This is a genomic window from Christiangramia echinicola DSM 19838 (assembly GCF_000423065.1).
Taxonomy (GTDB): Bacteria; Bacteroidota; Bacteroidia; order Flavobacteriales; family Flavobacteriaceae; genus Christiangramia; species Christiangramia echinicola.
The window spans coordinates 288,358-346,028 of sequence record NZ_AUHG01000010.1 but is presented as its reverse complement, the minus strand read 5'-3'; the positions used below and the strand labels follow the sequence as shown (position 1 = coordinate 346,028).

The 57,671-nt window shown below is 37.1% G+C and carries 47 protein-coding genes and 1 tRNA gene (2 of these 48 only partly in view); 26 read left to right on the top strand and 22 right to left on the bottom strand.

Going from position 1 to position 57,671, the window contains the following annotated elements; translation table 11 throughout:
* A protein-coding gene (locus G530_RS16460) for an exo-beta-N-acetylmuramidase NamZ domain-containing protein (RefSeq protein ID WP_051199652.1) crosses the window boundary here: on the top strand, positions 1 to 1,028 show its 3' portion. 739 nt of this gene lie to the left of the window's left edge; 1,028 of the gene's 1,767 nt are visible here — the last part of the coding sequence; the start codon falls outside the window, past its left edge; it ends in the stop codon at positions 1,026 to 1,028.
* A gap of 17 nt (positions 1,029 to 1,045) precedes the next feature.
* A complete protein-coding gene (locus tag G530_RS0101985) occupies positions 1,046 to 2,887 on the top strand; it encodes an outer membrane protein assembly factor BamB family protein (RefSeq protein ID WP_026932933.1) in 1,842 nt (613 codons plus the stop codon).
* Positions 2,888 to 2,953: 66 nt separating this feature from the next.
* Here G530_RS0101985 and G530_RS0101980 read toward each other — a convergent pair whose 3' ends face one another.
* The 11 genes from G530_RS0101980 to G530_RS16450 form a co-directional block, all read right to left on the bottom strand.
* Positions 2,954 to 4,189: a C40 family peptidase gene (locus G530_RS0101980; RefSeq protein ID WP_026932932.1), complete on the bottom strand. Its 1,236-nt coding sequence runs from the start codon at positions 4,187 to 4,189 to the stop codon at positions 2,954 to 2,956.
* A 13-nt stretch (positions 4,190 to 4,202) separates the two neighbouring features.
* Entirely contained in the window at positions 4,203 to 5,222 is a 1,020-nt protein-coding gene (locus G530_RS0101975) for a dipeptide epimerase (RefSeq protein ID WP_026932931.1), read from the bottom strand.
* Between the two features lie 8 nt (positions 5,223 to 5,230).
* Entirely contained in the window at positions 5,231 to 6,676 is a 1,446-nt protein-coding gene (locus G530_RS0101970; RefSeq protein ID WP_026932930.1) for a sodium:solute symporter, read from the bottom strand.
* A 3-nt stretch (positions 6,677 to 6,679) separates the two neighbouring features.
* Positions 6,680 to 8,296, bottom strand: a complete 1,617-nt coding sequence (locus tag G530_RS0101965; RefSeq protein ID WP_026932929.1) for a glycoside hydrolase family 10-like protein — start codon at positions 8,294 to 8,296, stop codon at positions 6,680 to 6,682.
* Positions 8,297 to 8,384: 88 nt separating this feature from the next.
* Positions 8,385 to 10,097: a RagB/SusD family nutrient uptake outer membrane protein gene (locus tag G530_RS0101960; protein ID WP_026932928.1), complete on the bottom strand. Its 1,713-nt coding sequence runs from the start codon at positions 10,095 to 10,097 to the stop codon at positions 8,385 to 8,387.
* Positions 10,098 to 10,115: 18 nt separating this feature from the next.
* Positions 10,116 to 13,337 carry a SusC/RagA family TonB-linked outer membrane protein gene (locus tag G530_RS0101955; protein WP_026932927.1) on the bottom strand — a complete coding sequence of 1,074 codons (3,222 nt, stop codon included), beginning with the start codon at positions 13,335 to 13,337 and terminating at the stop codon, positions 10,116 to 10,118.
* 158 nt (positions 13,338 to 13,495) lie between these two features.
* Positions 13,496 to 14,302 (bottom strand): N-acetylmuramic acid 6-phosphate etherase, encoded by an 807-nt coding sequence (murQ, locus tag G530_RS0101950; protein WP_026932926.1) that lies wholly within the window; start codon positions 14,300 to 14,302, stop codon positions 13,496 to 13,498.
* Positions 14,295 to 15,896: a beta-N-acetylhexosaminidase gene (locus G530_RS16455; protein ID WP_051199650.1), complete on the bottom strand. Its 1,602-nt coding sequence runs from the start codon at positions 15,894 to 15,896 to the stop codon at positions 14,295 to 14,297. The genes murQ and G530_RS16455 overlap by 8 nt, the downstream gene beginning before the upstream one ends.
* A gap of 24 nt (positions 15,897 to 15,920) precedes the next feature.
* The gene (locus G530_RS0101940) at positions 15,921 to 16,682 is read right to left on the bottom strand and encodes a creatininase family protein (RefSeq protein WP_026932925.1); all 762 of its coding nucleotides are present in this window, start codon (positions 16,680 to 16,682) and stop codon (positions 15,921 to 15,923) included.
* Positions 16,679 to 17,968 (bottom strand): sugar MFS transporter, encoded by a 1,290-nt coding sequence (locus tag G530_RS0101935; protein WP_026932924.1) that lies wholly within the window; start codon positions 17,966 to 17,968, stop codon positions 16,679 to 16,681. The genes G530_RS0101940 and G530_RS0101935 overlap by 4 nt, the downstream gene beginning before the upstream one ends.
* A 19-nt stretch (positions 17,969 to 17,987) precedes the next feature.
* Positions 17,988 to 18,878: an ROK family protein gene (locus G530_RS16450; RefSeq protein WP_169514027.1), complete on the bottom strand. Its 891-nt coding sequence runs from the start codon at positions 18,876 to 18,878 to the stop codon at positions 17,988 to 17,990.
* Between the two features lie 259 nt (positions 18,879 to 19,137).
* On the opposite strand from G530_RS16450, the gene lepA reads away from it, so the two are divergent.
* Both lepA and G530_RS0101920 read left to right on the top strand, forming a co-directional pair.
* On the top strand, positions 19,138 to 20,934 hold the full coding sequence (gene lepA / locus G530_RS0101925; protein ID WP_026932923.1) for a translation elongation factor 4: 1,797 nt from the start codon (positions 19,138 to 19,140) through the stop codon (positions 20,932 to 20,934).
* A gap of 109 nt (positions 20,935 to 21,043) precedes the next feature.
* Positions 21,044 to 21,808 (top strand): YebC/PmpR family DNA-binding transcriptional regulator, encoded by a 765-nt coding sequence (locus tag G530_RS0101920; protein ID WP_026932922.1) that lies wholly within the window; start codon positions 21,044 to 21,046, stop codon positions 21,806 to 21,808.
* Here G530_RS0101920 and G530_RS0101915 read toward each other — a convergent pair.
* Entirely contained in the window at positions 21,805 to 23,673 is a 1,869-nt protein-coding gene (locus tag G530_RS0101915; RefSeq protein ID WP_026932921.1) for a cation:proton antiporter, read from the bottom strand. The genes G530_RS0101920 and G530_RS0101915 overlap by 4 nt on opposite strands.
* Before the next feature lie 164 nt (positions 23,674 to 23,837).
* On the opposite strand from G530_RS0101915, the gene G530_RS0101910 reads away from it, so the two are divergent.
* The 6 genes from G530_RS0101910 to G530_RS0101885 all read left to right on the top strand — a co-directional run bounded on the left by G530_RS0101910 (position 23,838) and on the right by G530_RS0101885 (position 31,203).
* On the top strand, positions 23,838 to 24,701 hold the full coding sequence (locus G530_RS0101910) for an MBL fold metallo-hydrolase (RefSeq protein WP_026932920.1): 864 nt from the start codon (positions 23,838 to 23,840) through the stop codon (positions 24,699 to 24,701).
* Between the two features lie 8 nt (positions 24,702 to 24,709).
* The gene (locus G530_RS0101905; protein WP_026932919.1) at positions 24,710 to 26,395 is read left to right on the top strand and encodes a S8 family peptidase; all 1,686 of its coding nucleotides are present in this window, start codon (positions 24,710 to 24,712) and stop codon (positions 26,393 to 26,395) included.
* A 1-nt stretch (position 26,396) separates the two neighbouring features.
* The gene (locus G530_RS0101900; protein WP_026932918.1) at positions 26,397 to 28,286 is read left to right on the top strand and encodes a M1 family metallopeptidase; all 1,890 of its coding nucleotides are present in this window, start codon (positions 26,397 to 26,399) and stop codon (positions 28,284 to 28,286) included.
* An 80-nt stretch (positions 28,287 to 28,366) separates the two neighbouring features.
* Entirely contained in the window at positions 28,367 to 28,735 is a 369-nt protein-coding gene (rnpA, locus tag G530_RS0101895; RefSeq protein WP_026932917.1) for a ribonuclease P protein component, read from the top strand.
* 4 nt (positions 28,736 to 28,739) lie between these two features.
* On the top strand, positions 28,740 to 30,374 hold the full coding sequence (locus G530_RS0101890) for a S41 family peptidase (RefSeq protein ID WP_026932916.1): 1,635 nt from the start codon (positions 28,740 to 28,742) through the stop codon (positions 30,372 to 30,374).
* A gap of 10 nt (positions 30,375 to 30,384) precedes the next feature.
* The gene (locus tag G530_RS0101885) at positions 30,385 to 31,203 is read left to right on the top strand and encodes a sterol desaturase family protein (RefSeq protein ID WP_026932915.1); all 819 of its coding nucleotides are present in this window, start codon (positions 30,385 to 30,387) and stop codon (positions 31,201 to 31,203) included.
* On the opposite strand, the gene G530_RS0101880 is transcribed toward G530_RS0101885, so the two are convergent.
* The 3 genes from G530_RS0101880 to G530_RS0101870 all read right to left on the bottom strand — a co-directional run bounded on the left by G530_RS0101880 (position 31,200) and on the right by G530_RS0101870 (position 32,850).
* The gene (locus tag G530_RS0101880; protein WP_026932914.1) at positions 31,200 to 31,646 is read right to left on the bottom strand and encodes a GNAT family N-acetyltransferase; all 447 of its coding nucleotides are present in this window, start codon (positions 31,644 to 31,646) and stop codon (positions 31,200 to 31,202) included. The genes G530_RS0101885 and G530_RS0101880 overlap by 4 nt on opposite strands.
* Positions 31,647 to 31,649: 3 nt before the next feature.
* Positions 31,650 to 32,093, bottom strand: a complete 444-nt coding sequence (gene rpiB, locus G530_RS0101875; protein ID WP_026932913.1) for a ribose 5-phosphate isomerase B — start codon at positions 32,091 to 32,093, stop codon at positions 31,650 to 31,652.
* Positions 32,094 to 32,607: 514 nt separating this feature from the next.
* A complete protein-coding gene (locus tag G530_RS0101870) occupies positions 32,608 to 32,850 on the bottom strand; it encodes a hypothetical protein (RefSeq protein WP_026932912.1) in 243 nt (80 codons plus the stop codon).
* 503 nt (positions 32,851 to 33,353) lie between these two features.
* Between G530_RS0101870 and rnr the strand changes: the two genes are divergently transcribed.
* Positions 33,354 to 35,552: a ribonuclease R gene (gene rnr / locus G530_RS0101860; protein WP_026932911.1), complete on the top strand. Its 2,199-nt coding sequence runs from the start codon at positions 33,354 to 33,356 to the stop codon at positions 35,550 to 35,552.
* Positions 35,553 to 35,651: 99 nt separating this feature from the next.
* A complete protein-coding gene (locus tag G530_RS0101855) occupies positions 35,652 to 36,383 on the top strand; it encodes a LysE family translocator (protein WP_026932910.1) in 732 nt (243 codons plus the stop codon).
* Positions 36,384 to 36,415: 32 nt separating this feature from the next.
* Here G530_RS0101855 and G530_RS0101850 read toward each other — a convergent pair.
* Positions 36,416 to 36,486, bottom strand: a tRNA-Cys gene (locus G530_RS0101850).
* 50 nt (positions 36,487 to 36,536) lie between these two features.
* The gene (folB, locus tag G530_RS0101845) at positions 36,537 to 36,893 is read right to left on the bottom strand and encodes a dihydroneopterin aldolase (RefSeq protein WP_026932909.1); all 357 of its coding nucleotides are present in this window, start codon (positions 36,891 to 36,893) and stop codon (positions 36,537 to 36,539) included.
* A 168-nt stretch (positions 36,894 to 37,061) separates the two neighbouring features.
* On the opposite strand from folB, the gene G530_RS0101840 reads away from it, so the two are divergent.
* The 4 genes from G530_RS0101840 to G530_RS0101825 all read left to right on the top strand — a co-directional run bounded on the left by G530_RS0101840 (position 37,062) and on the right by G530_RS0101825 (position 39,843).
* Positions 37,062 to 38,741 (top strand): glutamine--tRNA ligase/YqeY domain fusion protein, encoded by a 1,680-nt coding sequence (locus G530_RS0101840; protein ID WP_026932908.1) that lies wholly within the window; start codon positions 37,062 to 37,064, stop codon positions 38,739 to 38,741.
* A gap of 128 nt (positions 38,742 to 38,869) precedes the next feature.
* Entirely contained in the window at positions 38,870 to 39,244 is a 375-nt protein-coding gene (locus G530_RS0101835) for a YtxH domain-containing protein (RefSeq protein WP_026932907.1), read from the top strand.
* 6 nt (positions 39,245 to 39,250) lie between these two features.
* Complete coding sequence (locus G530_RS0101830) at positions 39,251 to 39,610, top strand: phage holin family protein (protein WP_026932906.1); 360 nt, start codon at positions 39,251 to 39,253, stop codon at positions 39,608 to 39,610.
* A complete protein-coding gene (locus G530_RS0101825; RefSeq protein ID WP_026932905.1) occupies positions 39,610 to 39,843 on the top strand; it encodes a DUF6327 family protein in 234 nt (77 codons plus the stop codon). Before G530_RS0101830 ends, G530_RS0101825 begins: the two co-directional genes overlap by 1 nt.
* Before the next feature lie 51 nt (positions 39,844 to 39,894).
* Here the strand turns inward: G530_RS0101825 and G530_RS0101820 are convergent, their stop codons facing one another.
* The gene (locus tag G530_RS0101820; RefSeq protein WP_026932904.1) at positions 39,895 to 40,854 is read right to left on the bottom strand and encodes an SPFH domain-containing protein; all 960 of its coding nucleotides are present in this window, start codon (positions 40,852 to 40,854) and stop codon (positions 39,895 to 39,897) included.
* Between the two features lie 119 nt (positions 40,855 to 40,973).
* The gene (gltX, locus tag G530_RS0101815; protein WP_026932903.1) at positions 40,974 to 42,491 is read right to left on the bottom strand and encodes a glutamate--tRNA ligase; all 1,518 of its coding nucleotides are present in this window, start codon (positions 42,489 to 42,491) and stop codon (positions 40,974 to 40,976) included.
* 133 nt (positions 42,492 to 42,624) lie between these two features.
* On the opposite strand from gltX, the gene G530_RS0101810 reads away from it, so the two are divergent.
* The 5 genes from G530_RS0101810 to G530_RS0101790 all read left to right on the top strand — a co-directional run bounded on the left by G530_RS0101810 (position 42,625) and on the right by G530_RS0101790 (position 49,835).
* The gene (locus tag G530_RS0101810; RefSeq protein WP_240472121.1) at positions 42,625 to 45,855 is read left to right on the top strand and encodes a DUF4175 family protein; all 3,231 of its coding nucleotides are present in this window, start codon (positions 42,625 to 42,627) and stop codon (positions 45,853 to 45,855) included.
* Positions 45,836 to 46,267, top strand: a complete 432-nt coding sequence (gene ybeY / locus G530_RS0101805; protein ID WP_026932901.1) for an rRNA maturation RNase YbeY — start codon at positions 45,836 to 45,838, stop codon at positions 46,265 to 46,267. The genes G530_RS0101810 and ybeY overlap by 20 nt, the downstream gene beginning before the upstream one ends.
* A gap of 19 nt (positions 46,268 to 46,286) precedes the next feature.
* On the top strand, positions 46,287 to 48,158 hold the full coding sequence (gene mnmG, locus G530_RS0101800; protein ID WP_026932900.1) for a tRNA uridine-5-carboxymethylaminomethyl(34) synthesis enzyme MnmG: 1,872 nt from the start codon (positions 46,287 to 46,289) through the stop codon (positions 48,156 to 48,158).
* Positions 48,159 to 48,196: 38 nt separating this feature from the next.
* Positions 48,197 to 49,066, top strand: a complete 870-nt coding sequence (locus G530_RS0101795; protein WP_240472120.1) for a class I SAM-dependent methyltransferase — start codon at positions 48,197 to 48,199, stop codon at positions 49,064 to 49,066.
* A 211-nt stretch (positions 49,067 to 49,277) separates the two neighbouring features.
* The gene (locus G530_RS0101790; protein WP_026932898.1) at positions 49,278 to 49,835 is read left to right on the top strand and encodes an OmpH/Skp family outer membrane protein; all 558 of its coding nucleotides are present in this window, start codon (positions 49,278 to 49,280) and stop codon (positions 49,833 to 49,835) included.
* Positions 49,836 to 49,908: 73 nt separating this feature from the next.
* Here the strand turns inward: G530_RS0101790 and G530_RS0101785 are convergent, their stop codons facing one another.
* Both G530_RS0101785 and G530_RS0101780 read right to left on the bottom strand, forming a co-directional pair.
* A complete protein-coding gene (locus tag G530_RS0101785) occupies positions 49,909 to 50,304 on the bottom strand; it encodes a hypothetical protein (protein WP_026932897.1) in 396 nt (131 codons plus the stop codon).
* 3 nt (positions 50,305 to 50,307) lie between these two features.
* On the bottom strand, positions 50,308 to 51,465 hold the full coding sequence (locus tag G530_RS0101780) for a DNA polymerase III subunit (RefSeq protein WP_026932896.1): 1,158 nt from the start codon (positions 51,463 to 51,465) through the stop codon (positions 50,308 to 50,310).
* A 68-nt stretch (positions 51,466 to 51,533) separates the two neighbouring features.
* Here G530_RS0101780 and G530_RS0101775 point away from each other — a divergent pair, with 68 nt between their 5' ends.
* The 3 genes from G530_RS0101775 to G530_RS0101765 are packed head-to-tail and all read left to right on the top strand — an operon-like array spanning position 51,534 to position 55,358.
* Entirely contained in the window at positions 51,534 to 52,718 is a 1,185-nt protein-coding gene (locus G530_RS0101775) for a phosphoglycerate kinase (protein WP_026932895.1), read from the top strand.
* A gap of 49 nt (positions 52,719 to 52,767) precedes the next feature.
* On the top strand, positions 52,768 to 54,354 hold the full coding sequence (locus tag G530_RS0101770) for a lytic transglycosylase domain-containing protein (RefSeq protein WP_026932894.1): 1,587 nt from the start codon (positions 52,768 to 52,770) through the stop codon (positions 54,352 to 54,354).
* Positions 54,355 to 54,377: 23 nt separating this feature from the next.
* Positions 54,378 to 55,358: a DUF4837 family protein gene (locus tag G530_RS0101765; protein ID WP_026932893.1), complete on the top strand. Its 981-nt coding sequence runs from the start codon at positions 54,378 to 54,380 to the stop codon at positions 55,356 to 55,358.
* Between the two features lie 52 nt (positions 55,359 to 55,410).
* On the opposite strand, the gene G530_RS0101760 is transcribed toward G530_RS0101765, so the two are convergent.
* Positions 55,411 to 55,620, bottom strand: coding sequence for a twin-arginine translocase TatA/TatE family subunit (locus tag G530_RS0101760; RefSeq protein WP_026932892.1), 210 nt, complete (start codon positions 55,618 to 55,620; stop codon positions 55,411 to 55,413).
* A gap of 158 nt (positions 55,621 to 55,778) precedes the next feature.
* On the opposite strand from G530_RS0101760, the gene G530_RS0101755 reads away from it, so the two are divergent.
* A complete protein-coding gene (locus tag G530_RS0101755; protein ID WP_026932891.1) occupies positions 55,779 to 56,648 on the top strand; it encodes a M23 family metallopeptidase in 870 nt (289 codons plus the stop codon).
* A 3-nt stretch (positions 56,649 to 56,651) separates the two neighbouring features.
* On the top strand, positions 56,652 to 57,671 hold the 5' portion of the coding sequence (locus G530_RS0101750; protein ID WP_026932890.1) for a GH3 auxin-responsive promoter family protein. 474 nt of this gene lie beyond the right edge of the window; 1,020 of the gene's 1,494 nt are visible here — the first part of the coding sequence; its start codon is at positions 56,652 to 56,654; its stop codon lies off the right edge, out of view.

Genomic DNA, 57,671 nt, shown 5'->3' with positions numbered 1-57,671 from the left:
AAACTAACCTGAAATTATTGTTCGGCCCGGAACATGGAATTCGCGGTGAACAGGATACCCATGTTTCAGATTCAAAAGATAAAACAACAGGGCTGCCGGTAATTTCCCTTTATGGAGACACTCAAAGACCAACTCCTGAAATGCTGGAACAAATTGATGTGCTAATATTCGATATTCAGGATATAGGAGCAAGGTATTATACTTACATACGTACCATGCTGTTCGCTATGGAGGCCGCAGCAGAAAGTGGAATTCCCTACATCGTCCTGGACAGGCCAAACCCTATAAATGCTGAAACCGTTGCAGGCCCGATTGGAAACAGTTTTAAGCCCGTATTAAATATTGAAAGCCTGCCTGTTGTTCATGGGATGACCATTGGAGAACTGGCTACAATGTTCAATAAAGAAAGGGAGAAAACAGGAAAATCAACTGCAGAACTTAGTGTGGTTCCACTTGAAAATTATCGCAGATCCTTCTATTTTGATGAAACGGGGTTGCCCTGGATAAAGTCCTCTCCCAATATGCTAAACCTTACCACGGCTTTATTATATCCAGCCACCTGCCTTCTTGAAGGAACAAATTTTTCAGAAGGAAGAGGTACTCTTCAGCCTTTTGAACTTATAGGTGCACCCTGGGTAAAAGCCGGAGAGCTTTCAGAATTATTAAATTCTTATAAACTTCCGGGAGCGAAATTCAGCCCGGGAAGATTTAAACCTGATAGTATTGTAGATGGAATAAAGATCTATCCCCCAAAATTCGTAGGTGAAGAAACCCCCGCTGTGGAAATCTCCATTACCAATCGTAATGAGTTAAAGCCTGTAGAGCTTGGAATTTATATCCTGCATGCATTAATAAAACAATATCCCAACGAGTTTGAGTGGAAAGAAAAGAGGATTGACCATCTTCTTAAAACTTCAAAAGTGAGGGAAATGCTTAATAAAGGTGAGTCGCCAGAAAATATTATCGGGCAATGGAAAGAGGAACTGGAGTATTTTCAGAAAAAAAGAGAGAAATACCTATTGTATTAAAATTGAATAAAATAGTTATGAAAAAATATATCATTTCGGCACTGCTTATAATATTGCTATTCCCAGCTACGGCAATCTATGCTCAAAATTTTAAATTCGCTCATGTCTCAGATACACATATTGGTTCTGGAACCGCTGAGGAAGATCTTAACAGGACTGTAGGTGATATAAATTCCCAAGAAGATCTGGATTTTGTAATTGTAACCGGGGATATTACCGAAATGGGAACCGATGAAGAGCTTGCTCTGGCGAAGAAAACCCTGGAAAACCTGGACATTCCGTATTATGTGGTTCCAGGGAATCACGATACCGGCTGGTCTGAATCTGGAGGTGTAAGTTTTATCAGGGAATTTGGATATGATAAATTCAGTTTTGAACACAATGGCTACAAATTTATCGGTTGTGCCTCGGGCCCTTATGTAAGGATGTCTGATGGTCATATTCCACGTGACGCCATTGTCTGGCTGGACGAAGTATTAAAAGCGACGCCAAAAGACCAGCCCATCATTTTTGTAAATCATTATCCAATAGATAACAGCCTTGATAACTGGTTTGAGATTACCGAACGACTGAAGAAATATAATACTCAATTCGCCATTTGCGGACACGGGCACCGGAACAAGGCTTTCGATTTTGAAGGCATTCCCGGCATTATGGGACGCTCCAGCCTTAGAGCGAAACAGGAAACAGGTGGTTACAATATTATTGAGGTTACCGAAGACACCGCAAATGTTTATGAACGAACGCTGGGCGTAGAAACGCATACTGCCTGGAATAGTGTAGAACTCGGGAATAGAAATTATAAAATGGATACTGACTATGAACGACCTTCCTATAAAATGAACGATTCGTTTCCGAAGGTTCAGAAGACCTGGGAATATCATTCAGATGCCAACGTGATTTCCACCCCTGCCGTGAATAGCGGAAAAGTGATCTTTGGAAACAGCACCGGGCTTGTTGAAGCATTAGCAGAAGACACCGGGAAAAAAATCTGGAGCTTCGAGACCGATGGTGGAATTTTCTCTTCACCCGCAAACTTCAAGAAAGATGTGATCTTTGGTTCCGGGGACGGGAATATCTATAGTCTGGATTCAGAAAGTGGTAAAATCAATTGGGAAACAAAAACCGGGGCTTCCGTTCTTGGCTCTCCTATAGTAGAAGATGGTGTTATTTATATCGGCGGAAGTGATGGTATATTCAGAGCTTTAAAGGCAAAGAGTGGAAAGGAAATATGGAAATTTTCAGGGCTTAAGGGGCCGGTGGTTAGCAAGCCGCTTATATATCAGAATAAGATTATTTTTGGCGCCTGGGATAAGCACTTATACGCTTTAAATATCAAAACCGGAGAATTGGAATGGAAATGGACTAATGGTTCTGCTAACAGAATGTTCTCTCCGGCCATGGTAATTCCTGTTGCTGCTGATGGCGCAATCTATATTGTTGCCCCAGACAGGTATATATCTGCCATAAACGCTGAAACCGGAAATACACTCTGGAGAAGTAATGAAGCCAAAGTGAGGGAATCCCTTGGTATTTCACAAGATGGAGAAACGCTTTACGCTAAAACGATGAACGATACCCTGGTTGCTTATAAAGCTAACGGGGCCAATTCTGAAATCACCTGGAAAAAAGATCTTAAATATGGTTACGACCATGTTCCTTCCATGCTCATAGAGAAATTAGATGAGCTATATTTTGGGGGAAGAAATGGCGTGGTATTTAGTGTAAACCCAGTAAATAAAAAGCTTAATTGGAAATATAAAATTGATAATTCTATGGTAAATACCGTAAATGATATTGGTGACAGAAAACTAATTGCGGCTACTATGGATGGTAAAATTGTCCTTCTGGAATGGTAAAAAGAAAAGGCTCCCGAAATTGGGAACCTTTCTAACTAACACCTAATTACTATTTAAATAAAATTCTTATTCAGAAGTTTCTTTTGATGGATCTGCATCTGTAAAAATGTCCTTTTGCTTTAGGTAAAGCAAGCCTTCATCTTCCTGGTTAAATACCCTTTTTGTTCTTAAGTAACGATCGTAATTATATTCGTCGAAATCTGAAGCCGTAGTGTCCATCGTGCTTACATGAACATCTCCCATAGAGTGGATAAACTCGTTGTTACCAATCCACATTCCCACATGCACCACTCTTTCTGAAGTAGAATCTGTCGCCGGTCTTCCGAAGAAAAGAAGGTCTCCCGGAATAAGGTTTTCAAAATTTCTCCTGGAATCTACCAGTTTACCAGTGTGTACCTGTTGAGATGCATCTCTCGGGATCACAATCCCGTTAAGAAAATAAACGGTTTTGGTGAACCCGCTACAATCCACACCTTTAGATGAAGTCCCTCCCCATAGGTAAGGCAGACCCATCAGTTTTTTTGAAGTTTCTACCAGATCCTCTTTTTCCATTTCAAGGGAAGAGAGCCAATCCTGATATGGTTTGGCTTCAGCTTTCGCTATGAAAGCTTCTTTGCCGTGAGGATACTTTACCTTATAAAATCCTTTTTCTTCGCTTATAAGCTCTATAATGTTCCCTGCGACAAGATCTGAAACACTTTGAGAAGCATTATTCGGTTTTTCATAGGAATTACCAAAGGCTTCCAGGTAAATAAGCTTTTCTGCAGATTTCCATTCAGAAAACTCTGCTTTGGTTTTATGAGCCAGTCCGCCGTAATCTACCCAGCCTAAATAACCATCTGGAGTCTGAATATAATACCAGCCTCCCTGTTTTTTATACACTTTCAACGGCATTCCCATCGTGGCCTGGGTCACAAGCTGAGCAGAATGTTTGGGTTCATCACGTAGGTTTGCTACAGAAATCTTTACAACTCCCATGGTTTTACCTTCAAGACCATTTTCATCAGGTAATACAGCAATACTATCCCTGAATTCCAGGTTTTCTGATTTCATTTTATTCTTCAACTCTTCGATAGCTTCAGGCATATTAGATTCTCCCTTAAGAATATAGGTATCATCATTTTTTACCGCTTCAATATCGAAAAGAGCCACTCGTTTATCTGGAGCATACTTTTCGCTCACCCCGGCAATTACCTCATCAGCTTTATTTGCTTCATTTGCATTTTCTTTTTCAGCTTTTTCATTACAGGAAATCAGCATTAAAAAAGCTAAGAATGCTATATAATTCAACTTGATATTCATAGTATTTAGATATTTATTCAAATTTAAACAATTTCGCTCCGGTTCCGTTTCTGTCTGGAAAATGGACCTTTCCATCATAAACCTTCACTCCTTCTGCTATATCATTACGAATAAGCAGGCCGCCATCCATATCTACATAATCGAGCATAGGCAAAAGCTGGCCAATGGCAGACATAGAAACACTAGATTCAGTCATACAACCCACCATAACCTTTAGTCCCAAAGAACGTGCATTTTTGATCATTCTTCTACCTGGAGTAATGCCGGCACACTTGGTAAGTTTGATATTAACTCCATGAAAATAAGGTGCGCATTTTTCGACATCACTTTCCACAATACAGCTTTCATCGGCAATTAGAGGAAGTTTCGATTTTTGAAATAATTCCTGCATTCCCTCAACGTCGCCAGGTTTTAAGGGCTGTTCCAGGAATTCAACATTAAGCTCTTTTAAAGCTTCGCTGTTCTCAATGGCCTGTTCTACAGTCCAGGCTGCATTTGCATCTAATCTGAATACTGAATCTGTATGCTTTCTAAGTTCCTTTACAATAGCAATATCATCTTCTGTACCCAGTTTTATCTTATACAATGGCCATGGAAATTCCCTGATCTTATTCACCATTTTATCCACTGTATCTATACCTATGGTATAATTAGTAAGCGGAACATTAGAAATATCAAGGCCCCACATTTTATAAAGTGGCAGGTCATTTCTTTTGCCGTGAAGATCATGCATGGCAATATCCAGTGCACACTGGGCAAAAGGATTATCCTTTAAATGCGGAAAGGTTAGTTCCCATAATTCTTCAGGAGTACGATGTATATTTTCAGAAATAATAGGCTCGACAGATCTTATCGAAGCGATCATTTTATCTACAGTCACGCCATAATATACCGTAGCTGCGGCTTCCCCATACCCCGTAAATTCACCATCAGATAATATTACAATAAGCGTTTCCTGAAAATCACGAGAACCATGATTTATAGTAAAAGTGTTTTTCAGTTCTAAATTGAAGCTCCTGTAAGCTATCTTCATATTTTATATTATTTCAAATTTCCTTTGCTATAATTCAGCCATAAACCTAAAAAGGTTAATCCGGCATTTACCAGTAAGATCTCAAAACCAAATTGATATCCGTTGAACCATGCAACGGAGTTCTGATCAAGAATCACAGAAATAATCGGAGCAAGAATACAGATCACGGGTACAAACCGGTCTTTAACTGCTCGTTTATTCAATAGACCAAATGCGAATAATCCCAATAATGGTCCATAAGTGAAACCGGCGACTTTAAATACCGCACTCACCACACTGGTATCATTTAAACTATTAAAAATAATGATTACCAGGAACATAAGAACGGTAAATCCAATATGCACCCAAAGACGGGTTCTTTTTTGATGCGCCTTTTTATTGGGCAGATCAAGAATATCCACGCAAAAGGAGGTAGTTAAAGCGGTTAAGGCCGAATCTGCACTGGAAAAAGCTGCTGCTATAATTCCTAACAGAAACACGATCCCGGCCAGAATACCAAAATGATTCAAAGCAAGTAACGGATATAGTTCGTCACTTTGTTCAGGAATACTTATACCCTGATCCATTGCAAATTTATAGAGAAGAACTCCCAAAGCAAGAAAAAGAACTGTCGATACAAAAAAGGTAATAGAGAACCAGAATATATTCTTTTGAGCATCTTTCTGATTCTTACAGGTTAAATTCTTCTGCATTACATTCTGATCCAGACCATTCATGGCAATGGTAATAAATATTCCGGCAAGAAAGGTCTTGTAAAAATTGCGGTCTGATCGCCAGTCCCAGTCAAATATGGTAGACATTTTACTTTCTGAAACCGTCGAGATCATTTCTGAGAATCCCAGTCCCATTTGATCTACGATCATATAAATACTAATGACCACGGCAAGTAATAGAAAAGTTGTCTGTAAGGTATCGGTCCAGACTATTGTCTTTATTCCTCCACGGAAAGTATATAGCCAGATAAGTACAATAGTAGTTAGGACAGTAACAAAAAAAGGAATTCCAAAAGCATCAAAAAAGGCTATCTGAAGAACTACCGCGGCGAGAAACAGCCTGAAAGAAGCTCCAATAGTCTGTGAAACCAGGAAAAAAGCAGATCCGGTATAATAAGAGTGCTGCCCGAACCTATCTTTTAAATATTCATAGATAGAAACCAGCCGAAGTTTATAGAATAAAGGAATGAGAATAAAAGCAATTACAGCATAACCAACCATATTCCCCATCACGAATTGCAGGTAGGTCCAGTTGGAGTTCCCTACTTCCCCCGGCACCGATATAAAAGTAACTCCGGAAAGTGATGCACCTACCATTCCGTAGGCCACCAGATACCATGGAGATTGTCTATTAGCAGTAAAAAAGGTGTTATTATCAGCTTTTTTGGAGGTGAAATAGCTTATCCCCAGCAATACCAGAAAATAAATAGCTATAACTCCAAATACCAGTAATGGTGTCATTCGTTATTTTTTTAGAATAATTTCTTTGAAATCACTTTGATTGCCTAACCTGTCTACCGCCGTAATTCCAATTCTTTCCATCATTTTCTTTTTCTCTCCCACTACGTTCTGAAGACTAAAAGAAGTGACATTTCCATCCAGAATCTTATAATCCCAGTTACCCTGCTCATATTTAAACCAGATTACATATCTGGAAATATCTTTAGGATCTGAGACTTCCCAGTTCATTAAAAGTCTGTCATTCTCAACTTTAAAGCTGAATTCCGGAACTTCAGGTGCCGAATCATCAAGCCAGGGGCTTGGAGGCACTAATGCTTTTTTTCGGTATGGACCTTCAACTAAAGCCCTGGCAAGATTTTTATGTTTTACAAGGGGTCCTATACTCCAGTGTACAGTCCCTTTACTTTCAGGAAGCATCCCCCGGGTGATCATAATCTGGTTGATGGTCTCATCAACATTTTTTTCGTCTCCTCCCAGGCCAACATTAATTCCCGGCCACAAGTGCCTGTTTTTTGTATTTTCAGATTCCCACCAGCCTAACAATTCCGGGAAACTTTGCGCATACTGGTTGATCTGCCAATATAATTGAGGTGTAAAGTAATCTATCCAACCTTCATTCAGCCATAATTTTGCATCTGCATAAAGCTTGTCATATTGGTCATAACCGCTCACAGATTCAGGGTATCCAGGTCTCCATATCCCAAATGGACTTAATCCGAACTTTACAAAAGGCTTTTCAGCTTTTATTTCTTCGTAAATTCTTTTGATGAACTTATTAACATGATCCCTTCTCCAGTCTGCCTTTGAAAGCTTTCCGTCAGCATTCTGGTAAGCCATAAATGTCTTCTCATCCGGGAAATCCTTACCGTTATTGTATGAATCGTAGGGATAGAAATAATCGTCAAAATGAACGCCATCAATATCGTAACGGTTTACAATATCCATTACTACCGCTGCAGAATGGTCCTGAGTTTCCTTTTGGGCAGGATCCAGCCACCACATGCCATTGGCAAGCTCAACGGCAAGCTCAGGTTTTTTTCGAATGATCGAAGTACTGGTCACTTTTCCGCCGGTAGTATGATGGGCGCGATAAGGATTGAGCCATACATGCAATTCCAGGCCTCTTTTATGAGCTTCTTTTATCCAGAAGTCTAAGGGATCATAATAAGGATCGGGAGCCTTGCCTTGCTCTCCAGTTAGGAAATAAGACCAGGGTTCAAGCTCACTTTGGTATAAAGCGTCTGCCTGAGGTCTAACCTGAAAAATTACCGCGTTGAAATTATGCGACTTTAAAAAATCAAGCAGCTTTAAAGCTTCCTGTTGTTGCTGGTAAGTGGAAAGACCAGATTTACTGGGCCAGTTAATGTTAGCCACCGTAGCGATCCAGGCTGCCCTGAATTCTTCGATATTTAAAGGCGGATTTATCTTTTCTTTAATTGAAACAGGATTATCCTCTCCTGGAATTTCCTCTTTGACTTCAGGTTTTTCAGCAGAAACAATAGTATCCTTTACCACGTTTTCTTGGGTAGAAGGTTCAGTAGTCGGTTTGGTGGTTTTACAGGCGGTAAAACTTAGCAACAAAAAAAGTGCAGTAGCAAAAAGGTGGGGTATTTTATTCATTAGTTAGTCTGGAAATAAAACTTTTATATTCAAAGAAAGGTCCTTTAGATTAAATTCCAAAGGACCTTTGACTAATTCGGAGATAATATTACCATCCCGGGTTTTGATCCAATTCCACACCCTGGTCTCTGTACAGGGTTATTTGATCTAGTGGAATGGGTTGAAGATAAACTCTTGGATCATCAAAAGTTCTTAAAGACTCCTGTGCCGAAGCAGGAATAATATATCCTTGCTCTCCTTCAGTTAAAGTAAGGTTGCTTAGATCTGCATCTGGATAATCTGCTTTTACTATCCATGCACCTCTATTGATCTCTGGATATTGAATCATATCGGTATACTCATACTTTTCCCATCTATTAAGATCATCAAGTCTAAAACCTTCCATCATAAGTTCTATTCTGCGCTCTCTTCTAATTTCCCAGATAATCGCAGGTACTTCAGGATCTCTTTCTGGATCGTCATATACCATCCCGTTCACAGCTGGCTCGCCACCCATGATTTCAAGATGAGGTAAATTAATTCCTGGCCTGTCCCTTAGAACATTTATAGACATATCAAGATCCATCTGAGTTAATTCAGGTCCTCCCACTGTGGCTAATTCAGCAGCAGCTTCAGCATAATTTACCAGCACTTCACCGTAACGAATAATAGGAGCATCTGTAGGGTTAAGATTAGAACTTCCTTCTGGATCTTCTGCGATATCTTCATTCAGGAATTTATGCGTGGCATAACCGGTAGTTGAATAATCTGAATCTATCCCGTTGATCCTTAATTCATCTGAAACCAATGTTTCATAGATCCTAGGATCGCGGTTAGTCATTACATTCTCAATTCCCTTATCTCCCTGATATTCTGAAGAAATTGCGATTGGAAGTCCGTCATCAGCAAGATACGCTTCAACGGCATCTTTAGACACTCCTGTTTGTGGTTCCTTGTTATTATAGGAATTTAAAGCGTGGGTAAGAATTCCCGCTTCATATTCTCTGTAAAGAAGAACTTCAGGGTTTCCAGAAAGGCTTAACGAATTAAATACCTCTCTGTAATTACCTAATGAAAATTCTCCTGAATTGATCACCTGCTCAGCAGCCCATTTTGCCGCCTCTAAATATTCTCTGGCTTTTTCAGAATTATTCTCATGATATTTCTGCCAGGTTCCTTCATAAAGGAAAACTCTAGACATAAATCCAAGTACAACACTTCTATCTACTTCCTGGCCTTCATTTTCTACTCCAGATCTTACATTTTCTGCAGCGAAATAGAAATCCTCCAGTACCTGGTCCATTACAAAAGTCCTGTCGTCACGTTTTTTATACAACAACTCTGTATCGTCTTCAGATAGTTCCTGATCGTAATAAGGTACATCACCGAATCTTTTTACCAGGTCATGATATTCAAGAGCTCTGAAGAACCTACCAATCCCGGTCCAATGATTAATAGCTTCCTCTTCCATAGGCACCGTAGCTACACGATCTATAAAGATATTAGCCTTTCTAACCCAGGCGAAGGTCCATCCCCCACCAGAAGTAGGCACCTGTTGGGTAAATCTCGGCGGATTGGTTGGTGCAAAATCATCATTTAAGGATTGACCTGAGAAATAATCTCCCCAGCTATATCCTGAACCATATCCTGTAAAGTATGCCGAATAGAAACCATAAGCGAAAGTCTTAACATTGCCTTCACTGGTCCAGTATGTTTCATCTACCAGCTGATCCTGTGGCGGAACATCCAGAAAATCATCATTACAACTCACAATAATGAGTGATAATATGAATAAAGCTGCTATTTTATTTAATATTTTCATTATTTAAGAAGTTTTTAATTATAAGGTAATCTGTACACCGAACGAATAAGATCTTCTGAAAGGATATACTCGTCCAAAGGTTATAGGATCATTTAAACCAGCTGCAGTATAATCTACTTCTGGATCTACCGGAATTTGAATATTACTGAATTCAAACAGGTTTTCACCGCTAAAGTATACTCTAAACTTATCCACGTTCACTTTTTCAGTTAATGAAGATGGTAGGGTATAACCAAAAGTAATATTCTTCATTCTTAAATAAGACATGTCTAATAAATACTTGGTTTGAGGCAGGAAGTTCATCGCGTTGTTAGACTGCTGCTGATCGTTTGGCCTCGGGTAGTAAGCATCTGTATTTTCTGGAGTCCAGTAATCTAATTGGTGCTCATACCAACCTTCAGCATATCTGTATCCAGGAATAAACACCGGGCCACTAGCCCAGAAATCACGTTTCCCAACACCCTGCATAAACATGCTTAAATCGAATCCTAACCAGTTTGCTCCTAGTTGTAATCCATACTGGTATCTAGGAGTTGTATTTCCTATCCTTTTCATATCACCATGATCGTCTACAGTTCTTGAACCGTAATTGATCTCACCATCTCCATCAAGATCCTTATACTTTATATCTCCAGGACCGTACTGGAACCATCCGTTGGTTTCGAAAATATCCTGAGAAGGAACTCCATCTGCATAATTCCCTTCAGCATCAAAATCATCTTCAGTAAAGAACCTGTCTGTTTCAAATCCCCAGATCTCTCCAAGAACTTTTCCCTCGTAATAAGAATTTATCCCTTGCGTAGTATTGGCGTATTTGGTAATTCTTTCTTTATAATCTGTCAGGGTAGCCAAAGCATTAATGCTAAGACCATTTTCAAACTGATGGCTAAAATCTATAGCCAATTCCCAACCTCTTGTTTGCAGCTCTCCGTAATTACGTATTGGAGATGAAGTTCCGTAAGAGCTAGGAAGGGTTACCCCTGCACTATGCATATCACTTACTGTTCTTTCATACCAGTCAAACGTTAATCCTAATTTATCGCTAAAAAATCTTGCATCAAGACCAAAATCCAGAGTGGTTACAGTTTCCCAGGTTAAAGAAGAAGGAATTGCGCCTGGAGTTCCAACTGCCACCTGCTCATTTCCATCTATTACCCAGTTAGATCCATAAGAAGACATTACACGGTATATATTAGATAAATATGAGTTCTGGTTTCCAATAGAACCATAAGAAACTCTAAACTTCAAGAATGACAAAGTTGGATCTAATGGCTCCATAAAATCTTCTTCACTCATTACATAACCAGCAGAAAAAGATGGGAAGAAAGCCCATTTTTCATCGGCAGATAATCTAGAAGAGCCATCATAACGTCCATTAGCCTCTAATAGGAATTTATCCTTGTAAGAATAGTTAAGACGTCCAAATGCTCCAAGTGTAGACCATTTATTACGATCACCACCTACGAATTGATCTCCGGTTGCCAGTGCTAATTCTCCCTGATCAGGATTCAGTAGATTTCTTCTTTGAGAATAATGGAACCATTCTTCATATTCTTCCATATCTCCTCCCAGAGTCAACTTAAATTTGTGATCTCCAAATTCCTTATCATAAATTCCGAAAAGTTTGGCGGTATTCCTTCTACTCCATTCAGAATTATACTGAACTCGATCGTAAGCAGCACTTGAGTAAGGCACATAAGAAAAATCAGGGCCCTGAGCCCAGAAGTTATAAGCGTATAAAGTCCCGCCCGTCTGGTGTTCATGCTCCTCTACTCTATCGTGAGTATAATCGAAGTTAATATCAAGATTTTCTAATGGACTAATAGTAGTTCCAAGATTCACCCTTGATAAAGAATAAGTATTCTCATTCATTTTTGCCTGTTCAACTTCAGAAATATGATTTCTGAAAGGTTTGCCATCTACAGTCCCGTAAGGATACTGGGCTGGCCAACGTGTGGTATAATACCAGGCATCATAGGTATTAGAACCAAATTTGAATGGTTCGGTAGTAATTGAATTGGTATTTAAAACTTTAGCACGAACCTCTAACCAATCAGTGATGTTCGTATTTACACTTAAGTTTAAGTTATATCTTTCATATTCATCTGGATTAGCTTTATAAACACCACCCTGATTTAAGTATCCTAAACCTAGGTAATAATTAGTGTTTTCACTTCCTCCTGAAACTGAAAGATCATGTTTTTGCTGTGGTGCCCATTCCTTAATGAAAAGTTCCCTGGGATCCCATGGACGGTAGAAAAACAATCTTCCATCTCTAATTTCGTAGTCACGTCCTTCAACCATTTCCATTCCCAGATCCTGGCCTCCGTATAATTCTTCCCACTCATACATTTTATCTATAGCGGTCTGGTCTATATACATTCCCACAATTCCGAAAGCATCTAAAGAAGGAATTCTTCGGTTAACAGCCGCAAAGGCCATTTCAGCTCCTTCTGCCGCCGGAGCAACTTTAGGAGTGTTAGTAGGTGTTGCCCATGCAAAGTTATTGGAATAATTAACTGTAGGAGCCATTCCTCTTTTTCCATTCTTGGTAGTGATAAGGATCACACCCCATGCACCACGAGCTCCATAAATAGAAGTAGAGGCAGCATCTTTTAAGACAGAAATACTCTCAATGTCCTGAGGGTTTATAGACTGTAAGCTAGGAACCTCCACGTTATCTACCAGGATCAAAGGTTCTGCACCTCCACCTGTTCCAAGGGTTCCCACAGACCCCCTTAATTTAATAGATGGATCTTGACCAATCTGACCACTGGAAGAACCAATGGTTAGCCCGGGAGTAGTTCCCTGTAAACCTCTACCAACATCGGTAATAGGTCTGGATTCAAGAACATCTGTATCTACTGTGGCAACAGCACCGGTAAGATCACTTCTTTTCTGGTTACCATACCCAACTACTACAACTTCATCCAGACTTTCTGCATCTGTTTTAAGAGTAATATTAAATTGTGTTTGATCTCCAACTGTTACCTTTTGTTTTTCGAAACCTAGCGAAGATAATACGATAACAACATTCTTTTTGTCTGGTACAGAGAGTTCAAAATGGCCATCAAAATCGGTTACTGTTCCTTTTGCGGTATTTTCGACCTGAACGGTCACCCCTGGAAGCGGCATTCCGTCCTCATCGAATACATCTCCTGAAATTTGTTTTTGCTGTGCCCAAAGACTTACAGAAAACAGAGAAAATAGAAGAACAAAAATTTTGTGATTTTTTCCCATAGTTAGCTTTTCATTAATGAATATTTACAACAAATTAAAAATATAATTTAAATTATTGTTAAATATATAATTTAATGGAAAACTAAAAAAGATTTAGTTGTTTTTTTTTAAATAGATTATACTTAATTAAATTTTTTAATTAACTATTTAAATTTTTATTATTTATTAATAGCCTTTCGTACACTACCGTGCTCTTTTAAAAGCTTTTCTGCTTCTTTTTCGGAGACTCCCAGTTCTTCCATAATCATTCTAATTCCACGACCAACAAGTTTAACGTTAGAAAGCTGCATATCTACCATCTTATTTCCTTTCACCCTTCCCAGCTTTATCATTACCGCAGTGGAGATCATATTTAAAACAAGTTTCTGAGCGGTTCCTGCTTTCATCCTGGTGCTTCCCGTAACGAATTCAGGACCGGTAACTACTTCAATGGGATATTCTGAAGCATTAGCAAGAGGACTTCCTGAGCTACAGGTAATGCAACCTGTCGCAATTCCATTTTTACGACTATCCTTGATCCCCCCAATAACATAAGGAGTAGTTCCTGAAGCTGCAATCCCAATCACTACATCCTTTTCAGAGATATTGTATTCCTGGAGATCCTTCCAGGCCTGATCTGTATCATCTTCAGCATTCTCCACGGCATCCCTAAGGGCTTTATCTCCCCCTGCTATAAGCCCAATAACGATCCCCGGGCTAACCCCGAAAGTAGGAGGACATTCGGAAGCATCAAGGACACCCAGCCTTCCGCTGGTTCCAGCTCCTATATAGAATAATCTTCCACCGGCCCTGATTTTAGGCACGATGATATCCACAAGTTTTTCAATATAAGTGATCTGCTTTTTGACATTTCCTGCGATCGTTTGATCTTCCTTATTAATATTCGAAAGTAATTCCAGGGTATTCATCTTTTCCAGATGATTATAATTGGAAACTTTTTCGGTATCCGGATTTTGTTTACTCATCTTCTTCTTTTGAAAGTTTTTCAGAGAAAATTCCTTTTTCTCTGGTCGTTTCCCATTTTACTTCAGGACTCTTAAAATATTTAATTCCGAGATTTTCTAATCTATAAGCATGTCTCGCAAGCCTTCCAGTAAAGTCCTGGAAATTTCTATTTTCGGCTTTACTCCAACCAATTTCCGCGACTGCTATACTCCTTGGCCATAGTCGATCATCGGCACGGTCGTCACTAATTACCAACTCGCTCCATACGGGAGCCTCAACGCCAATTACTCGTTTATCATCTGTTTGATAACTGTAAACAGTTTCAAGACTTAAGCCTTCTTTACGGCACCATTTATAAGTGTTTTCCTGGTCAGTGACATTTCCGTGATCCAGGTAGAAAAACTTACAGAAAGAATCTATAATCTTCTGGTTCTCTCCAATAGGCGTCTGATCATTCCACCGCTGTACCACAAAATCACCACTCAATTCTGCCTTAGCGCTTTCTTCCCAACCAATTGCTGTTTTATCGAATTTACGAACTATGGAATCAGCCTTTTGAATAAATTCTTCGTATAAGGGGTCTTCTATTTCGTCTCCGCCAATATGTATCCAGTCTCCGACTGTAATTTCAGCCAATTCCTTAACAATAGTATCTACAAATTGATAAGTTGTGGGATCTTCCAGACATAATTTTGTCCACCCCACTTTATAACCCTCATAAAGATTTGGCGGCTCAGCTCTTTTTGGCTCAATATTTTTATTATTCTCACAATTTAGTTCAGGGTAAGAGACCAATGCAGCATAAATATGACCCGGCATATCTATTTCCGGAACTATAACGACATTTCGTTTAGCTGCATATTCCTGTAATTCTATATACTCTTTCTGAGTTAAGTAACCGGCTCTCCCATTTTTAACCGTACTCTTCCCTCCTATTTCGGTTAATTTTGGATATTCTTTTATCTCGATTCGCCAGCCCTGATCATCACTTAAATGAAGATGTAATCTATTCATTTTATAAAGAGCCATCCTGTCGATATGTTTCTTTATATATTCTTTAGAAAGAAAACTCCTGGCAATATCTAGCATACTTCCTCTCCACGAATATAATGGCTTATCGGTTATCTCTACCGTTCTCAATTTGAAATCAGAAGAAACTTTTCCGTTTTCAATTGCAGCCGGGAACATCTGTCTTAGGGTTTGAATTCCGTAGAACATTCCAGCATCTGTCGCACTTTTCAAGCTAATTCCGGAAGTATTTATCTTTAATTGATAACCCTCTTCTCCTAATTGTTCTTTCAATTCTGGATCAACCGAAATTTGCCAGTTTCCGCAATCATCACCATTGTCAAATTCGGATTTAATATTTGTAACGGCCAACAATTTCTCCAGCCATTGGATTGAATTCTTACTCTCGGTATTATAACAAACCTTCAAATTTTCAGGGAAATTATAAAATCCAGTTCCCCATTCAACATTTTGTGGCGCCGGAATAATAGCAGGAATATCTTCTTTTTTCACTTTTTCAGGCAATGCTTGTGTTGCATAACATGAGAAATTAAGAAGTATAACCAATAAATAAAAAACTTGAAATTTGTTGAATTTTGAATTCATATCTACTGTTTAAAAAGCCTGAAACTATTCGTACCTGTTTTTTATATCTACCTCAGAAATCTCCAGAATTAGATTTGCCAGTTTTTCGGTAACGGCTTTAAAAAAGCCTTCTCCTTTTTCTTTTGTGGCCTTTCTGGGATTCCCGATCCCGGTATCTTCGGTAACCATAGACCATTGTCTTTCTGCCCAGGCCCAGCCTTCTCGTATTCCTGTGATTCTGGATTTATTTTCTTTCCCATTTCCCGCTTCCTTTAAATCTGAAACCAATTCAGGTTTCAAATACATCACAAGGCTGGTTTCCATTTCATCTGCATGATCTCCTTCTTCCTCAAAAAATTGAGATTTATCCACTACGTCGAAGAAATTAGAAGTGACCAGTAGCATTTTTGGATATTTGAGTCCTAATTCCCTTAGAATTGGTTTGAAGTTGTTACCGCCGTGACCGTTCAATAAAATCAGTTTATAAATTCCCTGACGATTTAACACCTCAATAATATCGGAAAGTATTGCAAACTGTGTACTTGGATTTAAATTCATATCCAGTTCAATATCTGCCTGACCGGTATTCACTCCAAAAGGAATATTTGGTAGCACCTTAAGCTTTGCACCTTTTTTCGAAGCAATCTTACCGGCTTCTGCAGCAATCGCTTCAATTTGATAATTATCGGTCCCGTAGGGCAAGTGATAATTATGAGCTTCAGTAGCACCCCAGGTTAAAACGGCAACTTCCGTTTTTTCCTGCTTTACCGATTTCCAATTACTTTCCGATAATATATAAGGTCTCATGATTTTCTAATTTTATATCCAGAAATTGCAAAGTACAGTATGAATAAATAACAAGGGATCATCACCCAATAGGCTTGCTGCGGGTTCCACTCTTCAGCCAGAGCACCATATGCAAGCGGAATTATCGCGCCCCCGGCAATTCCCATCACTAGTAAGGAAGACGCGGCTTTAGTGAATCTTCCCACATCAGCAAGAGCCATAGGCCATATTGCCGGCCACATCAAGGAATTCGCCAGTCCCAGCAGGGCAATAAAAGCAAGGGAAATATAACCATCGGTGAAAATAGCCAGGATCGAAAACAGAATCCCTAATACCGCAGAAACTCTTAAAGCATTCTCTTGTGAAATTAGCTTTGGAATGCTGATAATCCCTATGATATACCCTATTACCATGGCCACCATTGTCCCGGTAGCAAAATATTTAGCGGTAGTTAGCGCTATTCCCTGTGAGGCTCCATAACTTATAATACTGTCGGCAGCAATAACTTCTACTCCTACATATAGAAACAGGGTAATTACACCCAATATTACGTGCGGAAAATCAAATACACTTTTCTTGGTAGCGTTGGTAGAAGAAAGACTCTCATCTTCTTCATCGGTATCTACTTCTGGTAAGCTGGATTTATAAACCCATATTGCTAAAAGTAGTAATACCACTATAATTCCTATATACGGTGGAATTACCCTTAAAGCCATTTCATTTAGCTCATTTATTCTTTCTGCTGAAGTTAAACTGGAAATTTCAGCCTGTAATGCATCAGCCTTTTCTAATTGCAAAAAGAATCCGATTAATATAGGAGCAATGGCACCCGCAAGTTTATTACAGATCCCCATGATACTAATACGCTTTGCCGCACTTTCCGCAGGACCCACAATGGTCACATAAGGATTGGAGGCCGTTTGTAGAATAGCCAGTCCGCTTCCCATGATGAATAACCCGGTAAGGAATATGAGATAAGTTCTTGTAATTGCTGCCGGAATAAAGAGTAAGGCACCAAAAGCCATAATTACCAGGGCTACAGACATTCCTTTTTTGAAACCTAATTTTGTAAGAGTACGTGTAGACAAAGGAGCCATCACGACATAGGCTATATAAAAGGCGAAAGTGACGAAAAATGACTGGAACTTGGTTAGCTCACAGGCAATTTCCAGGTAAGGAATCAACAGGGAGTTTAACCAGGTAACAAACCCGAAAATGAAAAACAACGCACCTATGATAATGATGGAGCGGGTAGTATTTCCGTTTGCTTTAGATGAAGTATTATCTTTTGCTATTGAATTTGTCATGCTGTATTAGAAATGAGGTTTATGGTAAAATTGTGTTTTGATTAGAATTGTTCGTATTGTATTCCTTAGATTCAGAAATAATCAAAGCAGCTGCTCCTAAAATTGAAATATTCTCCATGTCTGAAGGCTCAATAACCAATTGATCTGTAACTCTTTTAAAGGGAAAGTCTTTAATGGCATGAAGCATCCCGGCTTCAAAAAATTTAAAAGACTTACTTACAGAACCTCCCAATAAGATTGCTTCGGGTGAAAGTATATAAAGAATATGATTAATCGCATTTCCCAAATGCTCTCCAAATTCTTCCAGGATCTTCAAAGCATATTTTTCGCCTTTTTCTGCATCTTTAAATACATTCGCTCCTTTAAGACCATACTGATTTTTAAAGAATTTCCCGCTGCAATAATCTTCAATAGTCTTTCCTAAATAAGGAATACTTCCTAATTCTCCTGCACTGGAAAAACTTCCGGAATATAATCTATGATTAGCAATGATCCCGGTACCAAAACCCGTTCCCATTGTAATTCCTATCAAATTCTTATAATTGCTACCTTTTCCGAATATTTTCTCTCCAATCGCAAAGACATTTGCATCATTGGTGATCCTCACCGGAATATGGAAATGCTCCTCGAGTTGTTTTTTTAAATGAACTTCTTTCCACGACGAAATATTTAAAAGGTCGTAAACTATCCCGTTATTTTCATCAACCAGACCAGGAACTCCAATTCCAATTCCTTGAAAACTCTCATTTCCCAGGGATTCTATACCCCTTATCAAATTTTGAATTATATCTTCTTTTGAAGCCCCGGAAAGGGTGGGGAATTTAATTTCCTTTATGATTTTTGAATCCTCAACGATTCCCAGTTGAATTTTTGTTCCACCAATATCAACACCTAAAATTTTCTTATCCATTTGCAGCTTTTTACAGAAATTCATCAAGGCTTCTATTACCGAAATAACAAATGAGCATCAACAAAGTATGTGTAATTTTTTAAAATAAACAAGTACTTATATAAAATTTTTATAAAAGTTATTTGTTTTTGACTTTTATTATACAATGTTAACAGAAAAGATTGTCAATACAGAATTATTCTTTCAAGACATACAAATAAACTATATTTGTACACTTAAATTTACCTGATTTAAAGGGAAAAGCACTCAACATTTGGAGATGAAGAATATTCGGAATTTTTGCATTATTGCACATATTGATCACGGGAAAAGTACACTTGCAGATCGTTTACTGGATTTTACCGGTGCGGTGACAGAAAGAGAAAAGCAGGAACAACTTCTGGATAGTATGGATCTTGAACGTGAACGTGGGATCACTATTAAGTCCCACGCCATACAAATGGATTATGTACATGAAGGTGAGGAATACGTCCTAAATCTTATTGATACTCCCGGTCACGTTGACTTTTCTTATGAAGTTTCACGTTCTATCGCTGCCTGTGAAGGTGCTTTACTTGTTGTAGATGCCGCACAAAGTATTCAGGCACAGACTATTTCGAATCTTTACCTTGCTCTTGAGAACGATCTGGAAATTATTCCGGTTCTAAATAAAGTGGATCTGCCAAGTGCAAATCCTGAAGAGGTTACAGATGATATTGTAGATCTTTTAGGCTGCGACCCTTCCGAAGTTATCCCGGCCAGTGCTAAAACCGGTCTTGGAATTAAAGAAATTCTTGATGCGATAATCAATCGTATACCTGCTCCAAGCGGAAAAGTTGATGCGCCTTTAAGAGCTTTGATCTTTGATTCGGTTTATAACCCTTTTAGAGGAGTTGAAACATATTTTAGAGTGATCAACGGTTCTATTAAAAAAGGAGAGAAAATTAAGTTTGTCGCTACAGAAAAGACGTATGATGCAGACGAAGTTGGTACGCTTAGACTTAAACAATTCCCAAGAAAAGAGATAAAAACCGGAGATGTAGGATACCTTATCACCGGTATAAAGGATGCCCGTGAAGTAAAAGTGGGTGATACTATTACGAGTGCTGTAAATCCAACTACAGAAGCGGTTGCAGGATTCGAGGATGTAAAACCAATGGTTTTCGCCGGAATTTATCCTGTAGATACCGAGGATTACGAAGAATTGAGAGCTTCGATGGAAAAACTTCAGTTAAATGATGCTTCCCTGGTATTTACTCCTGAAAGTTCTGCTGCACTTGGATTTGGTTTCCGTTGTGGCTTCCTTGGAATGCTTCACCTTGAAATTATCCAGGAAAGACTGGAACGTGAGTTTGATATGACCGTAATTACCACGGTTCCTAATGTATCTTACCATGCATATACTAACAAGAATCCGGATGATATCATCCTGGTTAACAATCCGTCAGATTTACCGGAACCTTCAAGCTTGAACAGGGTTGAAGAACCTTTTATTAAGGCTACCATCATTACAAAGGCCGATTATGTGGGGAATGTGATGTCGCTCTGTATCGAGAAAAGAGGAGAGATCACGAACCAAACATATCTTACTACCGAAAGGGTAGAATTGTCTTTTGATATGCCATTGGCTGAAATTGTTTTCGACTTTTATGATAGATTGAAAACAGTATCCAGAGGTTATGCCTCCTTCGATTATTCTCCTATTGGAATGCGCCAATCTAAACTTGTAAAAGTTGATATGCTTCTGAATGCAAATATCGTTGATGCACTTTCCGCTTTATTACACGTAGACAATGCATATGACATTGGTAAGAAGATGTGTGAAAAGCTAAAAGAATTGATCCCAAGACAGCAGTTCGATATTCCAATCCAGGCTGCAATTGGTGCGAAGATCATTGCCAGAGAGACTGTAAAAGCGCTGCGTAAAGATGTAACCGCAAAATGTTATGGGGGTGATATTTCCCGTAAAAGAAAACTTCTGGAAAAGCAGAAAAAAGGTAAAAAACGTATGCGCCAGGTTGGTAACGTAGAAATTCCTCAGGAAGCTTTTATGGCAGTACTTAAATTGAACGATTAAAGTAAATTCATAATATAAATTCAACCCCTCTGAAGTCAAATTCAGAGGGTTTTCTTTTTTTATGCAATTTTTTAATTTTGTGGAATATTCAAAATTAGAAGAAAAGGTTATGGCTGGACATAGTAAATGGGCGAATATAAAGCATAGAAAAGGAGCACAGGATAAGAAAAGAGCTAAGCAATTCACCAGGGCGATCAAAGAGATAACGGTTGCAGTAAAAGAAGGTGGAGGTCCAGATCCTGAAGCCAATCCCGGACTTAGAAATGCAATTCAAAATGCCAAAGGTGTAAATATGCCTAAGGATACCATTGAACGTGCCATTAAGAAAGCTAGTGGAGCAGATGCCGATAGTTATGAAACAGTAACTTTTGAAGGCTATGGGCCTAATGGTATAGCTATTTTTGTTGAATGTACCACAGATAATACAAACCGTACTGTAGCCTCTGTTAGATCTATTTTCTCAAAAAATGGAGGTAGCCTGGGAACAAATGGTTCACTGGAATTCCTTTTTGATAAGAAAGGTGTTTTTATACTTGAAAAAGAGAAAATAGAGATGGATATCGATGAGTTTGAACTGGAACTTATTGAAGGAGGCGCTACAAAATTCGAAAAGGAAGATGATTACCTAACCGTATTTACAGATTTTACAGATTTTGGGACCATGTCGTCAAAATTAGAGCAACTTAAAATTGAGCCTAAGAATTCTGAAGTTCAGCGCATACCTTTGAATACAGTTGAATTACCAGTAGAAGATGCACTTAAGATCCTGAATCTTGTAGAAAAATTCGAAGACGACGATGATGTACAGAATGTCTATCACAATCTGGAAATCACTGATGAGTTAATTGAAGAAATGGAAAAAGAGCAGGCTTAGTCCTGTTTTATATTTTCCTCAATATTTTCCTTTTCTTCGCTTTCACCCTGTTCTATTTGTTTACCTAAATAGACCATCATATAACCTTCTTCTATCTCTACATCGGTACTATTAGAAGGTATGATACTTAATTCTCCTTCAGTATTTTTAACGAATAATGGAATGATATCTGGATCTGTCTTGCTTATTTCAATCAAACCGTCATAATGTTCCTTAGAATTAAGGTCTATTTCGTGAATAGAAGGGTATTTACGGGCAAGATTGGTTAATTTGATATAATCATCTGTCTGGGAGAACAAACCTTCTTTTGGATTGTTTTCAGGGTCATACATTTCATCTGAAGACACCACTCTAAAAGATCCATTTTCACCAAAATGTTTTCTGAATTTTTCAATGGCATTTAGGTTAACTTCGGTGTTACCGGTCATAGCCATTAAATATCCAACATCACTTAATTCAATATTATTGATAAGATCGTCTGAATAAACATTCTCCTGGATCGCGTCAAGTCCAAGCTCTCTTGCTTTCTTAATATTAGAACCGTTACTGTCTACCAGAACAACGTGTCTCTTATTTTTCTTTAAGTAAGATGCTATTAATCTTGATATAGTTGATGCACCAATGATCAAAATGCCCTGAGAGTTCTTAAGAAATACACCAACCAGCTGAGCAAATAACCTGGCCGTAGTGGCATTCAATAATACCGTACCCAATACGATCATAAACACTAGTGGAGTAATGTACTCTGCACCTTCCACACCCTGATTTGCCAGTTCCAGACCAAAAAGTGATGCGATACCGGCAGCTACAATACCTCTGGGTCCTACCCAGCTAATAAATAATTTTTCGTTGACCTTCAAGGAAGATCCTATACTACTAACAAAGACTCCCAGTGGTCTTATCACCAATACAACAGTTCCAAAAAGGATTAGTGCTTTAATATCATAAACCAACATTAGATCTTCCACATTGATATTAGCCGCAAGAAGAATGAAAAGTATCGAGATCAATAATACACTAAGGGATTCCTTAAAATACAGAAGCTCTTTAAGATTTGGCAGGTTTATATTACCCATAACCATTCCCATAACCACAACGGCTAAAAGTCCGCTTTCATGAGCAAATAGATCGGCTAAGACAAATACGCCTAATACAGTAGCCAGCGTAAGCACATTAAGTAAATAATGTGGAATTACGTTCTTCTTTATCGCAAAGGCCAGAGCATGAGCAAAAGTGAAACCGAAAGTGAAACCAAAAAGAACGATCTTACCAAATTCCAATAAGGCAGTTTCAGTAAATTCTGTTCCAGTTCCTGCGCTGATAAATTCGAACATTAATACCGCAACCAGTGCACCAATAGGATCAATAAGAATACCTTCCCATTTTAAGATTGCTGAAATATCCTTTTTTAATGGAATGTTCCGTAAAATGGGCGTAATCACCGTTGGTCCGGTTACAATGATCAAGGCCGCGAAAAGGAAACTAATTTGCCAGCTAAGGTCGAATATAAAGTGTGCTGCGATTCCTGCTCCAAAAAAGGTAACTATTACCGCGATGGTAATAAGTTTCAATATTACGGGACCTACATTTAATATTTCACCTTTCCGCAGAGTTAAACCACCTTCAAAAAGAATAATTCCTATGGCCAGGGAAACGAAATAGAATAAACTATCGCCGGGAAATAAACCAGATTCTCCATTCCATATAGGTTCTATCAGTTTTGTTCCATCAACCGTAAAGAATGTGGATATAGGCCCAACCGCCAATCCCACAAGAATAAGTGGTAAAATTGCCGGAATTTTAAATCTCCACGCCAGCCATTGAGCCATAATACCCAAAATCACTATTCCTGCTAATTCTATCATGCTAGTTAGTTTACTTATAAAAGCTAAAAATATTAAAAATGTTTTACTATGAAAGCTTAATGTATAAAGGCTTTCTATAATATTATCCTGTTAAATGAAATGAAAATAATTCGAAAAGGCTTTAACTTTTTCTATTTTGCGGAGAATTTGTAAAAACTTTAACCATGACACTATATCCCATAGAGGCAGGAAACTTCAAACTTGATGGCGGAGCTATGTTTGGAGTTGTACCTAAAAGCCTGTGGAACAGGACAAATCCTGCAGATGCTAACAATATGATAGATATTGCCGCCAGATGTTTGTTAATAGAAGAAGGTGACCGTCTTATGTTGATAGATACCGGTATGGGGGACAAGCAAAGTGAGAAATTCTTTAGTTACTATTATCAATGGGGTGATCACAGTATCGATAATTCCCTTAAGAAGTATGGTTTTCATAGAGATGATATTACAGATGTCTTTATGACACATCTTCATTTTGATCATTGTGGTGGTAGTATTCAGTGGAATAAAGATAGAACAGGCTATGAACCTGCCTTTAAAAATGCCAGATTCTGGAGTAATAAAGAGCACTGGGAATGGGCTACAAATCCAAATGATCGTGAAAAAGCTTCATTTTTAAAAGAAAATATTATTCCGATGGAGCAAAGTGGAAAACTTCACTTTATTAAAAGAGAAGGAGATACAGAATTTTCTTCTTATAAAGATCTGGGCTTTGGCGTATTATTTGTAGATGGACATACAGACAAACAAATGATCCCGCATATAGATTATAAAGGGAAAAAACTTGTATTTATGGCAGATCTGCTGCCTACTGCAGGACATATTCCATTACCATTTGTTATGGGATACGATACAAGGCCATTGCTGACCTTACCTGAAAAGAAAAAATTTCTGGAAACGGCAGCAGATGAAAATTACTATCTGTTCATGGAACATGATGCCCACAATGAAATAATAACCTTAAAACACACGGAGAAAGGTGTAAGACTTGATAAGACACATACTTTCAACGAAATATTTAATTAAAATAAAACATGAGAATACCTTTTTTAAAACCATTTCTAGGCCTACTTGCTGCTGGTATTATTACCGGTTGTAGCAGTACCGCACCAAAAGTTGTTTCAACACCAGTTAAGAATATAGATGAAATTCCTTTAAAGGTTAGAGATCTTAGCGATGCTGAACTTAAGAATTGGACCAATAAAGATCTTACGCAGGATACCATTCCTGGAATGAGTGTTGACAGGGCATATGCTGAAATTATTAAAAAAAATCGCCCTTCTCCCGTGATCGTTGGAGTTGTGGATAGCGGTGTTGATGTAGAACATGAAGATCTTAAAAATGTACTGTGGATAAATACAGATGAAATTCCTGGCAATGGAAAAGATGATGATAGTAATGGATACATAGATGATATTCATGGATGGAATTTCCTTGGGGATGCAGTTGCAGAGAATATGGAATACGTCCGTATTTATAAGGATCTTAAGCCTAAATATGAAGGGAAATCTGAAAGTAGTATAAGTACTGCAGATCGTGAGGAATTTGCCCTATATAAATCTGCAAAGGCAGAATATGAAAAGGAATATGATGAATCTGTCCAAACACGTGACCAATATCTTCAAATCAAAGAACAGATCGTAACCGCTCATAACGCTGTTTCAAAAGAATTAGGTACTGAAGATTACACAAAAGAACAACTGGCAGATTTTAAGCCCGGGAATGAGCAAATGAACCAGTATAAGTCCATACTTTCTCAAATTCAGTATAATGTAAACGAGAATATTCCTGAAGCATTAGAAGAATTAGATGATGCTATAGATTACTATAAAGGCAGACTTTCTACTCATTTTAATCTAGAATTAGATGGTCGAGCAATAGTAGGGGATGACCCATATGATATTACTGATACAGATTATGGAAATAACGAAGTTTCAGGACCAGAAGCAGATAAAGAAAATGTAAAACACGGAACTCATGTTGCAGGTATTATAGCTGCCGACAGATCTAATGAAATTGGTCTTAAAGGGGTTGCTAATAACGCACGTATTCTTGTAGTTAGAGCAGTACCAGATGGTGACGAATATGATAAGGATATTGCGCTCGGGATAAGATATGCCGTGGATAACGGGGCTAAAGTGATTAATACCAGCTTCGGAAAATATTTCTCTACAAACCCGGAATGGGTTATAGATGCTATCAAATATGCTGCAGATAATGATGTACTAATCGTAAATGCAGCCGGTAACGAAGGATTGGATCTTGACACTAACCGAGTTTATCCTAATGACCAGGATCCAACTAATACAAGTGAAATTGCAGATAATTTCCTTACTGTAGGTGCTCTTAATTATGAGTATGGATCTGGCCTTGTTGCCGAATTTTCAAACTACGGAAAATCCAATGTAGATGTTTTTGCACCGGGAACTAAGATCTGGTCTACAACTCCAAATAACGAGTACGAATATCTACAGGGAACTTCTATGGCTTCACCAGCTGTAGCTGGAATCGCTGCAATAATTAGAGGATATTATCCTCAGTTATCTGCATCCCAGGTAAAACAAGTGATCATGGATAGCGGACTAACTACCAACGCTACAGTGATAGTAGGTGGTGATAGAAGCAACACTAAAAAATTTGAAAGTTTGTCTACCTCAGGGAAGATGGCCAACCTTTATAACGCACTAATTTTAGCCGACCAAATCTCAAAAAATAATTAAAATGAAGAAAATACTATTTAGCTTATTACTAATTTCAACTGGTCTTATCCAGGCTCAGAATAATACTTCTTACTGGCAGCAACATGTAGACTACACTATGGAAGTAGACATGAATGTTGAAAATTTTAAATATACCGGGACCCAGGAATTGGTTTATACCAATAACTCTCCAGATACTCTTAACCGGGTGTTCTATCATCTTTTTTTTAATGCATTTCAGCCGGATAGTGAGATGAATGCAAGGTTAAAAAGTGTTCCAGATCCAGATGGGAGAATGACCATGAACAAAGGAAACAAGGAGAATCCAGAGATCGTTAGTAGAATTACGGGACTTTCTGAAGATCAGATTGGTTATTTAAGAGTGAATTCTTTAACTCAGAATGGTGAAGATCTAAATTATGAAGAAGTAGGAACCGTACTTGAAGTAGAGCTTGCAAAACCAATTTTACCTGGTGAAAAAGCTACTTTCAATATGAATTTTGAAGGTCAGGTACCAGAACAAATTAGAAGATCTGGAAGAAATAGCTCAGAAGGTGTTGCTCTTTCTATGAGCCAGTGGTATCCTAAATTGGCTGAATATGACTTCCAGGGATGGCATGCAGATTCTTATATAGCCCGTGAATTTCATGGCGTTTGGGGAGATTTTGATGTAAAGCTTACCATCGATAAAGATTATACTGTAGGTAGTACAGGATATCTTCAGAATCCTCAGGAAATAGGTCATGGTTATGAGGAAGAAGGAACAAAAGTAAAGACCAAAGGTGATAAGTTAACCTGGCATTTTGTAGCACCACAGGTGCATGATTTTACCTGGGCTGCAGATCCTGAATATATTCATGATAAATTAACTGCTGAAGATGGTACTGTTCTACATTTCTTCTACAAAGACAACGATGAAATAAAAGAAAACTGGAAAAATTTACAGCCAAAAACTGCTGAATTATTAGCTTATTTTAATGAGCATATCGGCCCTTATCCATGGGACCAGTATTCAGTTGTTCAAGGTGGTGACGGAGGTATGGAATATGCCATGTTAACTCTAATTACCGGTGAACGTTCTTTTGGTAGCCTGGTGGGAGTAACTGCTCATGAAATGGCACATGCATGGTTTCAGCATCTTTTAGCGACAAATGAGAGCATTCATGAATGGATGGACGAAGGTTTCACTTCTTATATCTCTTCTGAAGCTGAAAATGTTGTTTTAGGTAAAAATGCTGAAAATCCACATACAGGTTCTTACCGTGGTTATGGATATCTTGCTAAATCTGGAAAGGAACAACCACAAACGACTCATGCAGATCGTTATGCTATGAATGGCCTTTATGGTGCAGCTGCATATTCTAAAGGTGCAGTATTTCTTGCACAATTAGGATATATCATTGGAGAGGAGAATTTATCCAGAACCCTTAATCGTTACTATGATGAGTGGAAATTTAAACATCCAACTCCTAATGATTTTATTAGAGTAGCTGAAAAAGTTTCTGGTGCAGAATTAGACTGGTATTTACAAGACTGGACTAAAACCACCAATACAATAGATTATGCAATCAATTCTGTTGAAGGGAATGGTGAAAAAACTACTGTTGCTTTACAGAGAAATGGTTTAATGCCAATGCCTGTAGAGGTGGATGTTACTCTTAAAGACGGTTCAGAAGAAAAATTCTATATCCCGTTACAGATGATGAGATGGGAAAAACCTGCAGATGAAGGGGTAAAAAGAACAGTTAAGAAAGACTGGGCCTGGGGATTCCCTGGTTACCAACTGGAAATTCCGGTAGCTTCAGATAAAATTTCTTCTATAGAAATTGATAACTCACAATTAATGGCAGATATAGACCGTTCCAATAATACGTGGAATGGAAATAAGGAAAATGTTGATTCTAGCAATTAGTTTTGAAACACACAAATTATTTAAAAACCCTTTCTTCGCAGAAAGGGTTTTTTATTTATTATGATTATTACTTTTGAAGCATGAACGAGAGTTTCGGAAAATCAGAAAAACTTAAAAGCAAAAAACTGATAGATCAGTTATTTGTAGAAGGGAAAAGCATCAAAGCTTATCCGCTTAAATTAGTATATGTTCCGTTTGAAAATACAGAAGATGCAGCACTTAAAACAGGGGTTTCGGTACCAAAAAAACTAGTAAAGACAGCGGTTAAGCGTAATAGAATTAAACGCATGATGCGAGAGGTTTTCAGAAAAAATAAGTACCTTGTTAGCAAGCATTTATCTTCTTCACATGCCTTCATGTTCATATACATTTCTCGAGATGAAATAACTTATGAAAAATTGGAAGCCTGTATGATTAATATCCTGGAGAAATTCAGTGAAAAAAATTAAGGTTATGAAAAAACGCTTCAGCAAAATACTTCTTCTACCACTTGTATTAATCGGAATTTTTATAGGTACCGTAAGTTTTAAATCAGACTTCTTCGAGATCGCCAAGCAGATAGAGATCTTCACCACATTATTCAAGGAGATCAATATGAATTATGTGGACGAGACTAATCCCGCTGCATTGATGGATACAGCGATCAAATCCATGCTTACAGATCTGGATCCATATACAAACTACTGGAACGAACAGGATGTTGAGGCAGCCAGGATAAATAGTGCTGGAGAATACACCGGTATAGGTGCTCTAGTAAAAACAGGACCTGAAGCAATTACCGTCGTTGAAGCTTATAAGGATTATCCTGCAGATAAAGCCGGTCTTAAAGCTGGAGATGAGATTATTAAGATTGGGAATATCAATGTAGCCGATTTTAAAGAAGATGCCGGAGAACTCCTTAATGGCGCTCCAGATAGTAATATAAATATCACTTATAGGCGTCAGGGAGAAATTAAAACTACTTCATTAAAAAGAAGCTCAGTAGATCTTAATGCTGTTCCTTTTTATAAATTATTAGATGATAATTCCGGATATATAGTTCTTTCAAGATTTAATGCAAAGGCTTCCTCTGAGGTTAGTAGAGCTTTAAAAGACCTAAAGAATCAGGGAGCAAATAAAATTATCCTTGATCTAAGAGGGAATCCCGGAGGTTTACTTAATGAAGCTATAAATGTTAGTAATATTTTTATAGATCAGGGCGAACTAATTGTGACTACAAAGTCGGTCATTGAAAAGTACAACAGAGAATATTTTACTAAGAAAGAACCAATAGATACTAAAATACCTTTGGTTGTCCTGGTTGACGGAAGAAGTGCTTCTGCAAGTGAGATAGTTGCCGGGGCAGTTCAGGATCTTGACCGTGGTGTGATCGTTGGAGCAAGAAGCTTTGGAAAAGGTTTAGTACAAAGACCTAGAGAACTGGCTTATGGTACTCAGTTAAAAATTACCATTTCACGTTATTATACTCCTAGTGGCAGGTGTATCCAGGCATTGGATTATAGACGAAGAAGTAAAGACGGGAAAGCCTTAAGAACCAAAGTTGAAGATTATAATGAGTTTAAAACCAAAAATGGTAGAACTGTATATGATGGAGGAGGAGTACTGCCAGATGTAAAACTGGAAACTTCAGAATTTAGTGATATCACCCAATCTTTATTATATCAGGATGCGATCTTCGACTTTGCAACAAACTATTACTATACCCATACGCTAGAGAATACCGAAAACTTCAGTTTTACAGATGCAGATTTCAGTGAATTCAAAAACTTCCTGGAAGATTCAAATTTTAAATATCAAACAGCTACAGAAAGGGAATTGAACGAGATGATGGACAAGGCTGAAGATGAAGAATTAAGATCTAAAATATCTGCTGAAGTCAATAAAATTAAATCTCAGATCTCTGATTTCAAAAAACAGGAATTAGATGATAAGAGACCGGAGATCGTTAGTTTATTAACCGATGAGATCATTAAAAGATATTTCTATAAAGAGGGCTTGTACGAATATTATACAGATAATAATCCTGAGATTAGCAAAGCCAAAGACATTCTAAACAGTCCAGCAGAATATTCTAAAATCTTAAAATAAATTCCAGGATTTGGATAATTTTCTATTCTTTTTTGAAGAAATGCCTGTCTGGCAAAAGTTAGTTTGGATCATCGCCGTTCTTGGCGCATTCTGGATCCTGGAAGGGTATTATGCCCTGGTAAAGTTCAGATATAATAAATGGAAACATGCGAAGACCAATTTTCTTCTTCTAGGCTTTGTAATGTTGATAAACACGGTTTTCGGACTGGCCACGGCCGGGGTTTTTCTATGGCTGGATGATTCTCAATTTGGTCTACTTCAAATTATAGATCTACCAGTTTGGGCAGAACTTATTATGGCTATAATGGTGCTGGACCTTATAGCACAATATTTCGTTCATTATTTACTACATAAAGTGAAATGGATGTGGAGATTACACCTTATTCATCATACAGATACTCATGTAGATGCCACGACCGGAACCAGGCATCATCCTTTTGATTTCATGATTAGAGAATCATTTGCATTGATCGCAGTTGTAATAATGGGTATGCCTGTGGCCTTTTATTTTTTCTACCGGATCCTGAGTGTTTTTTTTACCTATTTCACTCATGCAAATATTTGCCTGCCCAGGTTTTTTGATAAGACCTTAAGTTATTTAATTGTAACTCCTAACATGCACAAATTTCACCATCATTACCAATTGCCATGGACAGATAGTAATTATGGCAACATTCTAAGTATCTGGGATAGGATTTTCGGGACATTCACTTATGATAAGACTGAAAATATCCGCTACGGAATCGACATTGTTGAGGATGAAACCTCAGATAACATTGGATATCAGCTGGGAATTCCTTTTAATAGATCTATAAAAACAAAGAATTAAGCCTTGATCATCGCAATATGAGGAATGCCGTCTTCCAGGTAACCTTCCCCTGCTGTTCTATAACCGTGTGATTCGTAAAATTTAATGAGATATTGCTGAGCCGATAACTTAATATTAGAAGTATTAAAGTGATCCTTAATAGCTTTATCTGAAGCATTCATAATTTCATGGCCATAGCCATATTTTCTTTCAGAATCTTTTACTACCACACGACCAATTGCAGCTTCTTCAAAATAATAACCGGGTTTAAAACATCGGGTATAGGCAATTACATTATCATTTTTAAAACCTATAATATGCAAAGCTTCAGCATCTTTACCATCAATATCCTGGTAGACACAATCCTGCTCAACTACAAAAACTTCAGATCTTAATTGTAAAATATCGTAAAGTTCAGTGAGTGTTAATTCACTGAACTTTTTTACTTCTATGTTTAGATTCATAGGTTATGAACAGTACTTTTTTGCAGGGATCTTATCTACTCTCCTTTGATGACGACCACCTTCAAAATCTGTATTTACAAAAGTTTCGACCATATCTTTAGCTAATTCTTCAGCCACGAATCTTGCCGGAATACTTAATACGTTAGCATCATTGTGCTCCCTGGCAAGTTTAGCAACTTCCACATTCCAGCATAAGGCAGATCTTACTCCCTGATGTTTATTTGCCGTCATATTTGCACCATTACCGCTACCACATATAATGATACCTAGATCTGCTTTTTTGTTTTCCACATCCTCAGCAACTGGATGTACAAAATCTGGATAGTCTACGCTGTCATCGGAATTTGTTCCGTAATTAGTTACTTCGTGTCCCATACCTTCGAGTTTATCTTTGATCATCTCTTTGTAACCGGTACCGGCATGGTCATTTCCAATCGATATTTTCATACTTGTGTTGTTTGAAGCAAAGTTAAAAAAACAGCCTGTTAACCGGCTTATTTTTGATTGTTAATTACTTTAATGAATATGCTATTTTTCAGCACTTTAAAATTGACACCCAATTGTTAAAAACATAGGATGAATTTCTTATAAACTAATTTGGTTTTTAAGAAAATAATAACAATACCAGAATAGGTTTGAATAAATCAAATTATAACTATAGATTTTTTTAGATAGTTATGAGCATATAAAAACAGGTTATTGACAATTGTTAACTTCTAACTTTTCAATAAAATCTGTTAGTACAATTTTATGAACTTTTGTTAAGTAAATCTTAAAACACTTAGAAAATCAATTACTTAAGAATTAACACCTATGTTGATAAACTGTTATCAAATGCTTACAAGTGAAATACCAAACAAAGTTCAATTTAATTGTGCTACAAATTAACACACCATCATATAACATCATTTTAATTTTTTATAAAAGAAGAAAAGATGAATATTATATATAATGTTTATAACTAAACGATCCTTAGATGGGAAGATTTGTCATTTAAAGAATCTATTATTTGCTTTGCTTTAGAAATATTTAATGGATGTACCATGAGTCTTATTCCGCCGAAGGCAAACGAAGAAAGGGGTAAAAGGCCTACTAGAGTTTCGTTCTGGAAGTAATAGCGTATGCCAGCCTCATCGAATTTAAGCTTTAGAACAAAATATTCGTGAGGATAGGTAAATGTAGCCAGGCATATATAATCTTTCATCTGTCTATGATTAAATGACTGTAGATCTTTAAATGAATATTCTAATAATTATCGTTTAAACAAGTAGATTTTTATTTCAAAAAAGTAAAGAGGAAACTATCTTAAAGATAGACTTAATTAGCGAATTGTAGAAACGATGATAGAAGTATCAGCTTTCTTTTCGATTTTGAAGAATTCAGTCTTTTTTTCCAGAGATCTATTGATGGTAGCCACAAAAAAGATTATTCCGAAAATAAATATCAGAAAAAAGAGTGCTGAGAATTTGACTGACTTGCTGACTTTCATAATATTGAATAAATATAAGGCTAGTAGTCGGGAGCAGTGTTAAAGTAAAATTAAGAAAAAATTAAGAAAAAATCTTAAAATTATTAAAAACATCAAAAGTTTTATTTTTTCCGTTAAAACAGATTAGATATTTATAGTTCAACGACTTAACAAAACTTTAAAGTGAAAATGTCATTGTGTTGTTATAATGGCGTAATTTTATCGTATACTAAGTGATAATGAAGAAAAAGAACAAGAATAAACCCAAAATACAAGGCAATCTTTCCAGAAGTATCATCGATATACTTCGTAACAATTCCGGAAAAACTTATAACTATAAACAAATAGCCTCAATTCTTGGGGTAAATGATGCCAGTAGCAGGAACCAGATAATTAAAAAACTTGCCCAGTTAGCTGCAAAAAAAGAAATTCAGGAAACAGAACGTGGAAAATTCATGATAGAAGGAAGTAAGAATTATTACACCGGAGTCCTGGATCTTACGACCAAAGGTTATGGTTATGTAATGGTTGAGGAGTTTGCAGATGATATATTTATTGCACAAAAAGATCTAAACGCCGCTTTTGATGGTGATACAGTAGAGATCTATGTGTATAACCGTCGAAGAAGAAAACGGTCTGAAGGTGAAATAACAAAGATCCTTAAGCGAAAACGTACTGAATTTGTTGGAACTCTGCAGCAAAAGAAGGATTTTGGTTTCGTAGTGATAGATGATAAATCTATGTATACCGATTTCTTTGTTTCAGGAAATAAGTTGAATGGAGCAGAAAATGGCGATAAAGTAGTTGTAGAATTTGAAGAATGGCCAGATAAAGCCGATTCACCTTATGGTAAGATCACCAGGGTATTAGGAACTCCGGGTGAACATCATACCGAAATTCATTCGATTCTAGCCCAATATGGTTTACCGCATGATTTTCCTGAAGAAGTTGAAGAATTTGCCAATCAGATAGATACTTCAATTAATGAAGAAGAGATAGGTAAAAGAAGGGACATGAGAGATGTGCTTACTTTTACTATAGATCCCAAGGATGCAAAGGACTTTGATGATGCTTTGAGTTTCCAGAAATTAGAAAATGGGAATTTTGAAATAGGTATTCATATTGCAGATGTTTCTCATTACCTGCAACCGGGAACTCTTTTAGATGAAGAAGCTTATGACCGGGCCACCTCAGTTTATCTTGTAGATAGAGTAGTGCCTATGCTTCCAGAAATTCTTTCTAATAATGCCTGTTCATTAAGGCCGAAAGAAGAAAAATTCACCTTTTCAGCAGTATTTGAAATAGATGATAATGCCAACGTTAAGGATCAATGGTTTGGTAGAACAGTTACTTATTCAGATGAACGTTTTGCTTATGAAGAAGCGCAACATATCATTGAAACCGGTACTGGAACTATTCCTGAGGATGTTTCAATTAGAAATCATTCCTATTCTGTAAGAGGCGCATTAGTTGAAGCGGTTGTTACTCTTAACAGGCTTGCAAAAAAAATGCGTTCTAGAAGAATGCGTGATGGTGCGATATCTTTTGATAAAGTAGAGGTGAAATTCAATTTGAATGAAGAAAATGAACCGGTAGGAGTTTTCTTTAAAACTGCCAAAGACGCCAATAAACTTATTGAAGAATTCATGCTTCTGGCCAATAGAAAAGTTGCTGAATATATTGGGAAACAAAGCCCGAAAAAGACCTTTGTTTACAGATGTCATGATGAACCGGATGATCAAAAACTTGCTTCCCTTCAAACAATTGTAGGTAGGTTTGGACATAAATTGAACCTTAAGGATCGTAGTACAACAACTTCTTCACTTAATAAATTACTAGAAGATGTGCAGGGTAGAAAAGAGCAGAATATGGTTGATACCCTGGCAATAAGGACCATGAGTAAAGCCTACTACGGAACTGAAAATATTGGACATTACGGGCTGGCATTTGATCATTATACTCATTTTACATCGCCCATAAGGAGATATCCAGATGTTATGGTGCACAGGCTTCTTCAGCATTATTTAGATGGAGCAAAATCTGCCAGTGAAGAAGAGTACGAAGCAAAATGCCATCACAGTAGTGAAATGGAAAACCTGGCTACCAATGCCGAAAGGGATTCTATAAAATACATGCAGGTTAAATTCATGCAGGACCATGAGAATGAGGAATTCCTTGGAGTTATTTCAGGGGTAACTGAATGGGGTATCTTCGTCGAGATCGTTGAGAATAAATGTGAGGGAATGATTCGATTAAGAGACATGAATGATGATCATTATGAATTTAATCCCGATGAATTTTCTGTAGTTGGAAAGCGTACAGGACAGAGTTATACTCTTGGAGACGAAGTATATGTGAAAGTGAAGAATGCCGATCTGGTTAAGAGGCATCTTGATTTCACTTTATTAGGAAACAGGGCAGAGGTTGAAGCCAATTAATGATAGTTATTACTACTTAATCTATGTAAATCAGTCTTTAACAGGAGTAAATTCTTCTAAAAGTTCAAAAAGTTTACATTTGCAAAACAACTAATCTGTATGTTTCAGGATGTTTTAGCTGCCCTACCACTAGGTATTTTCCTGGCTTTTCTATTTGGTCCGGTGTTTTTTGTATTGCTGGAAACCGCTGCCATTAAAGGATTCAGGGCTGCTTTTGCATTGGATATAGGAGTAATTCTGGCAGATATAGTCTTCATTGCCATTGCCTATTTTAGTACTACCAAACTTTTAGAAAGTTTAAAGGATGATCCAGCCTTATTTATTTTTGGTGGAATGATACTGGCTACCTATGGTTTGATGAGTTTTATTCAGACTAAAAAGGTGTTGCATACCGATGATGAAACTCCTGAAATTAGAAAACTACCCAAGAGCGACTACTTCAGCCTCTGTGCAAAGGGTTTCCTGCTTAATTTTATCAATATTGGGGTTCTGGGCTTCTGGCTCGGAGTAATCATCGTATTTGGGCCTAAACTGGATATGGAGCCCAATAGGATATCTGTTTTTCTAAGTAGTGTGCTGGTAACGTATTTAATTGTTGATATAGCCAAGATCCTTCTTGCTAAAAAACTGAATAGGAAATTAACACCTAATCGTATTTATGTTATGAAGAAAGCGATTAGCGTAATTTTGATAGTATTTGGTGTTGTACTTATCTTTCAGGGGTTATTCCCGAACCAGGTAGACGAAATTAAGGATCAGATAGATGAAATTACTCCCAAAGATTCTTTGATTGGGAAATTAGAAAACTTCACGAACAACAACGAGGAATAAAAAAAGCTTCCCGGTTACAGGAAGCTTTGTTGAGGCATCGAGCGGATTCGAACCGCTGTACAAGGTTTTGCAGACCTCTGCCTAGCCACTCGGCCACGATGCCCTTTAAGGGAAGGCAAATGTAATAAAAATTTTAAGTTTCAAAACTAAAATCTAACGGGATTTCGTTCTGCTTACCGTGACCATCGCTACATTACCACCAATAGGCGGATTAATTTTAGAAACTTCAACCTTAGCCTTCTGAACCATAATGAGTTCGTCCATGATTCGGTTCAGAATTCTTTCTGCCACACTCTCAAGTAATTTGGAACGTATGGCCATTTCTTCCTTCACTATTTTATTCAAATGAACATAATCTATCGTATCGCTAAGCTTATCTGTCTTAGCTGAATGAGAAAGATCACCATAAACCTTAAGATCTATCCTATATTCACTACCTATTTTACTTTCTTCATCAAGGCATCCATGATATGAAAACACCTTGATATTCTTAAGTTTTATTACTCCCACAATAATTTTTTTACAAAGATAAATTGTAAAGTATATAATTTGAGCTCCTGGATAAGTTTTTCTTAAGGCTATCCAATTCTAAGGAATTAATTTTAATGATACTATTAGCTCTAAACTAACTGTAACCACTTAATTTTTGATAAATTTGCCTTTTATTTTAAATCAGTTATGGACGAAGGAAAAAAGTCGCTCAATTTCATAGAGCAAATCATTGAAGAAGACCTGCAAAAGGACTATAAAAAAGAAGAACTTAAGTTTCGGTTTCCTCCGGAGCCTAATGGTTATCTACATATAGGTCACGCGTCTTCTATTTGCCTTAATTTTGGTCTGGGCGAGAGATATAATGCCCCGGTAAACCTGCGCTTTGATGATACCAATCCAATGAAAGAGGAGCAGGAATATGTAGATGCTATTAAGGCAGATATAGAATGGCTTGGTTTTAAATGGGCCGAAGAATGTTATGCCTCAGATTATTTTCAACAGCTATATGACTGGGCTGTAGAGATGATCAAAAATGGAGATGCTTATGTTGATAGTCAGACTTCTGAAGAGATCGCTGAGCAAAAAGGTACTCCAACCCAACCAGGAACAGATAGTCCATATAGAAATCGTTCAGTAGAAGAAAACCTTGAACTGTTCGAAAAAATGAAAAATGGAGACACTCCGGAAAAAGGTGATGTCTTAAGAGCCAAAATTAGCATGGGTGCTACCAATATGCTTATGAGAGATCCTGTGATGTACAGATGTCTTCATAAAAGTCACCATCGTACAGGGACAGATTGGAAGATCTACCCGATGTATGACTGGGCACATGGCGAAAGTGATTTTATCGAGCATGTTTCACATTCATTCTGTACACTCGAGTTTCTTCCACATCGTGAATTATATAACTGGTTCATTAAAAAGGTTAGTAAACCAGGAGATTTTGAGCCTAAACAACGTGAATTCGCCAGGAGAAATCTTAGTCATACCATCGTTAGTAAAAGAAAACTATTACAACTGGTAGAAAAAGGATATGTAAATTCATGGGATGATCCTCGAATGCCTACAATTTCAGGTTTAAGAAGAAGAGGTTATACTCCAGATGCGATCAGAAAATTTGCCGATTCTATTGGTGTAGGGAAAAGGGAAAATCTAATTGATGTTTCTCATCTTGAATTTTGTGCCAGGGAAGATCTTAATAAAGTTGCCCCAAGAGTTATGGGAGTTTTAGATCCCGTTAAACTTGTAATCACAAATTATCCTGAGGGAGAAGAAGAATGGCTGCAGGCCGAAAATAATCCTGAAGATGAATCTGCCGGCAGCAGAAAAGTTCCTTTTTCACGTGAATTATACATTGAAAAAGAAGATTTCAAAGAGAGCGCTAATAGAAAATTCTTTAGACTCACATTAGGAAAAGAAGTAAGGCTTAAGAATGCTTATATCATCAAGGGAGAAGATGTCGTAAAGGATTCTGAAGGGAATATTACCGAAATCCATTGTACTTACGATCCTAAAAGTAAAAGTGGAAGTGGAACTGAAGAATCACTTAGAAAAGTTAAGGGAACCCTTCACTGGGTATCGATAAAACATGCCCTTAAAGCTGAAATTAGGCTTTATGACAGGTTATTCACTGAAGAAACCCCCGACGGTGTAAAGGATAAAGATTATCTTGATTTCGTGAATCCGGAATCTCTAAAAGTAGTGACCGGATATTTAGAACCAAGTTTGAAAGATGCCAGTGTTCAGGATAAAGTTCAGTTTCAGCGAATTGGTTATTTTTGTGTAGACAGGGATTCTACAGAAGCTAAGCCTGTATTTAATAGAACCGTAGGCTTGCGTGATTCCTGGGCTAAGATCAAGAATTAGGTGTTAGTTCTTTTTTTTAAGAATACTTTAGCATAGCACTTTTAACATATTAACCGGTTATTAACAACCTATAGGAGACGCATCCGTTACCTTTGGTAGAATAATAATAACTTAAAATTCAAAAACTTATGGCAAGTACAGGAAATACACTTTTGGCATTAATCACAGGAGCGGCAATAGGTGCCGGAGTAGGATTACTTTATGCTCCAGATAGCGGGGAAAAGACACGCAAAAAATTGAAGAGTGATGCCCAAAAGGCTCAGGGTAACCTTAACAAGCGTTATCATGAAACAAGTTCTAACTTGAGTGAAAAGGCCAAAAAAGCAAGAGTGGATTTTGAGGTAAGACTTGAAGAAACTTTATCTTCTGCAAGTCACAAAGCAGATGATATTCTGGCTGCTATGGAAACTAAACTTGAGGAATTAAGAAAACAAAATGCTAAATTGCAGAAAGACAAAGAAAATAAGTCTACTGGAAATTCTCCAGATAAAGCAGTAGTATAATATTATATGGCATTTGAAAAGGTATCCAACAGTGTACATGATCTAAATAATAATGTTCAGTCGTTTTTACACAGCAATTCTGAATATTATAAACTAAAAGCCTTTAAACAGGGAATGAAGGGGGCAACCTCCTTAGTTCGTTTTCTGGTGATGGGTTTTTTATTGAGTACAGCTGGCGTTATGCTTTCTTTTGCCCTTGCGATAGTGATTAGTGAAGCTATTGGAGTTCCAAGTTCTGGATATTTTATTATAGGTGGATTCTATTTAATAGTTTTTGTCCTGATTTTTATATTTGGAAAGGAACCAATTGAGAAGCTTGTACTGAGAAAGTTCTCAAAGGCTGTATTTGACGATAAAAATGACTAATGAGAATATATTCATCTTTTGAAGAAATAGATAAGGATCTTAAGATTCTTAAACTTCAGACGGAAATAGATAAGGAGGAGATCAAATTAAGTATAGATCAAACTAAACAAAGTCTTTCTCCGGTTTCTCTGGCTGGCAGTATTATAGGTTCTATTATGCAAAAAGCATTGGTGCTTAAAGCTGTTTCTAAAATAATAGGGGTTAAAAAAGTAGTTGCTTCTACAAAAAGTTAATCATTCATACTATCACTTAAAAAAAATCAAAGCCCCGATTGGGGCTTTTTTCTATTCATCTTTATTTGATTTACCTTTTATTTTATCAGCTTGTTTTCGGTTCTGTTCTTTCATTGCTTCACCAATCTGGTTAGAAGCGGTAAAGGAAGCAACCATATTATTCAGCATATCGCTGCCAGCCTGTGGAGAATTTGGTAGTAATATCAAGTTACTATTCGTTTCTTCTCCAATAGCCTGTAAAGTATCATAATGCTGAGTTACCACGATCAAAGCAGATGCTTCCTGCGAATTAATACCAACATTGTTAAGAACATCTACACTTTCTTCCAGTCCACGGGCAATTTCTCTTCTCTGGTCTGCAATTCCCTGTCCCTGTAATCTTTTGCTTTCGGCTTCAGCCCTTGCTTTTGCCACAATCTTAATCCTGTCTGCTTCTGCATCATATTCTGCAGCTACCTTTTCTCGTTCAGCGGCATTTATACGATTCATCGCAGCTTTTACCTGAACGTCCGGATCAATATCTGTAACCAGGGTTTTAATGATATCATAACCATAAGACTGCATTGCTTCATTCAATTCACGGTTTACCGCGATTGCGATGTCATCTTTACGTTCAAATACATCATCTAACTTCATTTTAGGTACTTCTGCGCGCACAACGTCAAATACATAAGCAGTTATCTGGTCATGAGGGCTTTCAAGCTTGTAAAAGGCGTCGTATACATTATCTCTACGAACCTGGAATTGAACTGAGATCTTAAGTTTGACAAAAACATTGTCTTTGGTCTTAGTTTCAACCAAAACATCCAACTGTTGTACCTTTAGATTAATTCTTCCAGCAACCTGGTCTATTATTGGTATTTTTAATTGAAGACCAGAGTTTCTAATACTGGTGAATTTACCGAAGCGTTCTACAACTGCGGAGCTTTGTTGCCTAACTATGAAAATTCCAGAGACAATAACCAGAAGAGCTATAATCGCTAAAACCGGTATAATTACTAAATTGAGCATGTATTAAATATTAAATTAAGAATGCTTCAATTTAAGAATAAAAGGGTGAATCCTTATAAATAAAAAAACCGGCTTTAAAATAATTCAAAACCGGTTGTAACTTTATATTTTTTTGATAGCTACTTAAGAGTATCTACTGCTTTTTGAATTCTTTTCAGAGTTTCCTCTTTTCCTATAAATTCAGCAATCTTATAAAGATCTGGACCCTGTAAAGCTCCAACGAGCGCTACACGTAAAGGCATCATTACCTTTCCAAAGCCTATTTCCTTACTTTTAATCCAGCCTTTTACCGTTTCCTGAAGACTTTCTGCTTCAAAATTATCAACAGAATTCAGGAATCCTTTAAGTTCGGTCATTAATTCACCCGTATCTTCTTTCCAGGCTTTCTTTGAATCTTTAGGATCAAATGAAGTAGGGGCAATAAAGAAGAAATATCCCTGATCCCAGAAATCTTCAGCAAAGACTGTTCTTTCTTTGATAAGGGCAACCACCTTCTTTATATATTCTTTTTCTGCTGTAATCTCTTTTTTCTCCAGCTGTATTTGAAATTCATCTGCCAGAAAATCGTTATCAGCTTCCTGCATATAATGTTGCTGGAACCATTTTGTTTTCTCTGGATCAAATTTAGCTCCACCTTTATGAACTCGTTCCAGTTCAAAGGCTGTGGTCAATTCTTCTAATTTAAAGAATTCCTGCTCTGTCCCTGGGTTCCATCCTAAGAATGCCAGCATATTTACTACAGCCTCCGGGAAATAGCCTTCCTCGCGGTAACCTGCAGAGATATCATCTGTCTCTGGATCTTTCCATTCTAACGGAAAAACAGGGAATCCCATTTTTTCGCCATCACGTTTACTTAATTTCCCTTTACCCTGTGGTTTCAAGATCAATGGAAGGTGAGCAAATTCTGGAGCACTCCATCCAAAAGCTCTGTAAAGCATATAATGTAAGGCTAAAGAAGGCAACCATTCTTCCCCGCGAATTACATGAGTGATTTCCATTAGATGATCATCTACAATATTTGCTAAATGATAGGTTGGCATCCCGTCACTCTTAAAAAGCACTTTATCATCAAGGATATTCGTATCAATCTCCATATCTCCACGAATCACATCTTTTAGATGTAAAATTTCATCTTTTGGCGATTTGAACCTGATCACATAGTCCTCATCATTTTCTAATTTCTGCTGAACTTCATCCTGAGAAAGCGATATGGAATTCTTTAATTTTTCGCGATTATGCCAGTTATAGATAAAAGTTTTACCTTTTTCTTCATGATCTTTTCTATGCGCGTCAAGCTCATCTGAAGTATCAAAAGCATAGTATGCATTGCCAGATTCTATCAGCTTTTCAGCGTAGGCTCTATATTTATCCTTACGTTCACTTTGCCTGTACGGGCCAAATCCTTTCTCTTTTCCCGGGCCTTCATCAAACGGAATTCCACACCAGTTAAGAGATTCTATAATATAATCTTCAGCTCCTTCAACATAACGGTTTTGATCTGTATCTTCAATTCTCAATACAAAATCACCACCGTGCTTTTTCGCAAATAAATAATTATATAAGGCTGTTCTTACACCACCAATATGTAATGGTCCGGTAGGGCTGGGAGCAAATCTTACTCTTACTTTAGAAGACATATTTTTCTGATTTTTGAGGGCAAAGATACAACCTTATTAATCCAATCCTAAACCCAGTAGGACTCATCTGAAATAAGAATAATTTTTATTGTATTTTTAAGGAAACATTGCATTGAAAATGGGGAATTTTGGGATGGTGCAGGACAAACTGGAAGCTTTCATCAAAAAGTATTATCTCAACCTAATACTTAAAGGAAGCATATTGTTTATTGCCACTGGCCTTATTTACTTTCTTCTTATCATAGGGCTGGAATATTTTTTCTGGCTTTCAACCACCGGTCGTAGCATACTTTTCTGGTTATTTATTATCGTAGAATTGCTTTTGCTTTTCAATTTCGTGGGGATCCCTTTGTTCAAGCTTTTGAAAATTTCCAAGGGAATTGATCAATTTGAGGCATCAAGGATCATAGGGAAGCATTTTCCGGGGGTTAATGATAAGCTAACCAATTTACTTCAGTTAAAAAATAACTCAAAACAATCTGATCTTTTGATCGCAAGTATAAATCAACGGTCCAGAGAGTTGAATCCCATTCCATTTTCAAAAGCCATAGATCTGGGAAAGAACAAATATTATCTTAGGTATGTGATCTTCCCCGTTCTAATAATTCTGGGGTTGATCGCAGCAGGGAAAAGTGAAGTGATCACAAAAAGCTTTGGCAGAATCTCAGATTATAATACGGCTTATTTAAAACCAGCACCGTTTCAGTTTATTATTCAGAATAACCAATTAAGGGCCAGGGAAGGGGAGAACTATAAAATCCAGGTGAGCACCTTAGGAGAATTTAATCCTGAAACCGTACAGATTCTTTTAGATGGAAATGAGAATTTCATGAAGCAAATATCTCCTGGTATTTTTGAATATACCTTTTCTGACCTATCTGAAAACATAGAATTTCAATTGAGATCTACCGAAGTAATCTCACAGGAATACGAACTGGAAGTTATAAAAGTTCCTAAGCTTCTCAATTTTGAAATGGCTATAGATTACCCATCTTATACGGGTTTAAATGATGAAAAACTTTCCGGAACCGGTAATATAACTGTGCCTGAAGGGACTAATATTGACTGGAACTTTAATACTAAAAATACAGGGAACATCAATTTTAAAATACCAGATTCTACAATAGTGGTAGAGGTAGTTGATGATAAAGCCAGCTTTAAAAAGATCCTTGTTTCCAATTTATCTTATTCCGTTAGTGCTTCGAATAAACTAGTTGAAGATTTTGAGAACCTTGATTATACAGTGAATGTCATTAAGGATCAATATCCTGAAATTACGGTTTCATCTCAAAAAGATAGTTTAAGTTTTGATATTCAATATTTTAAAGGAGATATATCAGACGATTACGGTCTAAGGAGACTTGAACTTGTGTATTTCACGGAAGAGAATAAAGAAAAGCCAGATAGGCTTAATATTCCGGTTTCAAAAGAGAGTTTTGACGAGTTTCATTTTAGCTTTCCGGGTAATTTAGAATTGGAGGCTGAAAATAGTTATAGTTACTTTTTCAGGGTTTTTGATAATGATGCGGTGAACGGATCTAAATCTGCCAGGTCTGAAACTTTTACTTATAGAAAAAAGAGCCTTAATGAAATTAAGGATGAAAATTTGCAGGAACAAAACGATGCTATAAAGAATATAGGAGAAAGGCTGGAGGAATATGAAAAGAGCGAGGAGCAACTTAAAGAGATCTCCAATCTTGAAAAGGAAAAAGAGGAACTAAATTATAATGAAAGAAAAAAACTGGAAGAATTCTTAAAAAGGCAAAAGAAGCAGAATGAGATCATGAAGAGTTATTCTGAAAAGCTAGAAAAAAGTCTTCAGAAAAATGACGATAGCGAGCGTTCTTCAATGGAAGAAGAGTTAAGTAAAAGATTAGAGAATAATGAGAAACGGCTGGAAGCAAATGAAGAATTATTGAAAGAGCTGGAGGAATATTCTGAAAAGATCCAGAAAGAAGATCTGGGTAAAAAGCTGGAAGAATTGTCTAAGCAGAATAAAAACAATCAACGGAATCTGGAACAACTTTTAGAGCTTACTAAGAGATATTATGTAGAAGAAAAGAAGCAAAAATTAGCTCGTGATCTGGAAAAGCTTTCTGAGGAGCAGGAAAATTTATCTGAGTCTGAAGATGAAAATACTCCGGAAAATCAGGAGGAATTAAACAGGGAATTCGAAGATTTTAAGGATAAGATGAATGAGCTGGAAAAGGAAAATGAAAAATTAAAGCAGCCTCAGGATCTGGATAGGGAAGAGGTTGAAGAGGAAAGTATTCAGAAAGATCAAAAAGATGCTAAAGAGAATCTGGAACAGAATAACAATTCAGACGCTAAAGAGAAGCAAAAGGATGCGGCCAGGAAGATGAAACAAATGAGTCAGCAAATGCAACAGTCTTCTATGATGCAACAACAGGAACAGTTGGAAGCCGATGCTGAAACCTTACGGCAGATCCTGGATAATTTGATCGTATTTTCTTTTGAACAGGAAGATCTACTGGACGACTTTAAGGTTATTCAGCAGAATAACCCAAAGTATGCCGGCAGATTAAAAGAGCAAAGTAATCTTAGAGAGAACTTCAGGCATATTGATGATAGTCTTTATGCACTTGCCATGAGAAATCCGATGGTGAATGAAGTGATCACAGATAAGCTCACCAATATAGAATTCGACATAGAAAAGTCGATAGAAAGATTATCAGATAACGAAATTCCACAGGGAACCTCTAGTCAGCAATATGTAGTTACCGGGGCTAATGATCTCGCTAATTTGCTCGATCAAATTCTTTCATCTATGCAACAGATGATGGCTAATCCACAAAGTGGAAATGGCAAGGGTGGGGAGGAATTCCAGCTTCAGGATATTATCAAAGAGCAACAGCAGCTCACAGATAAGATGGAAGGGAAATCTAAAGGTAAAGAACAACCTAAAGAAGGGCAGCCCCAGGGAGAAGGTGAAGGTCAAAGTGGCGATCTTTATATAATATATAAGGAACAGCAGATGCTGCGTATGCAGATGGAAGAGTTATTGAAACAGAACGGCATGGAATCTGGTAATAAGGCGGTCGAGGAAATGAAGAAAATAGAGGAGCAATTATTAGATAAAGGTTTTGATCCCGAAACGGCTAAGCGAATGCAGCAACTACAATATGAGTTACTTAAATTTGAGAAGGCACATAAGCTACAGGGTACAGACGATAAACGTAAATCTGAAACGAATAGGCTTGACTATGAAAACAGTCTTCAGAATCAGATTGATAGGGCAAAAGAATATTTTAATTCTACTGAAATTTTAAACAGACAAACCTTACCTTTGCGGCAAATTTACAAAGAGAAAGTAAAGGATTATTTTGGAAAAGGGAGAAATTAATTTTTTCAGTGAAAACGACTTTGTCCTTCAAAAGGAAAATGATTTTCGCAATTGGGTGGATCAGGTAATAGAATCAGAAAATAAGTATGTTGGTGATATCAACTTTATTTTTTGTGACGATGAGTATCTCCATGATATTAATGTAAAATATCTTTCACATGACACCTATACCGATATTATAAGTTTCGATAATTCTATAGGTAATACTTTACACGGTGACATATTTATAAGCACCGATAGAGTGGAGGAGAATTCCTCAAATTTCAACGTAGATTTTATGGAAGAATTAAAACGTGTAGTGATACACGGGGTGTTGCATTTTTGTGGTTATAAGGATAAATCTGAAAGGGATCAAGAGTTAATGCGACGCAAGGAAGAAGAAAAAATGAAATTGTTCCACGTGGAACAATAGCTAAAAATTAGATCAGGATATGTTCGAAAAGCAGTATGATGTTATTGTTGTTGGAGCGGGGCATGCCGGAAGTGAGGCAGCAGCTGCAGCCGCAAATATGGGTAGCAAAACCCTTCTTATTACCATGAATCTTCAAAACATTGCTCAAATGAGTTGCAATCCCGCAATGGGTGGTATTGCCAAAGGGCAAATTGTTAGGGAGATCGATGCGATGGGAGGTTATAGTGGTATTGTAAGCGATACCAGCGCCATCCAATTCAAAATGCTGAATAAATCTAAAGGACCTGCAATGTGGAGTCCTAGAGTTCAAAGTGACCGAATGAGGTTTGCAGAGGACTGGAGAATAAAACTGGAACAAACACCGAATCTGGATTTTTACCAGGAAATGGTTGCCGGTCTAATTATAAAAAATGACAAAGTTGTAGGAGTTAGAACTTCTTTAGGTTTAGAAATTATGGCTAATTCTGTGGTTTGTACTAATGGTACTTTTCTAAACGGATTGATCCATATAGGAGATAAACAATTTGGAGGAGGTAGAGCAGGAGAAAGAGCCGCAACTGGAATTACAAAAGATCTTATCGAAGCTGGTTTTGAAGCGGGAAGAATGAAAACCGGAACTCCTCCAAGAGTGGATGGAAGATCCCTGGATTATTCTAAAATGGTTGAGCAACCTGGAGATGATATACCTGGTAAATTTTCCTATTCAGACGAAACAAAACCTTTAAGTAAACAACGTGCCTGTCATATGACCTACACCTCTAATGAGGTTCATGAAATATTGAAGGAAGGTTTTGATAGGTCGCCAATGTTTAATGGTAGAATAAAAAGTATTGGTCCACGATATTGTCCCTCTATAGAGGATAAAATCAATCGTTTTGCAGATAAGGATAGACATCAACTTTTTGTTGAACCAGAAGGCTGGAATACTGTAGAGGTTTATGTAAATGGATTCTCAACATCGTTACCAGAAGATGTTCAATTTAAAGCACTGAGTTCTGTAGCAGGATTCGAGAATGTAAAATTTTTCCGTCCTGGTTATGCTATCGAATATGATTATTTCCCGCCAACACAATTAAAGCATACACTCGAAACTAAACTGGTTGAAGGTTTATATTTTGCGGGACAGATTAATGGAACCACTGGATATGAAGAAGCCGCTTGCCAGGGAATGATGGCGGGAATAAATGCTGCTTTAAAAGTTCAGGAGAAGGATGAATTTATACTTAAACGTAATGAGGCTTATATTGGTGTTCTTATAGATGATCTTATTACAAAAGGTACAGAAGAGCCATATAGAATGTTTACTTCGCGTGCCGAATACAGGACATTGTTAAGACAGGATAATGCCGATTTCAGGTTAACTGAAAAATCCTATAATATTGGTCTGGCTTCTGAAGATCGAATGAGGAAGATGGAAGATAAAAAAGAGAAATCTTTTAAATTCGTTCAGTTTCTGAAAGATCTTAGTGTAGTTCCCGAAGAAGCAAATCCTGTTTTAGAGAAGAGAAAATCTTCTCCTATGAAACAAAGCGATAAAGTTTTTAAAGTTTTTTCAAGACCTCAGATCACCATGGAAGATGTAAAAAATTTCAGTGGGGTAGAGGAGTTTATTTCAGAAAATGATCTGGATGAAGAAATGATAGAACAGACCGAAATTCAAGTTAAATATTCCGGATACATAGAAAAGGAAAAGAATAATGCTGATAAATTAAATCGTTTAGAGAATATTCGTATTCCGAATAACTTCGATTACTCTAAAATAAAATCTATGTCTTACGAGGCAAGAGAGAAACTGAAAAAAGTTCAGCCGGCAACCATTTCGCAGGCATCTAGAATCAGTGGAGTTAGTCCAAATGATATTTCGGTATTGTTGGTTTATATGGGTAGATAATTATATCACTGTTCCACGTGGAACATAGCAATTTATTTTTGATTTCAACTGTAAATAAATACGATTCTAAAATTGAAAATGATCCTGAAATGGTTTGTAAAGATCATTTGGTTAGTGGGGAGGAATTTCAAATTTTGAAATACGAAGATGGTATTCTAAGAACAGATCCCGTTCCATTAGATCTTTCTAAATATTACGAAAGCGAAGATTATATTTCCCATAGTGATTCCAGGGGTAATCTTCAGGATAAAATATATCAGCTGGTTAAATCCCATATGCTTTCTAAAAAAGCCAGTTGGATTAGAAGGTACTTTAAGCAGGGAACAATTTTAGATGTGGGAGCAGGCACAGGAGAATTTCTTAATAAGATGAAATCTTATCTCTGGAACGTAGAAGGAGTAGAGCCAAATAAAACTGCCAGGGAATTGGGAGTTTTGAAAGGGCTTAATTTAAAAGACGATCTTTCTAAAATTCAGAATAAGAAATTTAAGGTTATAAGCCTTTGGCATGTTCTGGAACATCTACCAGACCTTGAACAAAAGATCAACGAGTTTTATGAACTTTTAGATGACGACGGAATTTTAATTATTGCTGTTCCAAATCATAATTCTTACGAAGCTAACTATTATAAAAAAGATTGGGCTGCCTGGGATGTACCTAGACACCTTTGGCATTTTTCCAGAAAAGGAATAGAAAGAAAGCTATCTGAGAATCATTTTAAACTCATAGATGAGAAGCCATTGAAATTTGATTCTTATTATGTGAGCCTTTTAAGTGAAAAAAATAAAAATTCGAAAACTAATTTTATAAATGCCTTTTATCGCGGATTAGTTTCGAATATCAAGGCCAGAAATTCTGGTGAGTATTCTTCCATCGCTTATTTCTTTAAAAAATCACTCAAAACGTAATTTAAGCCGTTTTTAAGGACTTTCGCTGCTTTGGATATCCGTTATATAGCCTTATTCTGGATACGGCCTGTATTAAGCTTTGAAATCACTTATTTTTAATAAGTATTAATTATATAGAAAATATATTCAATAGTAAATCCTTATATCAATTAAAAATTAGGCTTCTGTACTAAAAATACTTTTATACATTTGCCACACAAAACGAAAAATTATGATCAGAAGATTTATTGGAATTGCAGCAGTTGCAATTATGATGGTTTCATGTAATGAGCAAAAAACAGCTTATGTGGACACTACGAAAATTGTTCAGGAATATAAAGAGATGAAAGATGTGGAGGCAGAGTTCACTTCCAAGTCAGATTCTGTTAGACAACAATTAGATTCCGTAGCGCGTGTTTTCCAACAAGAAGTTCAGGCATACCAGTCTGATATGAATTCAATGTCTGAATCTCAACGTAAGGAGAAAGAGCAGGAGTTAATGCAGAAGCAACAAATGCTTCAACAGCAACAGCAAATGCAAAGCAATCGTTTAAGAGAGCAGAGCAATGTTGTAATGGATTCTATCGTAAATAAGATCAAAGATTACGTAAAAGATTACGGTAAGGATAATGGGTATACTTATATATTTGGTTCTAACGAGAGTGCTAACATTATGTATGCTGAAGAAGGACTTGATATCACTCAGGACATTCTTGAAAAATTAAATGAAGATTACGGTGGAAGCGAAGAAGTGGAAACGGAAACTACAGAGGAAGAAGTAGAAGACTAATCCGGTAGTTTATAGAAAATAAAAAAAGCTTCAGATAATTCTGAAGCTTTTTTTTATGTCTTAAGTTGAAATCCTAGCTCATTATATAAACACCAAACATACAAACGATAAAGTATCCAGTTAAGGTAAAAGCACCGGCGTAATCTTTAGCTATACGCTGACCAAATAATAACATTAATAAAGTGATACATGCAAGCGCACATGAATATAGAGCCAGGGTTGGGTCATTACTAGCTAATATTTTCCAGATACCAGCAACGGCTAAAAGGCCGGTTATGACTTCAATTATTAGAATGATACCAACCATCAAGGGTACAATCCCGGCGAGGATAGTACCAGAAAAATGATCTTTAAGCCATCCAGTATTCCCACCCCAGTCTGATGCTTTATCTATTCCAGATTGTAAAAAAGTGATAATGATAAAAATAAGGATTAATAGTTCAGTTAAATTTGAAGTAATATTTTCCATGTGTTAAGCTGCTTTTTTATGTAAAAATCGGGTTAATTTAATTGAAAGATCGGTCAGGATAATTTTGGCATTTCCATTTCGCTCGATATGATAAATAGCATTTTCAAGAGCTTCTGTAATTTCCATAATATTATTACCATGTACAAATGGCGCAAAATTTTCCAGCTTGAACTTTTCGGCTGAAGGCTCCAGGTAGACCAGGTTCTTAGCCTTATAATTTATCATTAATGACTGCCGGAAAAAATCCATGCAGTATAATAAGAAACTTTTCTGGGTTTCTCTTCCCAGAGCAGCGATTTCCTCACTCCACGCCACTAATTCCAGCACTGTCGCTTTATTCCCTTTCGCTTTAAAGGCACTTCTTATCCAGCTAATGAACCAGGCTTCAAACTGTTCGTCTCCCGCATTTTTATTTAGAATATGAATAGCTTTGGTAAAATCTCCATTTGCCTGGTGTGCAATTTTCCTGGCTATGGAGGGAGTACAATGTTCACGCTCTATTAATGCTTGAGAAATATCTGCTTCACTTAAAGGAGGAAAATGCAGACTCTGGCAACGTGACCTTATGGTTTGAATTATATTTTCTTCATCTTCAGCAACCAGAATAAAAACTGTCTTATTAGGAGGTTCTTCTATTAGCTTAAGCAATTTATTAGAAGCCGCTATATTCATTTTTTCGGCCATCCAGATGATCATTACTTTAAAACCACCTTCATATGCTTTTAAGGAAAGAGATTTCACAATATCCTGAGCCTCATGGACACTTATTTGTGCCTGTTTTTTCTCAACTCCAAGATTTTGATACCAGTCATATAAACTTCCGTATGGGGTGCTTTTTAAAAAGGTTCTCCATTCCTCCAGGAAATGGGATGAAACAGGGTTCTTTTTTACCTTATCATTGTTCGCAACAGGAAAGGCAAAATGCAGATCTGGATGCGAATAATTTTTGAACTTCAAATTGCAGGCTTTAGCCTTTTCATTGTTATTTTCTCCGCCAGAATTATTACATAGAATATATTGAGCATAAGCGATGGCCATAGGTAAAGCGCCACTTCCCGGTTGTCCGGTAAAAAGTTGAGCATGCGGAATTCTATTTCTGTCGGCGGTGGTCGTCAGGTGATTTTTAATGTGTGGAAGACCAATTATTTCGTTAAAAAGCATAGGCAAATATAAAATTATATACGCTTTATTATCTTCGGAAAAATTTATATTTGTAAGAAAGCAATACTATGAAAACTATAGACGATTACAATTTTAATAATAAAAGGGCACTTATACGAGTTGACTTCAATGTTCCGCTGGATGAAGAGATGAAAGTGACAGATGCGAACAGGATTGAAGCTGCTAAGCCTACAATTATTAAAATTCTTGAAGATGGAGGTAGTGTTGTTTTAATGTCTCACCTGGGAAGACCAAAGGGTAAGGAAAGTAAATATTCCCTTCAGCATATAACCAGTAAAGTTTCAGAAGTTATTGGGGTAGAAGTGAAATTCGTTGAAGATTGCGTTGGCGAAGAAGTTGAAAATGCATCTAAGAATTTAGAGCCAGGGCAGATCCTTCTATTAGAAAATCTTCGTTTTCATAAAGAAGAAACAGCAGGTGATGAAGATTTCGCACAAAAGCTTTCGAGGTTGGGTGATATATATGTTAATGATGCTTTTGGGACAGCGCATAGAGCGCACGCTTCTACCACAGTGGTTGCTAAGTTCTTCGAAGAAAAATGTTTTGGTTACCTGTTAGCAAAGGAGATAAAAAGTCTTGATAAAGTGCTAAACAGTACTGAAAAACCGGTTACTGCTGTTCTGGGTGGAGCAAAGGTTTCGTCTAAGATCACTGTTATAGAAAATATACTTGATAAAATAGATCACCTTATTATTGGTGGAGGTATGACCTATACCTTTATTAAGGCTCAGGGAGGCCATATTGGTACTTCTCTGGTAGAAGATGATAAACAGGAACTCGCCCTGGAAATCCTCAAGAAGGCTAAGGAAAAAGGTGTTGAAGTTCATCTTCCTGTTGATTCCATAATCGCAGATAGTTTTTCTGAACAGGCAAGCACGCAAACTGAAGCCGTGGATAATATTCCTGATGGATGGATGGGTCTTGATGTAGGCCCGGAAACTATAAGGAACTTTTCAGATGTGATCAAGAACTCTAAGATCATATTATGGAACGGTCCTCTTGGTGTTTTTGAAATGGATACTTTCGCCAAAGGAACTATTCAATTGGGTGAAGCGATAGTTGAAGCTACAAAAAATGGCGCATTTTCTTTAGTTGGAGGCGGAGATTCTGTTGCAGCTGTTAAAAAATTCGGCCTTGATGATAAGGTAAGTTATGTATCTACCGGTGGTGGCGCTATGCTTGAGATGCTTGAAGGAAAATCCTTACCAGGAATTGAAGCAATTAAAAATTAAAGAGGTACGAAGTTTGATTTCTTTTCGTTTGTTAATGTAAAATGAAAATATGCTGAAGCGAAGATATTTAATGTTGTTACTGCTTGCCGGAATGTCGACCCTGGCTCAGCAGAAAAAGGAAAATGAGCGGGTTGAAAAAGCGAATTTCAGGGTTCAGATATTTCAAAAAAGTGACGACACCGAAATAAAACTTGCCAAACCAGATCCAGAATTCAGAGATAAATTGCCAATTTCTGCAGCGATAAGAGATTCTTCTAAAGTGAAATTGGAGGATCTTCCACAGGCTAAAACATTAGATTCATTATGGAAACTTGAGCTAACAAATTCAGACCTGTTCGAGGAAATGCAGAAAAGTATTCAGGAGCAGGATTATGAAGATGTTGTCTATAAAGAGCTTCCTACAGACACTCTTAAGTCACGTCTTGCAAAATTGAATGCCCGGACTCCATTTAATGTTGAATATAATCCCATTCTTGAAAGTGTTATAAAGTCTTATTTAAAGAGAAATAAGCAAGGGATGGAGCGATTAATGGCTCTTAGTAGCTATTATTTCCCAATGTTCGAGCAGGAACTGGATAAATATGATATTCCGTTAGAGATAAAATATCTTGCTATCGTAGAATCGGCTTTAAATCCTAAAGCTAAATCTCGTGTAGGCGCAACTGGATTGTGGCAATTTATGTTCACAACCGGTAAAATGCACGGTCTGGATGTAAGTTCTTATGTAGATGAACGTATGGACCCGGAGAGATCTACCGAGGCTGCAGCACAATATTTAGCGAGCTTATATAAAGTTTTTGGAGATTGGGACCTTGTTTTGGCATCATATAATTCAGGTCCTGGAAATGTTTCCAAAGCCATTAGAAGAAGTGGTGGTTCTAATGATTACTGGCATTTAAGAAGATATCTTCCACGTGAAACAGCAGGTTATGTGCCTGCATTCCTGGCAACTTTATATCTTTTTGAATATGCAGATGAGCATAATTTTCAACCAAAAAATCCTGATGTAGTCTATTTTGAAACAGATACTATTCAGGTTAAACAATTACTTACTTTCGATCAGATCTCTAAGGTAACTGGCGTGGAAAAGGAAATGCTTCAATTTCTTAATCCGGCTTTTAAATTAGATATCATCCCATTCGTTGAAGATGAAAAGTACAGTCTAAGGCTTCCTAAGCCTGCATCTGGTAAATTCGTGAGCAACGAAAGTGCTATTTACGATTTTGCCGAAAACCAGATAGTTGAAGAGAAAAAAGAACTTCCAAAATACGTAGAAACCAAAGACCGTATTAGGTATAAGGTTAAAAGGGGTGATTATCTAGGCAAGATTGCAGAGCGATATGGAGTTGGTGTTAGCAGCCTTAGGAGATGGAATAATATGCGAGGGAATAATATTCGAGTTGGCCAATATCTTACCATTTACCCTAGTAAACCAGTGGATGTAGTTTCCAGTACATCCTCTTCCGGGTCCAGTAAAGGTTCAGATTCAAGGATCTATACAGTGAAGCAGGGAGACTCTCTATGGAGTATTTCAAAAAAATTCCCTGGAGTTTCGGTACAAAATTTGCGGTCATGGAATGATATGAACACAAATAGTCTTAAACCGGGCATGAAACTTAAGGTTTCCAAAAGTTAAGACGTCTAATCAAAACCGAAAAAATGAAACGTAGCCTAATCCTGCTAGCCAGTATTTTCCTTTTAATCGCCTGTAAGAACGAGAAATCGAAAAAAGAAGATCGAATTCTATCAGATTCTTCAGGAAATATAAACCAGTTAACCGTAGTTATTGAGAATGATCTTTGGGAAGGAGAAGTAGGGGAGGCTATTAGAACTAACCTTGCGGCACCAGTAGACGGCTTGCCTCAAGAAGAACCATTATTCAGCTTAAGCCAGATTCCACCAGAAACATTTACCGGGTTTGTAAGAAACACCCGTATATTTCTGAAAATTGAAAATAACAGCTCTAAAGGGATGAATCTTATTGAAGATGAGTTTTCCAGACCTCAAACAGGTATAGTGGTTATGGGGAGCAATTCTTCAGAACTTATTGATGTTATTAATAAACAGTCAGATTCCATTGTTAAAACCTTTAAGCATACCGAATTAACTGAAAAGCAACGGAGAATTCGTAAGTCGCTGAAAAAAGATGATGCTTTGAGCGAAAAATTCGGACTGAATTTAAAATTTCCTTCTGCATATAGATATGCGAAAGAGGATGAGCATTTTTCATGGATAAGAAAGGAAATTCCTAAAGGGAGTATGGAGATTCTTGTATATGAAGTGCCAATTAATAAATTAGAGAACGATTCTACCGTTATAGCAAATATCATTAAAATGAGAGACTCTATTGGGGAAGCTAGAATCCCTGGACGTCTTGAGGGTTCTTATATGATCACTGAAAAGGCTTATGCTCCTTATTTATTTGAAACGAAGATTGATGGTAAATTTGCCTACGAAACCAGAGGTACATGGGAAGTTGAAAATGATTTTATGGCTGGACCTTTCGTCAATTACGCGGTAAAGGATGAAAAGAATAACAGATTTGTAATTTTAGAAGGTTTTGTATTCTCTCCTTCCAGAGGAAAACGGGATAATATATTTGAGCTCGATGCAATACTGCAATCGGCGAAATTTGACTAAATAAAAAACCCAACTGAAAAGTTGGGTTTTTTATTTTATATATAAGTACGTGTTACTTTTTATCTTCAGCAACCTTCTTATTATTATCTTTTGATGTATCGTTATCGTCATCTTTAGAAGCGTCTTTAAATTCTTTAATTCCACTCCCTAATCCTCTCATTAATTCAGGAATTTTACGTCCTCCGAAGAGCAATAAAATAACTACCACAATTAAAATAATTTGTGGAGCTCCTATAGCCAAAGGCAAAATAAATGCATTCATGTCTTATGATTTAGTTTTACAAACTTAACAAGAATTAACCAATCTAAACGTTAACAAGACAATAAATTGCCTTAAGGAAAATACTCGGTAGAATTCCTTTTCTAGCGATTTATTATAGGTAATTATTTAATTTATCTTTGTATAACCTAATCACGGCTATGGCTCAAAATAAAAACGAGAAAAAGAAGTTCGCTAAGAAATTACTTCATAAATATAGAATGGTAGTTCTTAATGAGGACACTTTCGAAGAGCGTTTTTCATTTAGATTAACCCGTTTAAATGTCTTTGTTACCGTTGGTCTTTCGGCAATTTTCCTCGTGGCGATCACTACAGTACTTATTGCTTTTACGCCTTTAAGAGAGTATATACCGGGATATTCTTCGGCACAATTAAAAGAAGAGGCCGCAAATCTTTCTTATGTTTCAGATTCACTTCAAAATGTGATCAGGTTAAATGATCAATATCTTAATTCTATAAAAAATGCGCTAACCGGGGAACTGGATCTTGATCAATTGAATAGAGATTCGATTCTAAGCGCACCAATTACTGATGCCGAATATGAAGAAATTAACCGTATAAAAGCAGATTCGCTTTTAAGGGAAGAGGTAGAACAGGAGGATAAGTATAATATTTTACCAACGGCAACAGATAATATTAATTTTTCACTTTTTCCTCCGGTGAAAGGAACCATTTCAGACCCATATAGTATAGAGGATAAGCATTACGCAGTAGATGTGGTAACTTCACGTAATGCACCGGTAAAATCTGTCGCTGATGGTCGTGTGATCTTCGCCGAGTGGACAGCTGAAACCGGTTATGTAATTATTATAAAACATAGTTATGGTCTAATTTCGGCCTATAAGCATAACGCTTCTTTATCTAAAGCTCAGGGTGAAATGGTTAGAGCCGGTGAGGTTGTTGCCACTGCCGGAAATACAGGGGAATTAACTACAGGTCCTCATGTTCATTTCGAGTTATGGAACGAAGGTAATCCTGTAGATCCTTCAGAATACATTGATTTCAATTAATATATGTCTATAAAATCATTTGCAGCCAGAATATTTGCTTCTCATATCAGGAAGAAGATCGATAAGTGGGCCGGCAATCCACACGAAACTCAACAAAAAGTTTTTGAGGAACTTATAACCAAAGCCAGGAATACCAGATTTGGTAAGGATCACGGTTTTAGCGAGATAAGTTCACATGAAGATTTCATTAAAAAGGTTCCGGTGAGAGATTACGAGGAGCTAAAAGAATACGTAGATATGATGGTTGAAGGGCAGGAAGATATTCTCTGGCCGGGTAAGCCGTTATATTATGCTAAAACTTCTGGAACAACCAGTGGTGCTAAATATATTCCACTTACTAAGGAATCTATGCCAACCCATATTAATGCGGCTAGAAATGCTATTCTATGTTACATCGCTGATACCGGTAAATCTAAATTTGTAGATGGCAAGATGATCTTCCTTCAGGGAAGTCCTGAGATGGATGAAAAAAACGGGGTGAAATTAGGTCGACTTTCAGGTATAGTTGCTCATTATGTCCCGGGATATTTACAGAGAAATAGAATGCCTAGCTGGGAAACCAATTGTATTGATGATTGGGAAATTAAAGTAGACGCGATAGTTGACGAAACACTTAAGGAAGATATGTCTGTAATTAGCGGGATTCCATCCTGGGTACAGATGTATTTTGAAAGGCTTATTGATAAAACAGGCAAAAAAGTTGGCGAGATCTTTCCCAATTTTGACCTGTTCATTTATGGAGGCGTTAATTATGAACCTTATCGCTCTAAATTTGAAACTCTTATAGGGCGAAAAGTAGATAGTATTGAGCTTTATCCTGCTTCTGAAGGATTTTTCGCTTTTCAGGATAAGCAGGATGTAAAGGGAATGCTGTTGCAACTTGATTCTGGTATGTTCTATGAATTTATTAAAGCAGAAGAATTCTATTCAGAAGATCCTGAAAGGCTTTTATTAAAGGATGTTGAAGAAGGTGTGAATTATGTGATGCTCATTTCATCTTCTGCTGGTTTGTGGGCTTATAAT

Coding starts and splice junctions, on each gene's coding strand:
- G530_RS0101775 (WP_026932895.1), top strand. CDS start 51,534: ATGAAAACTATAGACGATTACAATTTTAATAATAAAAGGGCACTTATA.
- lepA (WP_026932923.1), top strand. CDS start 19,138: ATGAAGAATATTCGGAATTTTTGCATTATTGCACATATTGATCACGGG.
- G530_RS0101905 (WP_026932919.1), top strand. CDS start 24,710: ATGAGAATACCTTTTTTAAAACCATTTCTAGGCCTACTTGCTGCTGGT.
- gltX (WP_026932903.1), bottom strand. CDS start 42,491: ATGTCTTCTAAAGTAAGAGTAAGATTTGCTCCCAGCCCTACCGGACCA.
- G530_RS0101830 (WP_026932906.1), top strand. CDS start 39,251: ATGGCATTTGAAAAGGTATCCAACAGTGTACATGATCTAAATAATAAT.
- G530_RS0101985 (WP_026932933.1), top strand. CDS start 1,046: ATGAAAAAATATATCATTTCGGCACTGCTTATAATATTGCTATTCCCA.
- G530_RS0101935 (WP_026932924.1), bottom strand. CDS start 17,968: ATGACAAATTCAATAGCAAAAGATAATACTTCATCTAAAGCAAACGGA.
- G530_RS0101755 (WP_026932891.1), top strand. CDS start 55,779: ATGGCTCAAAATAAAAACGAGAAAAAGAAGTTCGCTAAGAAATTACTT.
- G530_RS0101970 (WP_026932930.1), bottom strand. CDS start 6,676: ATGACACCATTACTGGTATTTGGAGTTATAGCTATTTATTTTCTGGTA.
- G530_RS16450 (WP_169514027.1), bottom strand. CDS start 18,878: ATGGATAAGAAAATTTTAGGTGTTGATATTGGTGGAACAAAAATTCAA.
- G530_RS0101960 (WP_026932928.1), bottom strand. CDS start 10,097: ATGAAAATATTAAATAAAATAGCAGCTTTATTCATATTATCACTCATT.
- G530_RS0101840 (WP_026932908.1), top strand. CDS start 37,062: ATGGACGAAGGAAAAAAGTCGCTCAATTTCATAGAGCAAATCATTGAA.
- G530_RS0101940 (WP_026932925.1), bottom strand. CDS start 16,682: ATGAGACCTTATATATTATCGGAAAGTAATTGGAAATCGGTAAAGCAG.
- G530_RS0101900 (WP_026932918.1), top strand. CDS start 26,397: ATGAAGAAAATACTATTTAGCTTATTACTAATTTCAACTGGTCTTATC.
- rnr (WP_026932911.1), top strand. CDS start 33,354: ATGAAGAAAAAGAACAAGAATAAACCCAAAATACAAGGCAATCTTTCC.
- G530_RS0101790 (WP_026932898.1), top strand. CDS start 49,278: ATGATCAGAAGATTTATTGGAATTGCAGCAGTTGCAATTATGATGGTT.
- G530_RS0101770 (WP_026932894.1), top strand. CDS start 52,768: ATGCTGAAGCGAAGATATTTAATGTTGTTACTGCTTGCCGGAATGTCG.
- rnpA (WP_026932917.1), top strand. CDS start 28,367: ATGAACGAGAGTTTCGGAAAATCAGAAAAACTTAAAAGCAAAAAACTG.
- G530_RS0101810 (WP_240472121.1), top strand. CDS start 42,625: ATGGTGCAGGACAAACTGGAAGCTTTCATCAAAAAGTATTATCTCAAC.
- G530_RS0101880 (WP_026932914.1), bottom strand. CDS start 31,646: ATGAATCTAAACATAGAAGTAAAAAAGTTCAGTGAATTAACACTCACT.
- G530_RS16455 (WP_051199650.1), bottom strand. CDS start 15,896: ATGAATTCAAAATTCAACAAATTTCAAGTTTTTTATTTATTGGTTATA.
- G530_RS0101910 (WP_026932920.1), top strand. CDS start 23,838: ATGACACTATATCCCATAGAGGCAGGAAACTTCAAACTTGATGGCGGA.
- G530_RS0101820 (WP_026932904.1), bottom strand. CDS start 40,854: ATGCTCAATTTAGTAATTATACCGGTTTTAGCGATTATAGCTCTTCTG.
- G530_RS0101760 (WP_026932892.1), bottom strand. CDS start 55,620: ATGAATGCATTTATTTTGCCTTTGGCTATAGGAGCTCCACAAATTATT.
- G530_RS0101855 (WP_026932910.1), top strand. CDS start 35,652: ATGTTTCAGGATGTTTTAGCTGCCCTACCACTAGGTATTTTCCTGGCT.
- G530_RS0101890 (WP_026932916.1), top strand. CDS start 28,740: ATGAAAAAACGCTTCAGCAAAATACTTCTTCTACCACTTGTATTAATC.
- G530_RS0101765 (WP_026932893.1), top strand. CDS start 54,378: ATGAAACGTAGCCTAATCCTGCTAGCCAGTATTTTCCTTTTAATCGCC.
- G530_RS0101870 (WP_026932912.1), bottom strand. CDS start 32,850: ATGAAAGATTATATATGCCTGGCTACATTTACCTATCCTCACGAATAT.
- G530_RS0101965 (WP_026932929.1), bottom strand. CDS start 8,296: ATGAATAAAATACCCCACCTTTTTGCTACTGCACTTTTTTTGTTGCTA.
- G530_RS0101915 (WP_026932921.1), bottom strand. CDS start 23,673: ATGATAGAATTAGCAGGAATAGTGATTTTGGGTATTATGGCTCAATGG.
- G530_RS0101980 (WP_026932932.1), bottom strand. CDS start 4,189: ATGAATATCAAGTTGAATTATATAGCATTCTTAGCTTTTTTAATGCTG.
- G530_RS0101975 (WP_026932931.1), bottom strand. CDS start 5,222: ATGAAGATAGCTTACAGGAGCTTCAATTTAGAACTGAAAAACACTTTT.
- mnmG (WP_026932900.1), top strand. CDS start 46,287: ATGTTCGAAAAGCAGTATGATGTTATTGTTGTTGGAGCGGGGCATGCC.
- G530_RS0101780 (WP_026932896.1), bottom strand. CDS start 51,465: ATGCTTTTTAACGAAATAATTGGTCTTCCACACATTAAAAATCACCTG.
- G530_RS0101835 (WP_026932907.1), top strand. CDS start 38,870: ATGGCAAGTACAGGAAATACACTTTTGGCATTAATCACAGGAGCGGCA.
- murQ (WP_026932926.1), bottom strand. CDS start 14,302: ATGAGTAAACAAAATCCGGATACCGAAAAAGTTTCCAATTATAATCAT.
- G530_RS0101955 (WP_026932927.1), bottom strand. CDS start 13,337: ATGGGAAAAAATCACAAAATTTTTGTTCTTCTATTTTCTCTGTTTTCT.
- G530_RS0101920 (WP_026932922.1), top strand. CDS start 21,044: ATGGCTGGACATAGTAAATGGGCGAATATAAAGCATAGAAAAGGAGCA.
- G530_RS0101785 (WP_026932897.1), bottom strand. CDS start 50,304: ATGGAAAATATTACTTCAAATTTAACTGAACTATTAATCCTTATTTTT.
- G530_RS0101825 (WP_026932905.1), top strand. CDS start 39,610: ATGAGAATATATTCATCTTTTGAAGAAATAGATAAGGATCTTAAGATT.
- rpiB (WP_026932913.1), bottom strand. CDS start 32,093: ATGAAAATATCGATTGGAAATGACCATGCCGGTACCGGTTACAAAGAG.